Origin of the sequence: Citrifermentans bremense R1, assembly GCF_000426865.1 — a bacterium.
GTDB lineage: Bacteria > Desulfobacterota > Desulfuromonadia > Geobacterales > Geobacteraceae > Geomonas > Geomonas bremensis.
This window is the reverse complement of record NZ_AUGE01000013.1, coordinates 1-57,671: the sequence shown is the minus strand read 5'-3', so window position 1 is coordinate 57,671 and position 57,671 is coordinate 1. Positions and strand designations below refer to the sequence as shown.

The 57,671-nt window shown below is 59.9% G+C and carries 49 protein-coding genes and 1 rRNA gene (1 of these 50 running past the window's edge); 19 read left to right on the top strand and 31 right to left on the bottom strand.

The genetic code is table 11. From position 1 onward, the window contains the following. From K419_RS0109880 to K419_RS21875, 17 genes are all read right to left on the bottom strand, one after another. Positions 1-1,232 carry the 5' portion of an O-antigen ligase family protein gene (locus tag K419_RS0109880; protein ID WP_026841443.1) on the bottom strand. 97 nt of this gene lie to the left of the window's left edge, so 1,232 of the gene's 1,329 nt are visible here — the first part of the coding sequence; the start codon lies at positions 1,230-1,232; its stop codon lies off the left edge, out of view. Between the two features lie 34 nt (positions 1,233-1,266). Further along, positions 1,267-2,184, bottom strand: a complete 918-nt coding sequence (locus tag K419_RS0109875; RefSeq protein ID WP_026841442.1) for a glycosyltransferase — start codon at positions 2,182-2,184, stop codon at positions 1,267-1,269. A gap of 46 nt (positions 2,185-2,230) precedes the next feature. Further along, complete coding sequence (locus K419_RS21880; protein ID WP_035497115.1) at positions 2,231-3,187, bottom strand: glycosyltransferase; 957 nt, start codon at positions 3,185-3,187, stop codon at positions 2,231-2,233. Beyond that, a complete protein-coding gene (locus K419_RS0109865) occupies positions 3,187-4,398 on the bottom strand; it encodes a hypothetical protein (RefSeq protein WP_026841441.1) in 1,212 nt (403 codons plus the stop codon). Before K419_RS0109865 ends, K419_RS21880 begins: the two co-directional genes overlap by 1 nt. A 210-nt stretch (positions 4,399-4,608) precedes the next feature. Next, positions 4,609-5,658: a DUF354 domain-containing protein gene (locus tag K419_RS0109860; RefSeq protein ID WP_026841440.1), complete on the bottom strand. Its 1,050-nt coding sequence runs from the start codon at positions 5,656-5,658 to the stop codon at positions 4,609-4,611. 65 nt (positions 5,659-5,723) lie between these two features. Further along, entirely contained in the window at positions 5,724-6,446 is a 723-nt protein-coding gene (locus tag K419_RS0109855; RefSeq protein ID WP_026841439.1) for a P-loop NTPase family protein, read from the bottom strand. A 29-nt stretch (positions 6,447-6,475) separates the two neighbouring features. Then, positions 6,476-7,642 carry an AAA family ATPase gene (locus K419_RS0109850; protein WP_026841438.1) on the bottom strand — a complete coding sequence of 389 codons (1,167 nt, stop codon included), beginning with the start codon at positions 7,640-7,642 and terminating at the stop codon, positions 6,476-6,478. Between the two features lie 3 nt (positions 7,643-7,645). Next, positions 7,646-9,079, bottom strand: a complete 1,434-nt coding sequence (locus tag K419_RS0109845) for a GumC family protein (RefSeq protein ID WP_026841437.1) — start codon at positions 9,077-9,079, stop codon at positions 7,646-7,648. Positions 9,080-9,107: 28 nt separating this feature from the next. Next, positions 9,108-9,791, bottom strand: coding sequence for a polysaccharide biosynthesis/export family protein (locus tag K419_RS0109840; protein ID WP_026841436.1), 684 nt, complete (start codon positions 9,789-9,791; stop codon positions 9,108-9,110). Between the two features lie 44 nt (positions 9,792-9,835). Then, positions 9,836-10,876 (bottom strand): lipid II:glycine glycyltransferase FemX, encoded by a 1,041-nt coding sequence (locus K419_RS0109835; protein ID WP_026841435.1) that lies wholly within the window; start codon positions 10,874-10,876, stop codon positions 9,836-9,838. 5 nt (positions 10,877-10,881) lie between these two features. Continuing rightward, positions 10,882-11,982, bottom strand: coding sequence for a DegT/DnrJ/EryC1/StrS family aminotransferase (locus tag K419_RS0109830; RefSeq protein WP_026841434.1), 1,101 nt, complete (start codon positions 11,980-11,982; stop codon positions 10,882-10,884). After that, positions 11,945-12,472 carry an acyltransferase gene (locus tag K419_RS0109825; RefSeq protein ID WP_026841433.1) on the bottom strand — a complete coding sequence of 176 codons (528 nt, stop codon included), beginning with the start codon at positions 12,470-12,472 and terminating at the stop codon, positions 11,945-11,947. The genes K419_RS0109830 and K419_RS0109825 overlap by 38 nt, the downstream gene beginning before the upstream one ends. A 20-nt stretch (positions 12,473-12,492) precedes the next feature. Continuing rightward, positions 12,493-13,518 (bottom strand): Gfo/Idh/MocA family protein, encoded by a 1,026-nt coding sequence (locus tag K419_RS0109820; protein WP_026841432.1) that lies wholly within the window; start codon positions 13,516-13,518, stop codon positions 12,493-12,495. Between the two features lie 23 nt (positions 13,519-13,541). Then, positions 13,542-14,636 (bottom strand): sugar transferase, encoded by a 1,095-nt coding sequence (locus K419_RS0109815; protein ID WP_226377671.1) that lies wholly within the window; start codon positions 14,634-14,636, stop codon positions 13,542-13,544. Between the two features lie 255 nt (positions 14,637-14,891). Continuing rightward, on the bottom strand, positions 14,892-15,608 hold the full coding sequence (locus tag K419_RS0109810) for a Crp/Fnr family transcriptional regulator (protein ID WP_026841430.1): 717 nt from the start codon (positions 15,606-15,608) through the stop codon (positions 14,892-14,894). Between the two features lie 48 nt (positions 15,609-15,656). Continuing rightward, complete coding sequence (locus K419_RS0109805; protein WP_026841429.1) at positions 15,657-16,769, bottom strand: Tad domain-containing protein; 1,113 nt, start codon at positions 16,767-16,769, stop codon at positions 15,657-15,659. 12 nt (positions 16,770-16,781) lie between these two features. After that, positions 16,782-16,949 (bottom strand): hypothetical protein, encoded by a 168-nt coding sequence (locus K419_RS21875; protein WP_226377670.1) that lies wholly within the window; start codon positions 16,947-16,949, stop codon positions 16,782-16,784. A gap of 49 nt (positions 16,950-16,998) precedes the next feature. On the opposite strand from K419_RS21875, the gene K419_RS0109795 reads away from it, so the two are divergent. The 12 genes from K419_RS0109795 (at position 16,999) to K419_RS0109740 (ending at position 30,063) form a co-directional block, all read left to right on the top strand. After that, the gene (locus tag K419_RS0109795; RefSeq protein WP_026841428.1) at positions 16,999-17,205 is read left to right on the top strand and encodes a hypothetical protein; all 207 of its coding nucleotides are present in this window, start codon (positions 16,999-17,001) and stop codon (positions 17,203-17,205) included. A gap of 368 nt (positions 17,206-17,573) precedes the next feature. Continuing rightward, positions 17,574-17,891 carry an STAS domain-containing protein gene (locus K419_RS0109790; protein WP_026841427.1) on the top strand — a complete coding sequence of 106 codons (318 nt, stop codon included), beginning with the start codon at positions 17,574-17,576 and terminating at the stop codon, positions 17,889-17,891. 52 nt (positions 17,892-17,943) lie between these two features. After that, positions 17,944-20,001 carry a chemotaxis protein CheA gene (locus K419_RS0109785; protein ID WP_026841426.1) on the top strand — a complete coding sequence of 686 codons (2,058 nt, stop codon included), beginning with the start codon at positions 17,944-17,946 and terminating at the stop codon, positions 19,999-20,001. Positions 20,002-20,024: 23 nt separating this feature from the next. Further along, positions 20,025-20,549: a chemotaxis protein CheW gene (locus tag K419_RS0109780; protein ID WP_026841425.1), complete on the top strand. Its 525-nt coding sequence runs from the start codon at positions 20,025-20,027 to the stop codon at positions 20,547-20,549. Then, positions 20,546-22,294: a methyl-accepting chemotaxis protein gene (locus tag K419_RS0109775; protein WP_026841424.1), complete on the top strand. Its 1,749-nt coding sequence runs from the start codon at positions 20,546-20,548 to the stop codon at positions 22,292-22,294. Before K419_RS0109780 ends, K419_RS0109775 begins: the two co-directional genes overlap by 4 nt. After that, the gene (locus K419_RS0109770) at positions 22,279-23,166 is read left to right on the top strand and encodes a CheR family methyltransferase (RefSeq protein ID WP_226377669.1); all 888 of its coding nucleotides are present in this window, start codon (positions 22,279-22,281) and stop codon (positions 23,164-23,166) included. The genes K419_RS0109775 and K419_RS0109770 overlap by 16 nt, the downstream gene beginning before the upstream one ends. An 11-nt stretch (positions 23,167-23,177) precedes the next feature. Continuing rightward, positions 23,178-23,729, top strand: a complete 552-nt coding sequence (locus K419_RS21870; protein ID WP_035497110.1) for a histidine kinase — start codon at positions 23,178-23,180, stop codon at positions 23,727-23,729. Beyond that, positions 23,730-24,821 carry a protein-glutamate methylesterase/protein-glutamine glutaminase gene (locus K419_RS0109760; RefSeq protein WP_026841422.1) on the top strand — a complete coding sequence of 364 codons (1,092 nt, stop codon included), beginning with the start codon at positions 23,730-23,732 and terminating at the stop codon, positions 24,819-24,821. A gap of 109 nt (positions 24,822-24,930) precedes the next feature. Then, positions 24,931-26,703 carry a cache domain-containing protein gene (locus tag K419_RS0109755; protein ID WP_026841421.1) on the top strand — a complete coding sequence of 591 codons (1,773 nt, stop codon included), beginning with the start codon at positions 24,931-24,933 and terminating at the stop codon, positions 26,701-26,703. Continuing rightward, a complete protein-coding gene (locus tag K419_RS0109750) occupies positions 26,700-29,096 on the top strand; it encodes an ATP-binding protein (protein WP_026841420.1) in 2,397 nt (798 codons plus the stop codon). Before K419_RS0109755 ends, K419_RS0109750 begins: the two co-directional genes overlap by 4 nt. Before the next feature lie 12 nt (positions 29,097-29,108). Next, positions 29,109-29,504, top strand: a complete 396-nt coding sequence (locus tag K419_RS0109745; RefSeq protein WP_026841419.1) for a response regulator — start codon at positions 29,109-29,111, stop codon at positions 29,502-29,504. Further along, on the top strand, positions 29,494-30,063 hold the full coding sequence (locus tag K419_RS0109740) for a CheB methylesterase domain-containing protein (RefSeq protein ID WP_026841418.1): 570 nt from the start codon (positions 29,494-29,496) through the stop codon (positions 30,061-30,063). The genes K419_RS0109745 and K419_RS0109740 overlap by 11 nt, the downstream gene beginning before the upstream one ends. Positions 30,064-30,067: 4 nt before the next feature. Here K419_RS0109740 and K419_RS0109735 read toward each other — a convergent pair whose 3' ends face one another. After that, positions 30,068-30,970, bottom strand: a complete 903-nt coding sequence (locus K419_RS0109735) for a LysR family transcriptional regulator (RefSeq protein WP_026841417.1) — start codon at positions 30,968-30,970, stop codon at positions 30,068-30,070. A gap of 100 nt (positions 30,971-31,070) precedes the next feature. On the opposite strand from K419_RS0109735, the gene K419_RS0109730 reads away from it, so the two are divergent. The 3 genes from K419_RS0109730 (at position 31,071) to hcp (ending at position 34,699) form a co-directional block, all read left to right on the top strand. Beyond that, positions 31,071-32,303, top strand: a complete 1,233-nt coding sequence (locus K419_RS0109730) for an MFS transporter (protein ID WP_026841416.1) — start codon at positions 31,071-31,073, stop codon at positions 32,301-32,303. Between the two features lie 62 nt (positions 32,304-32,365). Beyond that, the gene (locus K419_RS0109725) at positions 32,366-32,638 is read left to right on the top strand and encodes a hypothetical protein (protein WP_012529469.1); all 273 of its coding nucleotides are present in this window, start codon (positions 32,366-32,368) and stop codon (positions 32,636-32,638) included. A 426-nt stretch (positions 32,639-33,064) separates the two neighbouring features. After that, the gene (gene hcp, locus K419_RS0109720) at positions 33,065-34,699 is read left to right on the top strand and encodes a hydroxylamine reductase (RefSeq protein WP_318842533.1); all 1,635 of its coding nucleotides are present in this window, start codon (positions 33,065-33,067) and stop codon (positions 34,697-34,699) included. Positions 34,700-34,875: 176 nt separating this feature from the next. Here the strand turns inward: hcp and K419_RS0109715 are convergent, their stop codons facing one another. From K419_RS0109715 to K419_RS23820, 3 genes are all read right to left on the bottom strand, one after another. Beyond that, complete coding sequence (locus tag K419_RS0109715; RefSeq protein WP_026841414.1) at positions 34,876-35,151, bottom strand: hypothetical protein; 276 nt, start codon at positions 35,149-35,151, stop codon at positions 34,876-34,878. 139 nt (positions 35,152-35,290) lie between these two features. Next, positions 35,291-37,714, bottom strand: a complete 2,424-nt coding sequence (gene ppk1 / locus K419_RS0109710; RefSeq protein ID WP_026841413.1) for a polyphosphate kinase 1 — start codon at positions 37,712-37,714, stop codon at positions 35,291-35,293. A 191-nt stretch (positions 37,715-37,905) separates the two neighbouring features. After that, on the bottom strand, positions 37,906-38,061 hold the full coding sequence (locus K419_RS23820) for a hypothetical protein (RefSeq protein ID WP_198013104.1): 156 nt from the start codon (positions 38,059-38,061) through the stop codon (positions 37,906-37,908). A 179-nt stretch (positions 38,062-38,240) separates the two neighbouring features. Between K419_RS23820 and K419_RS0109700 the strand changes: the two genes are divergently transcribed. Then, complete coding sequence (locus K419_RS0109700; RefSeq protein ID WP_026841412.1) at positions 38,241-39,659, top strand: B12-binding domain-containing radical SAM protein; 1,419 nt, start codon at positions 38,241-38,243, stop codon at positions 39,657-39,659. Positions 39,660-39,688: 29 nt separating this feature from the next. Here K419_RS0109700 and K419_RS0109695 read toward each other — a convergent pair whose 3' ends face one another. The 5 genes from K419_RS0109695 to K419_RS0109675 all read right to left on the bottom strand — a co-directional run bounded on the left by K419_RS0109695 (position 39,689) and on the right by K419_RS0109675 (position 45,058). Further along, the gene (locus tag K419_RS0109695; RefSeq protein ID WP_026841411.1) at positions 39,689-40,738 is read right to left on the bottom strand and encodes a type III polyketide synthase; all 1,050 of its coding nucleotides are present in this window, start codon (positions 40,736-40,738) and stop codon (positions 39,689-39,691) included. Positions 40,739-40,751: 13 nt separating this feature from the next. Beyond that, positions 40,752-41,969, bottom strand: a complete 1,218-nt coding sequence (locus K419_RS0109690) for a U32 family peptidase (RefSeq protein ID WP_026841410.1) — start codon at positions 41,967-41,969, stop codon at positions 40,752-40,754. Beyond that, positions 41,966-42,673 (bottom strand): methyltransferase domain-containing protein, encoded by a 708-nt coding sequence (locus tag K419_RS0109685; RefSeq protein WP_026841409.1) that lies wholly within the window; start codon positions 42,671-42,673, stop codon positions 41,966-41,968. The genes K419_RS0109690 and K419_RS0109685 overlap by 4 nt, the downstream gene beginning before the upstream one ends. A gap of 23 nt (positions 42,674-42,696) precedes the next feature. Further along, complete coding sequence (locus K419_RS0109680; RefSeq protein ID WP_026841408.1) at positions 42,697-43,548, bottom strand: hypothetical protein; 852 nt, start codon at positions 43,546-43,548, stop codon at positions 42,697-42,699. Positions 43,549-43,648: 100 nt separating this feature from the next. Further along, positions 43,649-45,058 (bottom strand): B12-binding domain-containing radical SAM protein, encoded by a 1,410-nt coding sequence (locus tag K419_RS0109675; RefSeq protein ID WP_226377668.1) that lies wholly within the window; start codon positions 45,056-45,058, stop codon positions 43,649-43,651. Between the two features lie 414 nt (positions 45,059-45,472). Between K419_RS0109675 and K419_RS0109670 the strand changes: the two genes are divergently transcribed. Then, positions 45,473-46,327, top strand: a complete 855-nt coding sequence (locus tag K419_RS0109670; protein WP_026841406.1) for an alpha/beta fold hydrolase — start codon at positions 45,473-45,475, stop codon at positions 46,325-46,327. A 119-nt stretch (positions 46,328-46,446) separates the two neighbouring features. Beyond that, positions 46,447-47,133 carry an OmpA family protein gene (locus K419_RS0109665; protein ID WP_026841405.1) on the top strand — a complete coding sequence of 229 codons (687 nt, stop codon included), beginning with the start codon at positions 46,447-46,449 and terminating at the stop codon, positions 47,131-47,133. A gap of 23 nt (positions 47,134-47,156) precedes the next feature. On the opposite strand, the gene K419_RS0109660 is transcribed toward K419_RS0109665, so the two are convergent. Then, the gene (locus K419_RS0109660) at positions 47,157-48,086 is read right to left on the bottom strand and encodes a pirin family protein (protein WP_026841404.1); all 930 of its coding nucleotides are present in this window, start codon (positions 48,084-48,086) and stop codon (positions 47,157-47,159) included. A 31-nt stretch (positions 48,087-48,117) separates the two neighbouring features. Next, positions 48,118-48,798: a type 1 glutamine amidotransferase domain-containing protein gene (locus tag K419_RS0109655; RefSeq protein WP_026841403.1), complete on the bottom strand. Its 681-nt coding sequence runs from the start codon at positions 48,796-48,798 to the stop codon at positions 48,118-48,120. Between the two features lie 316 nt (positions 48,799-49,114). Here K419_RS0109655 and lon point away from each other — a divergent pair, with 316 nt between their 5' ends. Further along, on the top strand, positions 49,115-51,517 hold the full coding sequence (gene lon, locus K419_RS0109650) for an endopeptidase La (RefSeq protein WP_026841402.1): 2,403 nt from the start codon (positions 49,115-49,117) through the stop codon (positions 51,515-51,517). A 98-nt stretch (positions 51,518-51,615) separates the two neighbouring features. Here lon and K419_RS0109645 read toward each other — a convergent pair whose 3' ends face one another. From K419_RS0109645 to rrf, 3 genes are all read right to left on the bottom strand, one after another. After that, positions 51,616-52,941: a hybrid sensor histidine kinase/response regulator gene (locus tag K419_RS0109645; RefSeq protein WP_026841401.1), complete on the bottom strand. Its 1,326-nt coding sequence runs from the start codon at positions 52,939-52,941 to the stop codon at positions 51,616-51,618. A 103-nt stretch (positions 52,942-53,044) separates the two neighbouring features. After that, positions 53,045-57,016, bottom strand: a complete 3,972-nt coding sequence (locus K419_RS0109640) for an ATP-binding protein (RefSeq protein ID WP_026841400.1) — start codon at positions 57,014-57,016, stop codon at positions 53,045-53,047. Between the two features lie 460 nt (positions 57,017-57,476). Next, positions 57,477-57,593 (bottom strand): 5S ribosomal RNA (gene rrf, locus K419_RS0109630). Positions 57,594-57,671 lie beyond the last annotated feature (78 nt).

Below are 57,671 nucleotides of genomic sequence, written 5' to 3'. Positions count from 1 at the left end.
TCGGTGAAATTGTAAAAGAGCCCCCCAACCCAAAAGGAAAAGAGCAGGGCGGCGAAACTGTTGCCTGAGAGAAGTCCCCCCTTGAGCCTTTTCGCGATGGATGCGATCACGGCCAGCAGCAGGAACAGGCCGAGCACTCCCCCGTTCAGATAGGTCTCCAAATACCCGTTGTGGGATTGCCGCGGATGAAAAAGGTAGCGCTCCCACAGGTCATCGGCGCGGGCACCAAGCCAGAAGCTCTGATAGCCAGTTCCTACTAGCGGATTTATCGGCTCCCTGAGGACGTCAGCCCACAGTTCGGTACGCCCGGTGAAGGTCAGGTCTCGCCCCACCGCCCCCGTGATCATCTCCACCGCACCTTCTAGGGTGAAGAGCGCCACGAGAAGGCTGGCCCCAAGCAGACTGTAGACCCCCAGGTGCCGGACCTGCCTCCTGGCGAAGGAGAGCTTCAACATAAGCAGCATGGCGGAGCCTAGTGCCAGGCAGATGAGAGCGGTGGAGCTGCTTGCCACCAACATGAGCCATACCGCCATCAACCAGAGCGCGGCGAGCAGGGTCAGATCCCATGCCTTGGTCTCCTTGGCGTCCGGCACGTAGAGAAGTTCCCAGGCGAGGTAGACCGCGGATATGAACATGATGCTGCCCAGCATGTTCTTGTGGATGGCGACCCCACAAAAGGCGATGCCGGCAAGGTCGCTGCTGTAGTAGGTGCCAAGAGAGGGGACGTAGCGTATGAGAACTGCGGAAAGAGGGATAACTAGGTAAGCGAACCTTGACAGCAGGGCCCGGCAGGCCTTGGCAGGGTCGTCTTGAGTGAGGATGAGCACGACCATCACCAAGTTACCGAACTCCCGCACCCATCTCTTGAAGCTCACGAACGGGTAATCGGACCAGATGACGCTGATGGCACAGTAGGCGATGAAGCCGGTGAACCAGAGGTTGGAACGAAGCACCTCCCGCCACTGCGGCCGCTTACGCAGCAGGGCCACGCAAGCGCACAAAATTAACGCCAGCAGGGAGTATCGGTCCAGTGGGCTACCTTCCAGGAAGGCGTCGGCGGAATCCTCTTCGGGGGTCGAGAACCAGGCGGAGAGCGGCCTGGTGCCGATGATGAAGAACCAGGCCAGGGGAAGCCACGACTCTGGGGACGGCATCGGGCGCACCCTGTTGTCCCGAAGGAAGAGCCAGGCGATTACAGTGAGACAGCCAAGCAAGGCAAGCATAGGGAACATAGAGCCCTCCCTTTTTCCTCCAGCCGCAATCGGGTTAGTGGTCGTCTCGCAAAGCGATGTGGACGTGTCCGAAGAACCCCGATAGCCACGCCAGATGGTAGGCGCTCTTCACTAGGCATTTCACGCCGTAATGCTTACCGGCCAAGGCGGCGAATGGCAACGCGGTGGTGTAGACGCATGCGGCGGTGAGCGCGAAGGTCAGGTGCCGGCCGGAAAAACCCTTTTTCCTGATCCAGGAGCCGCTCAAGCCCCCTTTCCTCACGGCCCGCCTTACGTAGAACGCGACGGTCCACCGGTCCGGGAGCACCGTCTCGTAGACGACGGCCTCGTTGCTCCAGACAAAGGTATGCCCCTTCTGCATCATGTACTCGAAGAAGCGGACATCGGAGCCGCCGCTTCTACCGAACGCGGGATCGAAACGGTGGGTGGGATCCGCGAAGACTTCCCGCTTGAACAGGACGTTTCCGGTGCGGGTATCGGCCGAGTGCATCACCGTACCGGTGGGATGGGTCTTGCGGTCGCACAGGCCGCTCTTGATGACCCACCAGGGGCATCCTTGCTCGAAGTGAGGCCGGACCGGGCCGAGCACCCCGGCGGCCTGAGAGATCCGCCACGTCCTCAGCATCTGCAGTAGCCACTCGTCATCCGGAAACTCGTCGTCGTCGATGAAGGCGATGAATTCTCCCGAGGAGTTCTCGACGGCCTTGTTCCTGGCTAGCGCGATGTTCTGCTCAGGCTCGGCAAAATACATCACCGGCAGGGTGTGGGTTTGCTGGAAGAGCGCGACGGTTGCCTGTGCCGACCGGTCGGCGTCGTTGTCAACCACGACCGCAGCATAGCTGAATTCTCCGCCGGTGCGCTGTCCCGCCAGCTTTGTCAGCAGGCGCTGCAGTAGCTCCGCTCTCTTGAAGGTACAGATGCAGACGGTTATGTGCAGGGGCGACTGGGTCATGCGCTTCTCCTTGCAACAGCTGGGTCGGCTATGCCGGCCATACCGATTACCGCCTCTTTTCGCCCTGCGGCACCCGGAGGAACAGCAGCTTGTTGCGGGCAATTTTCTTCAGTCGCTCCATCTGTTCCTTACGCCGGAATTCCACCAGTTGCTGTGAGATGGGACGCTCCAAGCGGCTTAACCATCCCCAAGTGTAACCGCACAACATGAGCAGTCCCCCCAGCAGGTAGGGCTCTTTTTTCATCTGGTACACTCCCCTGAAAATTTCCCAGACTGGGTGCCCTCCCAGATAGTAGTCCTGTTTTCCGAACCGGAAGCGGGCCCCCAACACGTTCCCTTTCCCGGTCCCCATGATCCGGTGGTGCACGAAGCTCTTTTCCGGGAAGGTCCTTGTCTGCCAACCCATCATGCGCGCGGTGGTCACCGCGGTCCAGTCAACCCCCCCCCCTTTAATGCTCTGGTAACCGCCAATCGCATCATAGCAGCGGCGCCGGAAGATCTGGCACTGTCCGGAGACATGTTCGACGTTGACGATGTCGTAGTCGTATGTGATCGAACCCTTCTCGGTGAAGGCGGTACCCGCTACACCGAGATCCGGGTTGGCCGCGAACTTGTCTAGCAGAAACTCAAAATGGTCGGCATCGAAGGAGATGTCGGCGTCTAGGTTGCCGACGATTTCAAAGGGAAGGGACCTGACGCTTTCATAGCCGGCATTAAAGGCCCGCACCTTCCCTCCAAAATTACGGTTCTCCCTTTCCGGTGTTCGTATCAGTTCCATCCATGGGTGCTCAGGCAGGTACTTTCCTACTATTTCATCCGTCCTGTCGGTGGATCCGTCGCTCACGATAACCCATTTCATCGGCCTAACAGTCTGGCAAACCATTGATTGGATGGTCAGCTCAATGTAATCCTCCTCATTGCGGGCAGGAGTGATAAGAACATAGCGGCAGCGACTGTTAGGCGTCGGAGTATCCGATAGCGGCAGTTGAGTGTCCAGATTCATTAGATACCTCTTTTTATCCACTCTTGAACGTGCTCGGCAAAAGTAGCAAGAGCCAAGAGCATCCAAGCCTGGGACCACCTCATGTAAGAGATCTTGTTTTTAAACAACGGGTAAATTCGGTAATAGAAGTACCCGTTGTCATCCCACATATTGTCCAGCGCCCAGGTGAGGACCGATCTGGCTTGGGGGAGGTTATGCTCACTCAGATCCTTCAATTCGAGCATGGTGATTATGCTCTGCGCCACGCTATGGATGTCGATGGGATAGGTCCTATTATGGTAGTACTTCGGGGCACCATCCTGCCTGAAGAAGTTTTTCCGGTAAAAATCAAAGCCTAGACGCAGTGCCCCCTGGAACTCCCCGGTTTCCGCGCAGTGGCCGAGGGTGCGAAGCGCGCAGAGATTGTACCCGGTGTGGAAATTGTCGACCCAGCGCTGGCCGGGTGATTCGCCGTACCCCCAGGCCCCGTCCGGTTGCTGCCTGGCGGCCGAGTACCGCGCCACCTTCAGGGCGGAATCGCGGTATCTCTTGCCACCACCATATTTCAACAACCGGCACAGCAACGCAGCTCCCATAAAGTTGGCGTTGTGGATGGGAACGTGCGTAGTGGGAAGGGGATAGCTGAAGCAGGCTAGTTCCCCCCCTTGGGTCCAATACAGTTCGTCCAGAAGGTAGTCGGCCGCGCTGCCGGCCATCTCGATACAGCGGGTATCGCTGGTCAAGTCGAAGGCATCTAGAAGTGCGTTGGCGACGAACACGGTGCAGACAAGATTGGCGCTCCCCTGCGGCACCAACTCTCCCCGCGTCTGCCAAGGAAAGCTGTATCCCCAGTTCCAGTACCGGTTTCCCGGCGAGCGCAGAACCGCTAGCAGTTCTGTCATCGCCTGAATGAGTCCTTCATCCTTCAGCAAGCCTAGCTTAGACAACTTCACGAACGCGCTCAGGAAAAGGGCAAGGGCCTTGGGATTCTGAAGGCGAGGCACCATCAGGAGTGGTCTAAGGTTCACCGGCAGGCGTTTCAGGGCCTGGATCAACGCAATCCTGCAGATTTTGCTGTTTTTAAGAGGCGTAGCCAGGTATACACGACTGTTAAGCCCATCGTAGGGGTCGAACCCCGCCCAGTCGTTCTCCTTGCAGTAGTGGAAAAGCTCGTCAAGGGGCCCCTTCAGTATCGCCATCAGATCGGCGCCTTTCTTGGTGTCATCCATCATGACTCCCTCCGGCTCCAGGTGGCAGTGAGGCAGAACCTCTCTTCCGGAGTCAGCAGCTGATATGTGGTTGTTGCAAAAGTTATCCACCGGAAATAACGAGGAAGTGAGGCAGGTCAGCGACAGCGAAGAAGATTGGTGCAGCTTGTGTCGTCTTTCCTCGGCGCACGGACTTACTGTACAAGCAGTGGTCTCCTGGACGCGCGCCGTCTTTTAAACCTGGTTCAGGATGACGTGCAGGATGTCTACAATCTGTTTCAACGCAGGGCGGTTCGGCGGTTGGTAAGCCTGCGTGCGCTCTCTTTTCTTGAGTTCCACCTTGGTCCGAAGCTCCTCCGGGCTGCCGATCATCGTTAAACGTCCAGTATCGGATAGGTGCCTGTCGATGGAACCTATTTCTCCTCGGAAGATACTGTAGACCGGCACCCCCAACGCCGCCGCCTCACGGTTCATGGTACCCCCGCCGCTTATCACCAGATCCGAGTACCAGATCAGGTTGAGCCCGGGGATCACCTGATCGGGGATTTTCACCTTCTCGCTTTGCAGCAGTTGCGGCCATTTACTTTTAACGAAATCCGCCTGCCCGCTGTTGCGTGGCAGTAGGATGACGCTCACCTGTTCCTCTGTCCCGAGCCAGGACATTGCCTCCTCGAACAGTCGCAGGCTTTCCTCCTTGAAATAATGTGCCTCCGTGGCAGGAGGACGAACAATAACGATGACTTTGGTCGGGTCAAGGCGCAGTTGGTCCAGGACTCCCTGCTCGGGCTGGAACCCCGGCACGTAGACATCCTCCTTCAACCCGGAGTAGCGCAGGATTTTGCCGGGGCGGTCGCACACGCTGCTGTCCGGGATCATCTCCGGAATGATCAGCCAGTCAGGGCGGAAAAAGGGAATACTCTTGGCATATTCGTAGTCTGTCATCATCACGGTGGGAATGTGCAGCACCGAGGAAAGGATCATCTGCGAGCGCGAACCGTGGGAAAGTGCAAGGTCCGGGCTCCTTTTTAAGACGTATGAAGCAAGCTGCGCCGACCTCAGCAGCAGCCCAATCCCCTTCATGATCTTGTTCTTGCCGTAGTGGACTCCGACTTTTCGGTAATCCATCTTGTATAAGTCGGCCAATTTACAGACCTGGAAGCAATCCCGGGCCGTCAACATCACCTCGTACCCCCTTGCCTCAAGTTCGCCGATAATCGGCCTGAAGAAAGGTACATGCGGCGAGTTATCCATGTCTATCCAGATGGTCTTTTTATCCTTTCGCATTGCGACCTCTTCCTATGAAATTCGCACGTGGGCATACAGGAAGCTCCTGCCGCCCAGCGGAGTAGTTAAAGCTTCTTGTAGATGAAGTCCGGAATGTAGTACTGCCTCTTGTTGAATACTGCACCCAGGATCACACCGCCGGCGGCCTGTATCTTTTTCTTCACACTTTCGGCGCTTTCACGGCGCGTTTTGCCAGCCTCAAGGACCAGGATGATCCCGTCCACATTGTGAAAGGAATCTACTGCCTCCTGTCTTTTGGGACCGGAGGAAGAATCGATCAGGATGAGATCGAACCTCTCCCTAAGCTTCGCCCAAAGGTCCAGGTTCTTGTCTAAGTTTTTGGAGGGGGCCACCAACGAGGCATGGACGGATATGGACGCGAAGTAGAGATTGGAGTCGCCGAACCGGAAAAAAGCCCTGTCGGGGAGTTCGTCCTTGTCCATATCGAACCAGCCGAATTCGCAGGTGACGTTGAAATTTATCCTCCGCTCCAGTTCCTGGCATGAGGGATCAAGGATGAGCACCGATTTACCATAGTGGTTAACGGCCGCCGAGGCAAACTCGCGCACTATAGTGGAGACACCCGCACGATGGCTGCAGCCAACAAACTGAAGCACTTTATAGGAGCCGTCAGCCAATAGGAGTCCAACCTGGTGGTGCAGCTTGGACATTTCATCCGCTAACGAGAAACCGCGGACCACTTGGGCCTCTAGGGCTACTTGCGAGGATACTGTGGAGCAGCTCTTCTCTCGGCGCGCCTGCTCCAAAGCTTCATGAATGTTGCTCATGGCACTCCCCTGTCACGCGAGTCTGTGGATCAGCGGTTGCGGTACGGGAACGAGATAACTCCCCCTTCCACGATTACGTTTTCATCCACGATGCTCGGGTTGGCTTCTTTAACTCGCCTGATTTTCTCAGCGTCGACCTCGCCGTAAACCTCTTTTATCATCTTCGCCAAAGTGTCTCCCCGTTGTACCACCCTCCTGAGCGCCCTATTGTCCCCGGCAGTTCGTTCAGAAATGGGCGACAACCGGGCCTGCGGAGCCGCCACCGTCGCTTGGGCACCGACCGGAGCTTTCGCAGCCATCAAGGACGTCATTTGCCGCACACCGAAGAAAGCTGCGGCCATGAGCAGCAGCATCAGCAAAAAGACACCACACCAGACATACAGAGGATTCTCTAGCCCGAAATCCCGGGTAATCTCCCGCACGATGCCGCAGCCCACCCTCTTCTTGCCGTAACCGAAGGCGGTAATCAGGCTGTTGTCGCAAAGTACGTTGATGACCCGGGGAATTCCGCGCGATGCCTGAACGATCTGGTTCAAAGCTCCGTTTGTGAAAATGATGCAATCCTTGTCGCCAGCCGTTTTCAACCGATGATGAATGTAGGTGATACCTTCTTCCCTGGTTAGAGGGGAGATGGTAGCCTTCACCGCGATGCGTTGCTTGAGTTGCTTCAGTTCGCCCAAACTCAGAGTCTTCTCGAATTCCGATTGCGCGCAAAACACGATCTGGATGAGCTTGTCCGTATCCGTCTCGAAGTTCGATAACATGCGGAGGTTTTCCAGTGTGTCGACGGGCATGTTCTGGGCCTCGTCTATGACCAGCAGGATGTTGCGCCCTTCACGGTAGTGGTAGAGTAGCCTCTGGTGCAGTTGATTTACTAAGTCGGAAACTTCGTTGGATTGCGGCGTCATGTTGAGCTCTGCGAAAATGTACTTCAGCAGGTTAAGGTAGGAGATGTTCGCGTTAAACAAGTAGATGGTCTTGAGATGTTGGGCCTCGGCGTTTTCCAGATAAGCTCTTAGGATAGTTGTCTTCCCCACTCCTACCGCACCCGTAATCAGTATGAACCCTTTTCTTTTTTCGACTCCGTAGATGATGGAAGCAAGCGCCTCCTTATGCACGCTGCTCAGGTACAGGAACGCGGGGTCCGGAGTTATCTGGAAAGGTTCTTTATCGAGGTTGTAGAAGTTGAGATACATGGCTTAATCCTTTTTTAGCGGTACTGTCACGAGAACCGGCAGTTCGAGGTACTTCTCCACACCTTTGGGATCCGTGAATGTCTGGCTGAGCCTTTCCGCAGCATAGGCATACAGGAGTCCCGCGGCCATCCCGAAGACCATACCCAAGGCAAGTGTCAAAGATTTGTTGGGCTTGATCGGCTTTGCCGGTGCCACTGCCTGCTGGATTACGCTGATATTCGACAACTTCAGACGGTTCATCGCATCCGAGATGCGTGCATCCTCGTTTCTCTCCATGTAAGCCATGTAATTTTTTTCATTCAACGCTATCTGCCGCTTCAGGTCCTGAATCAGGTTCTGGCTCCGATCCAGTCTAGCTATTTCCCCATCAAGCTGCCTCAACTGGGACTTAAGCGCGTCGGCCCTTGCCGTTTGCGACTTCAGGTCAGCCTGCACGCGGAACAGGTCCGTCTCCATGCTCTGATAAACCGGATTCGCCGTCTTCACCTTCCCTAAGATGATCTCTTCCTGGTCCTTCAGGAAATTGCCGACAACCTCCAGCTCCTTTCTGGTGTCGGCAAGCAGCTTGTTTTTGTCGGTGTACTTCATCTTGAGTTCTTGTTCCTTAAGCTGCAGTTCCAATAACTTTGATTTTGCCTCGATGATGATACGGTCCCTTTCGGTTTGGGTGTACCTGTCCTTGTTGTCGGTGATGTACTTCATCTGCAGCTTCAGGGAAGCGATCTTGTCTTTGTTTTCCCGAACGTTCGTGACGGCCTGCCGGTAGGCTGAGTCCAATTCGGTGCGCTGCCTCAACAGCAGGGTTTTTTGCTCGTCGATCGAATAGACCCCAGTACGTTGCTGGTAATCCTGCAATTGCTTCTCCGATTCCTTGAGCTTCCCCTCGAAGGAGGCCAATTGGCTCGCAATGAAAGATGATTGCGGGTCGCTGTGCACAGCAAGATGCTTCTCCTTAAAGGCCTCGATCAAAAGGTTCACAGCCTTGGCGGCCATTTCGGGGTCATTGTGCTGGAAGGAAACTGCGATTACGTTGGATTTCCTGACCCCCTGCACTTGCAGGCTCTGGGCAAAGGTCTGCACGGCCTGGTCCATACGGGCGGCCGGCAGCAGTTCCCCTGAGGCAAGGTGGGGATAGATTCGCTCCATCTTCAGCGTCGCTATCACCTTTTCCGCCAATTCACGACCGGTCAGGATCTGGATCTCCGCATTGACCACCTCGTCTTGGCTCACTATGCGAGGCAGGTTGTTCGAGTCAGCTTCCATGCCAGGTCTGGAAGGGTCCTCACGAAACATCTTCACCAGGATGCTGGCTTTGGCTTCATAGGTCGGATCCTGGGCCAGCGTATAAGCCGCGGCAGAGGCAAAAAGCAGCAGGAAAATCCCGATGATTGCCTTTTTCCGCTTGAACAGCAGTGTCAATATCTCTAGCAGACTCATGTTCAGTCACCCGAATGTTCTCTGTGCGTTACCTGCTTAGGTCGTACCCTATGCCAACCGGCAGCGGGACGTTCTTCCTGATGTACATGTCGATCCAGGTGTTGATGTTGGCGATGGTAGATTTGGGAACATACACGATATCGTTGGGGCGCAACAGAACGTCCTGAGACGCAACTCCCTCCCGGAGCTTTTTGATGTCAAGCCGCATCACCTGTGTCGAGTTATCTGCCGCCTTACGGACCAGAAGCACCTCATCGGACTTGGCCGAGTCCTTCATACCTCCGGCCTGGGAGATAGCCTGCAGCACCGTCGTCGGGCCTACCAAATTAACTAGGCCCGCCTTGAACACTTCTCCGTCAACGAAAACCCGTTCCAGCACAGAGGTCTTCACGATGACCGCGATCCTCGGGCTGGTGAGTTCCGGGGCGTAAGCTTTGGTCAGGTTCATCGTGAGTTCGGCAGGCGTGAGCCCCGCAGCCACGACATCGTTTACCAACTGAAGCGTAATGCGGCCATCCGGGCGGACGGTCAGGGATTCGTTGAGCTCTGGATTGTAGAAAAACTTCACATCCAACAGGTCCCCTGGCTGAATACGGTATTCCCTCATGGCGTACGCAGGCGGCTGCGGGGTCACTGCAGGAGCCGCTACTCGGGAAACGCAGCCGGTGGTTATGGTCAAGACAGCAAGAAAGACAATCATCAACGCTTTCATTAGTATCTCCCCTCTTTCTCCGAACATATGAGTCATGCCAGCTCTCAGCCAAGGTGGCGGTAAGCCAGCACCCCGAGCGCCCGGAGCAGTGGCACGGGCAACTTCCTGAGCAGTTGCCGGTACGGCTCCAGGTTTGTCACTTCACCAGCTACGAATGAGCCGGAAGTGAAATCGTACCGGTAGTAATTGAGATCGCTCATGTTCCCGCCCCAGCCGTTTTTGAAGTTCAACAACCCTTCGTTCTTGGGGTCGGTCCTGCCTAGGCTCAGGAAACGGAATCCGTCGCGACCGCACTTCTTGATCAACTCCCAAAACAGCAGGTTGTTGGCGCGCAGTTGCTGCTGCTCGATGTCGGAGGCGCCGTATTTATAGATGGCGTTCACACCGAAGTGGAGGCAGACAACACCCGCCACCGTGGCGTCTCCTTGCCGGGCAATAGCAGTGAATCCGAGCCCCCTCCCGATAAGGTGGTGGTGCAGGTTAACAAAGAACCGCCTAGGCTGCGGCGGGAGCCCCTGGCGCCTGCGGGTCAGGCAATGCAGCCGGTAGTATTCCAGAGTTTCCTGGAGCGAAGTTCCGATAGCGACAGTGACCCCCTCTTTGACCGCCTTGTGAATGCTCCTCGCTGTGCTTTTTCTCAGCCGCGACAACATCAGCTCCTCATCCTGCGAGAGTTCGATCAGGTGGTGCGCATACACCTCGCTCGCCCTCTCGTTTACCAGGCGCGCCTCTCCCCTGAACTCGGCGTAGCGCCATCTCCTGGAGCGGCCGTAATCCAGGACCGCTTGTAGCAGCAGCGCGAAATCGTCCACGCCCTCCACAATGGCGCCACAGTAGTCGGCAAAACTAAGGCAGACGCCGCGCTTGCCGGTGAACACACTGTCGACCTCCATCACGGGGAGACAGCCGCGGCAGGTACCCGAGTCATACAACATAAAGTAGAGGGGATGATAGCCATAGCTGTCGACCATAAGCCTGGCCCAGCTGGCACTGTGAAAGATCGTCGTCTCCCGGCAACGTTCCAGCCAGTGGCTCACCCCCGCATCCTTCAGGGGGTCTATCAGCTTCACTGTGAGATTGGGCATATCAACTAGTGGAACCGCTTGATTTGGTCGCAAATGTAACTGACCTGCTCCGTTGTTAGCTCCGGGAACATTGGGAGAGACAGTAGTTCCTTTGCGACGCGCTCAGCCACGGGAAAGCTTCCCTCGCCTTCGCCGCGGCCAGCATAAGCCTGCTGCAGGTGGATCGGAACGGGGTAATGCACCCCGCACTCAACGCCGCTGGCGTTAAGCGCCTGTTTCAGCCCCTCCCTGTCCGGCGAACGCACCGCGAATACATGGTAGACGTGCTTGGCGTAAGGCATCTCCTTAGGAATCCTTAGCGCCCGGACTTCGGCCAGCGCCTCCTGATAGAAAGAGGCATGCGTGCGCCGGAATGCATTCCAGGAATCGAGGTATTTCAACTTCGCGCTGAGGACCGCGCCCTGGATACCGTCCATACGACCGTTGATCCCCACCAGTTGGTGATAGTACTTTTGGGACTGCCCGTGGTCGCGCAGCATCCTTAGTTTCTTAGCCAGTTCGTCGTCCTTAGTGACCACACAGCCGGCTTCGCCGTAGGCGCCCAGGTTTTTGCCGGGGTAAAAGCTGAAGCACCCTGCAATCCCCATTGAGCCAGCCCTGCGCCCCTTGTACTCCGCTCCGTGAGCCTGGCAGGCGTCCTCCACAACAGGGATGCCGTGCCTGTTGGCGATCACAAGAATGTCATCCATGTCCGCCGCCTGCCCGTAGAGGTGCACCGGGATGATGGCCCGAGTGCGCGGTGAGATCGCCTGCTCCAGAAGGGCAGGGTTCATGGTGAAGCTATCCTCGGCGACATCTATGAAGACCGGTTGCGCGCCGCAAAGGGAGATCGCCTCCGCTGTCGCTATGAAGCTGTTGGGGACGGTTATGACTTCGTCACCAGGTTGCACCCCCAATCCCAGCAGGGCAAGCCAAAGCGCGTCGGTCCCGCTGCCTACCCCGACCGCCCACTTACATCCGCAAAAGGAAGCGAACTCCTCCTCGAACTTCTGCACGTAGGGTCCGCCGGAAAAGGCACAGGTGGAGAGCACCTCCCGGATCGACTGTTCCACCTCGTGTGCTATGGAGTCATATTGTGCTTTGAGGTTGAGAAATGGCACTTTCATTATCAGTCTCCTTGGGGATGGTACGCAGCAGTCTTGCGGGATTGCCAGCCACGACGCTGTAGGGTTGAACATCCTTGGTAACGACGCTTCCAGCACCCACAATGGCGTGTTCGCCGACGGTGACACCGCAAAGGATGGTGGAACTGGAGCCTATGGAAGCATTTCTCTTTATGGTGGTCCTGATGCAGGTCCAGTCCGCCTCAACCTGCAGTTCGCCTGAGGAGGTAGTGGCCCTCGGATACAGGTCGTTGATGAAGGTCACGTTGTGACCAACGAAGACATTGTCTTCGATCACCACACCGTCACAGATGAAGCTGTGACTGGAAATCTTGCAGTTCTTCCCGATTTCCGCATTCTTCTGGATCTCTACGAAGGGGCCGATCTTGGTGTGGTCACCAATACTGCACCCGTACAGGTTGATGAATTTTCCTAGTTTTACGTTCGCCCCGAGCTTCACGTCGTCGGCAACAGCAGCAAAATTCTCGTTCATTCCTTTCTCCTTTTTCCCTCTCAGTTCAGGCGGACCAGTGCTCCCCCCTTGGCCAGAGACTTCTTGATCGCCTCCAGCATCCTGACCACCCGTAGTCCCGCATTGCCGTCGTTTTTCGGGGTGATGTTGTTGTTGATGCAATCGATGAAGTAGGCCGTTTCCCCCTGAAGCGCCTCGACCTGGTTGACCCTCGGGGCCCACATGTCCCCGCTACGGTAACTCAACCTCAGTCCGTATGCCTTTTCCTTGGGGTCGGTACCCAGGCAGTCCAGCCCCTCGACCCCCTTGTCGTAGACACGTATCTTTTCATCGCTTACTAGGTCGTTCCAGACCAGCATCTTTTTCTGTCCTCCGATCAGGGTGGTCCTTATCTTGACCGGAGAGAGCCAGTTGACATTCAGGTGAGCGATGACGTTGCCGGGGAAATAAATAGTGATGTAGGCGACGTCCTCGAGCTGGTTTTGGAAGTGCGCCACTCCCGTTGCCATGACTGCAGAAGGCTCCAGGCGCAGCAGATGGTCCATGATGGAGAGATCGTGCGGCGCCAGGTCCCAAACCACGTTCACGTCTTTTTGGAACAAGCCTAGGTTGACCCTGATCGAGTCGAAATAGTAAAGGTCCCCCAGCGTCCCGTCGTCGATCAGTTCCTTTATCTTCTTGACTGCGCCGGTGAAGAGGAAGGTGTGATCGACCATGATCTTAAGCTTCTTGCGGTCAGCCAGCTCGATCAGTTGCTCCGCCTGGGAGGTGGACGCCGTAAATGGTTTCTCGATGAAGATGTGCTTTCCGTTGGAGAGCGCCATATGGGCGATCTCGAAATGCGAAGATACCGGCGTAACGATGGCGACCACGTCGACATCCGGCGCGGTCAGCAGTTCCCGGAAGTCCTTCAGCATCCTCACCCCAGGGTAGCTCTGGGCAGCGCGCGCGAGCGACCGGTCGTCCGCATCACTGACGGCTACCACCCTGGCACCGGGGGTGGTGTGGAAGTTTCTGGCGACGTTGGGTCCCCAGTAGCCGAACCCGACAATACCGACGTTGATCATAATTTCACCTTAGCGCCCGGTACTCAGTAGGCGCCCTTACACTTGAGAACGGCCAGCGGTGTCTGCAGCAGGATCTTGAAGTCCAGCGCAATGCTCCACCCCTTCAAATACCTGAGGTCGAGCCGGACCATTTCGTCAAAGGTCGTGCTGCTGCGACCGCTCACCTGCCACGCACCGGTTATGCCGGGCCTTTTGCCGATCAGCCGGTTGCGCTGCCACCCGCTGTAATGCTCCAGTTCATAGCTGATCGGGGGTCGCGGCCCCACCAGGGCCATCTCCCCTTTCAGCACGTTGAGAAGCTGCGGCAGCTCATCCAGGCTGTACTTCCTCAACACCTTCCCGATCGGGGTAACCCTGGGGTCCACGATGATCTTGAAGACCCCTCCCTGCTCCTCGGCGACCTTACCCTGGATCAGCAACTTGACGTAGTCACGGTGGATCTGATCGTCATTGCCGACATACATTGTGCGGAACTTCAAAAGCTTGAACTTCCTGCCGTTGCGACCGATCCGTTGCTGTTCGAAAAAGACCGGCCCGTCTGAGGTGAATTTGATAGCCGATGCGATCAGTGCAAAAGCGGGAGCGAGCAGCACCAGCCCCGTTACGCCTCCAAGGAGGTCCAGCCCACGCTTGGCTATTTCACCTGCCGTCCCTTCGAGGCTCTTTTCAGCCTGTTCGGGATAAAAGATCATGTCGAAGGCTCCGCTTTTGCCACCGCTTTCCGGATAGATGCGGAAACTGATGGTTACGCGCCGCGCTACCTCGTCTTCGAATAGCTGGCTCAGCTTCTCGCGCGCCTTTGTGGCCACCGCTTTCTTCACCTTGTCCAGGTCGTCAGCCCAGATCTCCGTCAGGATCACCCCCACCAAGGCTCCGTTGTTAAGCACCCCACAGATATCCGTTTCGCGCAGGCAGCTTTGGAGCCCCCTCCCCACGCAGCCGACAACTGAATCCGCTTCCCCACGAGCTGCGACACAGCCAAGGTTGACGAGCATGACCAAAAGCGGCTTGTTTGCCCTCTCCGCCCGCTTCCGCTCCTGGATGAGCTTCTGCCGGAAGCGGGTTTCCGGTTGCAACCCTTTGGGCAACGTTTCCCTTGCCTTTCTGCGCCATGGCAAGAAACGCCACCACACCTGTTGTATCCATCTTTTACGAGCCATGCTTTGCCTCGCTCAGTCATCTGAATGCCGGTCCGCTTCGTCTGTTTTACTTTTTTGAACGGCTTTGTCAGGGTTGCGACCGGTGGCGTATGGATGAACTAAGATAGCAACAGTCTTAGTTTTTTTTAACAATCAAAAGTATAGTTACCCCCCTGCTCATGTCAAGGCACAGCAGTTGTGACTTCCGTCACCGAACTGGCAGTATTCCGCCTACTAAAGCAGCTGCGCTTTCTGCCTGAATCCCGGTTTGAGTAGGATAGTTCGATTCTGCAGCATCTCCAGATCGCCTTCCTGGACCATCCGGTGCAAAAGCCTAGTCACTGTCTCCCGCGAAACCGAGGTGTACCCTGCGAGTTCCTTGTGAGTAAGCCTCAAGGCGATCACAGTCCCTCGGGCATCCCGCACCCCGTGCAACTGGCTCAAATGGTTCAGAATCGAACGCAGCCTTTGTTCCGCATCGGGCAGGGTGATCGCTTTGAGCACTAGTTGGGCCTCTCTGAGCCGGCGGCAAAGGATCGCGACCAGTTGCAACAGCACCTTATGATTGCCGAGGAAGAAGGTGTCGAAGGTTTCCTTGGAAAGGAGCCCGATTTCGGCGTCCTCCATGGCTATGACCGTTGCCGGGGCCGTCTTGGCATCGAGCAGCGCCATCTCGCCGAAGACATCGCCGCGTTTGTGGACCGCCAGGATCCTCTCGCTCCCTTCGCTTCCCAGGTGAACCACGCGGACCTTCCCTCCATAAACTATGTACATGTAGTTTGCGGTGTCCTCCTCGAGAAGCACCACCTGGTTTTTGTGAAAGCGTTTCTCCACTATCCTGCGCTGAACCTCGGAGAACTCCTCTGGGTCCAGGCAAGAAAAGAGCGGGATCGCCCGCAAAAGCCTGGTTCGGCCGGATTCCTCTATGCCTTTTTCGCCCTCTGGTTGCACACGCCCTCCCGCCGGTGCGGCCTAGCCGCACCCTGCTTCCTCACCAGCTTACTGCGCGATGCTCACGGTCATGCCGTTTGCGATCTTTTCCAGGCAGAGCTCCAACTGCCGCAGGCCGTCCGCTACACAGTACAAGCCGGTCGGTTCTCCCTTCTCGTGGGCTCCCAAATCCTTGGTGTTGGCGAACCGCTTCAGTTTTTCGCTCCCGCTCCGGCCGTTACCGGTCCCCGCCGGGGTGCTTGCCTTCAGGGATCCCGCGATCTCCACCGCATGGATGAATACTTTCTCCTTGCGAGCCGCAGCGACGGTCTCGTCTTTGATGTTGCTTGCGGCTACATCGCTTGCCAGAAGTACGATCGCCCTCTTCTCCGCCCGCAGGTCGCTCCTCAGGGCGTCCAACTGGGCCTGCGCCTGCTTCATCGCCTCCTCGGGGGCCGCCGGGGCGCTGGTTAGGTGCAGGTTCAGTTCAAGAAAGGCCTTGGCGAAATCGCTTTTCTGATACCCGGTACCGCAGTTGAAGGTCCCAGCTCCAGGACGGTTGTTTGCGGGTTTATAGACGCCGCAGATGGAAATTACCGGATCGGCTCCCACGGCAAAGGTCAACAGCGACATCCGGTCATCGCGCTGGCTGAAGCGTTCGCTGAAATTACCCACCCGCTGCTTCACCTCCGGACAAGAATCTCTAAGCGCGTCCGAGGATTCCAGCACCAGCACCAGCACCACGTCCGCATCCGTCCTGACCGCACGAGACCTGGCGGGAAGATCGATGCTTTCCCAGCCGAAGATCCCGGCAAAGGCGTTGGGGAGCGTCGCTGTGGCGGAAACGGTGAGGGCGCGCCTCTTTTGTTCAGACTTCCGCTCGCTCAGCTTCAATTCCGGTCCGCTGCACTGCGCACCGAAATAGTCAGCGGGGAAGTTCGCCCTGAAGTAGTTGACCGCAGCCTCACTCGCCTTTTCCTCCATGTCGTCCTCATCTTCCCCCTGTGCCAGGGCCTTGGCCGCCTCATAACTCGCGGCGTCCACCGCGGCATGGAGCTTCGCCTTTACCCCGTATGCCCTGCTGGCATCGACCGCCAGGGCCGCGAGGAAGATGCCTAAGAGCATCATCGCCACGGCGACGAGCAGTATCTGCCCCTTGGGTTGCCCCTGAAGGATCTTCATTTCCCGCCCCTGTCAGAAGATTGTCTTTGAATGAAGCACCGGCGCAAACCCATCGTCGCCCGACTTGATGAGGCTGTCGTACCGGTACAGCACCTCGAAGACCAGAATCTTTTGCCCAGGTTTCAGTGCAATGGTGCGAAAATCATCGGCCACCGAGTTGCCATCAACCCGGCTCCGCAAGCCGCTCCCCCCGTCCGCAATTATTAAAATTTACTAATTGATAAAGTATATGGGGGCACCTGCAAATGTCAATTGGAACTACAGCGTCGCCGAGGTCCCGATCCAGTGGAGAAACTGCACCGCCTCAAAAGTGAAACCCGCGCTGGACTCGCTGCAGATGCTGGGCGATCTGGTCAAGATCAGGCTCAGCGTCGGCCGCCAGCAGGACACCCTGGTTCAACTTGAAAAGCTGCGCTCCCGGTCCCTCAATTCCTGACCGCCACAACCCGGCGCCGGGCTTCGCTCCTGAGCCGGCTGCCCCTTCCCTTTCCCAAGTAGTCTCACTGACTCTTGCCCGTCAATGTTCCTCCCTTCTCCCCCCCGTTTTTAGATCCGGCGGTAAAAGTCCCCCCACCCACTGCCCCCTCGGCGCGCAGGCCCGCCAAGGGAGGGGGAGGCTTCATTTAAGTCGTGCAGATCTCCAATAGTTACGTTGGTGTTACGAATTTGGGAGAAAACGAAATTGGATTAAAGTTCCCGGCTCCTTTGCCGATGAACAAGCCATAAAACAACGGTTGCTTTTAATGACTTACAAAACGGCCAAGAAAAGCCATGCAGCCGTAACTCCAGCGGAGACCGGGCAAATTGAGTGAAATAGTATTTGTTAATGACAACCGCATCACATTCCAGGGGAGTTGCTCCCGTGAAGAGGCAGCGGAGCTCCACCGCGCGCTGGTTTGCCGGCTGAACGAACTTGTGGAGCGGAAAGCGGAACAGGCAGAGTTGGACCTCCGGCAGGTGAACCAGATCGACGCCTGCGGCTGCCAATTGCTGGCCCTTTTCCTGGAAGACCTCAGGCGACACGGCATCACAGCCGCAGCCTGCCATCTGGGGCCGGAACTAGCGGGCCAGATATCCCTTCTTGGTTTTTCCGAAACATTCTCCGTATTGCCCCCCCTTTGACGAAACGCCGGGGACTCCCGGTCGAGAAAACGAGGCAGTTAAGGAATCAAGCATGACCACTCCCAATGGAGAACAAGACGGCATCGATCTCAAACGCTTCAACCAGGTCTTCTTCGAGGAATGCGCCGAGAACCTGGCCGAAATGGAGCAGATCCTCATAGCGCTTGGAGAGTGCGAGCCGGACCACGAGCAGTTGAACGCCATCTTCCGCGCCGCCCACTCCATCAAGGGGGGGGCAGGCATCTTCGGCTTTGACGACATGACTGTGGTGACCCATGTCATGGAGTCGCTGCTCGACCTTTTGAGAAACCACGAGATCCCCTTCCGGCCGGAGATGATCGACCTGTTCCTGGAGGCGGGCGACGCCATATCCATGCAGCTTGCCGGCCACCGGGAAGGAAAGCCGGTGTGCCAGGAGGCTATCGGCCAGGTGCGCGCCAAGCTGCAGCAACTGGCGAAACCAGGCGCAAACGGCAGCGGCGCGTTGCAACCCGCAACGGAGCAGGCTTTGCCGCGGCAGGATGCCTCCCCGCTCCCCGTCCGCTGCCGGCTCACCTTCTCCCCGGATCCGGAGATCTTCCACCGCGGCATCCGCATCGAGAGCATCATCTCGGAGCTCTCCGAACTTGCGCTTGAAGGGGAATTCCACTGTCGGGCGTACCTCGCCGAAACGCCGGAGCTGGAAGATCTCGATCCCTTGCGCTGCGTCACGCGCTGGGAATTTACCCTCGCCTCGCTGGCCGGCAGAGAAAAGCTCGTCGAGGCGTTCATGTTCGTCGCCGAGGAGGAACAGCTGCAGATCGAGGAGCTGCCGTGGCAGGAGCGGCGCGCAGAGGCCGCGCAGGATGACGGCGCTCCCGAAGCCGTCGCTGCCGCCCCCCCCGGCAGGCGTGCTTACGACAGCAACGAATTGGCGACGGGCGCATTCGGGCGGCGCGGCGCGGAGGCCGAGTCCTCCATCCGGGTCAACGTGGGGAAGGTGGACCAGCTGGTCAACCAGGTAGGGGAGCTCCTGATTACCCAGGCCATGCTGGCGCAGACAGCCGCGGGCCTAGATCCCATCCTGCACCAGGCGCTGCAGCGGGGGCTGGCCCAGCTGGAGCGCAACACCCGCGACCTGCAGGGAAGCGTGATGTCGATCCGGCTGGTCCCCATCAGCATGGTCTTCAGCCGCTTCCCCCGCCTGGTGCGCGAACTGGCCGGAAAGCTCGGCAAGCAGGTGGAGTTCAGGACCACCGGAGAGGGGACCGAGCTGGACCGGGGGCTCATCGAGAAGATCGCCGACCCACTCACCCACCTGGTAAGAAACGCCCTGGACCACGGGCTGGAGACCCCGCAAGCGCGCTTTGCCCACGGCAAGGAGCCTGCCGGGACACTGCAGCTTCGGGCTTCGCAGGTGGGGGGGAGGATCGTCATCGACGTGATCGACGACGGCGCGGGGCTCAACCGCGGGCGCATCCTCGCCAAGGCGCAGGAGCGCGGCATCCCCTGCTCCGACTCCATGACCGACGACGAGGTGTGGCAGCTCATCTTCGTCCCGGGGTTCTCCACCGCCGAGGAGGTGACCGACGTCTCCGGGCGCGGCGTGGGGATGGACGTGGTGCTGAAGAACGTGCAGTCCATCGGCGGCAGGGTCCAGATCGCCTCCGAAGCGGGGATGGGCTCGCGCTTCACCATCAGCCTCCCGCTCACCCTCGCCATCTTGGAGGGGCTCACCGTCGCCGTCGGCGGGGAGAAATTCATCATCCCCATCAACGTGGTGATCGAGTCGCTGCAGCCCAAGCCGGACCAGCTGAAAACGGTGAACGGCAGGCAGGTGGTCCAGGTGCGGGGAGAGTACCTCCCCATCATCAGGCTGCACCGGATGTTCAACCTGGAGTCCCAAGTGACCGAGCCCGAGCTAGGGATACTGGTGATGGTGGAGGGGGACGGGGAGCGCGGGGCCATCCTCGTGGACGCGCTTTTGGACGAGCAGCAGGTGGTGGTGAAGAGCATAGAGACGAACTACCGGCGGGTCGAGGGGAGCGCGGGAGCGACCATCCTCGGGGACGGGCGCGTCGCGCTGATCCTCGACCTGACCGAGCTGTTCCTGATGCACAAGAAGCTTTAAGGGAGAAAGGAGGCAGAAAAACTATGCAGACAGCTCACGGCAGCGTCGAGCAAGAGACACGGTTGGAAGGGTCGGAGGAGTACCTCACCTTCACGCTGGGAAGCGAAAGCTACGGGATCGACATCCTGAAGGTCCAGGAGATCAGGGGGTACGACTGCGTCACCCGGATCGCCAACACCCCCGCCTTCATCAAGGGGGTGATCAACCTGCGCGGGGTGATCGTGCCGATCGTGGACCTGCGCATCAAGTTCAGCGTCGGGGAGGCCACCTACCACGAGTTCACCGTGGTGATCATCATCAACGTACTGGGGAAGGTGGTGGGGATCGTGGTGGACGGAGTCTCGGATGTGGTAGCGCTCCCGGCGCAGAGCATCAAGCCGCCGCCGGAGCTCGGCGCCGCCCTCGACACCCGCTACATCACGGGGCTCGGGACCTTGAACGACGAGATGCTCATCCTGGTGGATATCGAGAAGCTGATCGGCAGCGAGGAGCTGCAGGTCGTCGACCATAGCACGGAAAACATTCAAAAAGAGGTGGTGAACATATGAAAGCGACCGCGTTTAGTGACTGGAAGATCTTGACCAAAATTCTCAGCATCTCCGTAGCGACCATCGTGATGATGGCGCTGGGGGTGATGTTCTACGTGCTCCCGTTCATGCAGAACAAGCTGATGGCAGAGAAGGTCGACGCCACCAAGGCCGTGGTGGACGTCGCCTACGACGTCATCACCAACAACTACAACGCCTACAAGGCGGGGGCCAAGACCCTGGAGCAGGCGCAGGCCGACGCGCTGAAGCAGATCGGAGAGATGCGCTACCAGGGTAACGAGTACTTCTGGGTCAACAACATGGACACCAAGGTGCTGATGCACCCCATCAGGCCGGAGCTGATCGGCAAGACCCAGTACGACAACAAGGACCCCAACGGCAAGAAGCTCTACGTCGAGTTCGTCAACATCTGCAAGGAGAAGGGCGAAGGGGTGGTGGACTACATGTGGGCCAAGCCCGGCTCCACGGCCCCGGTCCCGAAGATCTCCTACGTGATGCTGATGAAGGAATGGGGCTGGATCGTGGGGAGCGGCATCTACGTAGACAACGTCACCGTCGAGATGAACAAGATGAAGTGGCAGATCATCGGCGCGACCTTCGGGCTGGCGCTCGTCATCTTCGCCTTCGCCTGGTTCGTGGCGAGGAAGATCAAGGAGGCGCTGGACCAGGCCATCGCGGCTTCGAAACGGATCGCCTCGGGCGACCTCACCGCCCACATCGAGGTGAAGAGCAAGGACGAGACCGGCGAGTTGCTCGGCTCGCTCGCCGAGATGAACGAGGGGCTCGCCCGCATCGTGGGTGAGGTGAGAAACGGCGCCGAATCGATCGCCACCGCCACCGAGGAGATCGCGGCAGGCAACGCCGACCTCTCGCAGCGCACCGAGGAGCAGGCAAGCGCCCTGGAGGAGACCGCCTCCAGCATGGAAGAACTCACCTCCACGGTGAAGCAGAACGCGGACAACGCCCAGGCCGCGAACCAGCTCGCCATCAACGCCAGCGGCGTGGCGGTCAAGGGGGGCGAGGTGATCAACCGGGTGGTCACCACCATGGAGTCGATCACGGACAGCTCCAAGAAGATTTCCGACATCATCGGGGTCATCGACGGCATCGCCTTCCAGACCAACATCCTGGCCTTGAACGCCGCCGTCGAGGCGGCGCGCGCAGGCGAACAGGGGAGAGGCTTCGCCGTGGTCGCGGCCGAGGTGAGGAGCCTGGCGCAGCGAAGCGCCGCTGCCGCCAAGGAGATCAAGGCCCTGATCGAGGACTCGGTGGGGAAGGTCCAGGACGGAAGCCGCCTGGTCGAGGAGGCCGGGCGCACCACCCAGGACATCGTCACCAGCATCAAGAGGGTGACCGACATCATGGCTGAGATCTCCGCCGCCTCGCTGGAGCAGTCCAGCGGCATCGAGCAGGTGAACACGGCCATCACCCAGATGGACGACGTGACCCAGCAGAACGCGGCGCTGGTCGAGGAGGCCGCGGCCGCCGCGGAGTCGCTCGAAGAGCAGGCCCAGCAGCTGGTGCAGGTGGTGGCCCGCTTCACCCTGGAAAGTTCGCCCAAGACCCAGGCGCCCGCGGAGAAGCGCAAGGCCGCTGCCGGCCTTGCGGCCAGGCAGAAGGCCCCCGAGAAAAAAGGAAGGGCGCTCACCGCGGCGGGGGTAAAGCCGCGGGAACAGCGGCCGGTCAAGGCGGCTGCGGCTGCGGCCGAGGTAGCCGAGCTTGACGACGATTGGAAGGAATTCTGAGAACGCAGCAGGAAAAAAGCGTGGAGCGGCGCTTTTCGGGAGGGGGGTTCGCCTCCCTCCCGGACGCGTTCCACTACCCCCTTACCGACGACGACTTCGCGCGCGTGCGCGGGCTCATCTACCGCATGGCCGGAATATCCCTGGCGCCGGGGAAGTTCGACATGGTCTACAGCCGCCTGGCGCGCAGGCTGCGCGTGCGGGGGCTGGAATCCTTCGCCCAGTACCTGAGGCTGGTAGAGCTGGGGGACGAGGAGGAGTCGGAGGCGTTCATCAACGCCCTCACCACCAACATGACCTCGTTTTTCCGGGAGCCGCACCACTTCCGGATGCTGGCGGAGCGCCTGGCAAAACGCGGCGGCCGCCCGGTCTCCATCTGGAGTTGCGCCTCATCCAGCGGCGAGGAACCCTACTCCATCGCCATGACGGCGCTGGAGGCGCTCGACGACCCGTCGGGGCTCGACATCCTGGCCAGCGACATCGACACCGCAGTGCTCGCCAAGGCGAGACAGGGGATCTATCCCATCGACCAGCTGGCCAAGGTCCCGCTGCACCTGCGCAAGCGCTTCTTTATGAGGGGTGAGGGAAAAAACGACGGGTTCGCCCGGGTGAAGGAAGAGCTGCGGCAGCCGGTCACTTTCCGGCGCCTGAACCTTCTGGACGAGAAGTGGCCCATCCACGGCAAGTTCGACTTCGTCTTCTGCCGCAACGTGATGATCTACTTCGACCGGGAGACCCAGCACGCCATCCTGAAGAGGATCGCGCGGGTGCTGAACCCCGACGGGCTGCTCTTCGTCGGGCACTCGGAAAGCTTTCATCACACCCAGGAGCTGTTCAAGCTCTGCGGCACCACGGCTTACACGCTTAGAGGCTGAAGGGAGAAGCGATGCTGCTAGCTGAGCGGCAATCCGGCAGGGGTAGCTATTTCGAACCGGAATTCGGCACGGTGGCCGTCAAGATCGTCGCCGGGGAGTGCTTCACCACGGCCGACCCCATCGCCATCACCACGGTGCTCGGCTCCTGCGTCTCGGTCTGCCTCTACGACATAGAGCGCGGGGTGGGAGGGATGAACCACTTCATGCTCCCGGAACTTCTGCAGGGAAGAGGCGCCTCCCCCTGCTCCCGCGCCTGCAGCAGCAACTGCTGCGCCCGCTACGGCAGCTGCGCCATGAGGCAGCTTTTGCAGCAACTGGAGCAGTTGGGGAGCAACCGGAGCCGGCTGGCCGCCAAGGTCTTCGGGGCGGGGCGCGTGATGGCTATGGCCACCGACATAGGCGCCAGCAACGCCTCCTTCGCCCTGGAGTACCTGAGGCAGGAGGGAATACCGGTAGTCGCGTCGGACCTGGGGGATTGCTGCCCCCGCAAACTGGTGTTTTTCCCCCGGACCGGGAAGGCCTGGGTGAAAAGGATGCGGGATCTTCCCGCTGCAAGAGGATAGATGGCAATAAAGGTTCTGATAATAGACGATTCCGCGCTGATACGCTCGCTGCTCACCGAGATCATCAACGCCGAGCCGGACCTGCAGGTGGTCGGCACCGCGCCCGACCCGCTGGCGGCGCGGCAGCGGATCAAGGAGCTGAACCCGGACGTACTGACCCTGGACGTGGAGATGCCGAAGATGGACGGGCTCGCCTTCCTGGAAAAGCTGATGCGGCTGCGCCCCATGCCGGTGGTCATGGTCTCCTCGCTCACCGAGAAGAGCTCTGCGGTGACGCTCAAGGCGCTGGAGATGGGGGCCTTCGATTTCGTCACCAAGCCGAAGATAGATATCCGCAGCGGCATCATGGAGTACGCCGGCGAGCTGACCGAGAAGATCCGCTGCGCCTACCTCTCCGGGCGCAGGATGAAGCGGGCGCGGGGAGGAGAGGTTCGCCCAGCCCCGGAAAAGCTTTCCGCCGACGCTGTCCTCCCCAACCGGCGGGACCACTTCTCCTCCACGGAGAAGGTGATCGCGGTCGGGGCCTCCACCGGCGGGACCGAGGCGCTGAAGACCTTCCTCGCCGCGCTCCCCCCCGACTGCCCGGGGATACTGGTGACCCAGCACATGCCGGAGACCTTCACCAAGACCTTTGCGGCGCGCCTGAACGGGCTTTGCCAACTGGCGGTGAAGGAGGCCGAACACGGGGAGCGGGTGCTGCCGGGGCATGCCTACGTGGCACCCGGCAACCGCCACCTGATGCTGGCCAGAAGCGGCGCCAACTACACCGTGGCGCTGGGGGACGGCCCACCGGTCTCCCGGCACCGCCCCTCGGTGGACGTGCTCTTTCGCTCCGCGGCCAACTGCGCCGGTGCGAACAGCCTCGGGATCATCATGACCGGCATGGGGGACGACGGCGCCGCCGGGATGCTGGAGATGCACGCGGCGGGGGCGAGAACCATCGCCCAGGACGAGGAGAGCTGCGTCGTCTTCGGCATGCCGAAGGAGGCGATCGCCCGCGGCGGCGTCGACGAAGTGGTGCCGCTTGAGGAGATCGCGGGGCGGCTCGTCGCCTGGCTTGCCTCGCACGGCAGGAGAAGTTTCAGGGTGTAGCTGCCGGCAAGAAAAAGGCGCCCTCACCCCGGCCCTCTCCCAGAGGGAGAGGGGGAATGGACAGAGGCATCGGTATGAAGCGGCATGGCCCGTTGAGCAAAGGAAAGACGTGAGGATACACACAAGCAAAATTTCCGTCGTCGTCCTTTTCAGCGCGGTGAGCATCGCGCTGGTGATGATGGCGGCAAGCCACCTCATGCTCGGGCAGATCCGGGAGGAGGCCGTGCGCCAGGCCAGCAGGCAGCAGGAAAGCAGCATGTCGGCCCTATGGGAGCAGATGGCGCGCCGCGGCAGGAACTTCCGCATCGAGGAGGGCAAGCTCTACGTCGGGGACTACTACGTCCTGAACGACAACAGCGAGATTCCGGACCGCATCTTCGCCATCACCGGGAGCAGGGCCACCATCTTCATGGGAGACATCCGGGTCGCCACCAACATCATGCGGTCCGACGGCACCCGCGCGATAGGGACAAAGATGATCGGCCCCGCCTATCAGGCCATCTTCGGCGAGGGAACCAGCTACCGCGGCGAGGCCGATATCCTCGGCATTCCTTACTTCACCGCCTATGACCCGGTGCGGGACATGCACGGCAAGATCATCGGCGCCCTCTTCGTGGGGGTGAAGCAGAGCGAGTACCTGGCAAGCTACGACCGGATCAACCTGAAGATCCGCGCCATCAGCGTATTGTTGGCAGCGATCTTCGTCCTTATGGCTGCGCTTTTGATCCAGGTCCGCAAGAAAAGCGAGATCGCGGCACAGCAGCAGCTCGCCTTCCAGCAGCTGCTTTTGGACACCATACCCAGCCCGATCTTTTCCAAGGACGCCCGAGGGCGCTACAACCTCTGCAACAAGGCCTTCCAGGAGTACGTGGGGGTGCCGAGCGAGGAGCTTTTGGGGAAGACGGTTTTCGACCTTTGGCCCAGGGAGCTGGCGGAGCAGTACCAGCGCATGGACCAGGTCATCATGGAAAGCTCCGGAACGCAGATCTACGAGTCGCAGGTCAAGTATGCGGACGGCACCCTGCACGACGTGCTCTTCCACAAGGCGGCTTTCCGGGACGAAAAGGGGACCCCCGCCGGGCTGGTCGGCGTCATCCTGGACATCACGGAGCGCAAGGAGGCCGAGATGGAGAACAGCAGACTCGCGGCGCAGATGCACCAATCCCGGATGGTAGAGTCGCTGATGATCCAGCTGAACCACGACCTGAACACCCCGCTTACCCCCCTGTTCGCCCTGCTCCCCATGATCGAGAAACAGGTGGACGACCCGGGGCTCAGGAGAATGCTGGAGATCTGCCAGCAGTGCGCGAACCAGATCAAGGGGCTGGCCGAGAAGTCCCTGGACCTGGTCCGGATCTCGTCCGGCCGCCCCCAGTTGATCCCGGTCAAGCTCGCCTGCACGGCGGAGTTCGCCTGCGGCGAAGTCGCGGCCTCCCTGGCGCTGCGCGGCGTGACCTGCCACAACGACATCCCCGCCGACCTGTGGGTCTTGGGAAGCGCGGAACAGCTCTCACTGCTCTTCAGGAACCTGCTCACCAATGCCGCGCGCTACGCCCGTGCCAACGGGCACATCGTGCTGGGGGCCGCGCCCAAGGACGGGATGGTGCAGGTCTGCGTCCAGGACGACGGCGAGGGGCTGGACCAGGAGCACCTGGCCCTGGTCTTCAACGAGTTCTTCAAGGCCGATCCGGCCCGCCAGGACGTGAACACGCAGGGGCTGGGGCTGGCCATCTGCAAGCGGATCATCGCCAACCACGACGGCAGGATCTGGGCGGAGAGCCCCGGCAAGGGGCAAGGGACCACCATCTTCTTTACGCTTAACCCCGCCGGCGATGCGCCGGAGGAAGCCAAGCCCGATCATCCAGGGAGTTACGGCATATGAGCCGCCTTTCCATCGAGCAACTGAAGGCGCGCATCGGCATCACCGTCGGGATCATCGTCGTCGCGGTATTGTGCGTCTCCGGCCTGGGGGGCGCCCCGAAGCTGCCGGCAGCTGCGGATGGCGGCGCGCAACTGCTGCTCGGCCACCCGTTGCAGCATGCGCTGCTGACGCTGGTTTTGTGCCTGCTGATCCTGGCCCTCACCACCCTTTTGTTCCGGCACCTGGACCGCTTGAAGCAGGCGCAGCTCATGGTGGAGGGGCAGAAGGCGGAACTGGCGATAAAGGCCGCCCAGATCGACGCCGCCAACGACAGCATCCTGCAGGTCGACGAGGAGGGGCGGCTGCTCCACTTCAACCAGGCGCTCTGCCGGCTCACGGAGTACGATTGCGACGAGCTGTCGGGGATGCGGCTGCAGGAGATCGAACCGCCGGAATACGGCGGCCGGTTCGAGGCGATCGTTAACGGGCTGCGGGAATCGAAAGAGGCGACCTTCGAAAGCGTCTATCTCACCAAAGGCGGGGCTGCCGTTCCGGTCGAGGTCCATTCCCGCCTGCTGGAGGGCGAGAGCAAGACCCAGATCCTCGCCATCGCCCGGGACATCACCGAGAGAAAGCGCAGCGAGCAAAGGGAGCGCTGCCGGCTGAACACCCTGGAGCGGATAGCGACGGACGCCTCGCTCGACGAGCTTTTGGGGTGCGTGGTGAGGTACGTAGAGCAGGAGATCCCGGGTTCGCTCTGCTCGGTCCTTCTGGTGGACGAATCCGGCACCAGGCTGCGCCACGGCGCCGCCCCCTCGCTCCCCGAGGCCTACAACCAGGCGGTGCACGGCCTTCGGATCGGCAAGGGAAAAGGGTCCTGCGGGACCGCCGCCTTCCTCAGGCAACGGGTAGTGGTGGAGGATCTGGGGTCGCACCCGTACTGGAACGGGTTCCAGCCCGCCCGGGATGCGGGGCTTTCCGCCTGCTGGTCCGAGCCGGTCTTCGCCTCCAACGGCATCCTGCTCGGGACCCTGGCGGTCTATCACCGCGAGCCCCGCGCCCCCGACAACGACGACCTGCGCCTCATGGAGTCGGCGGCCCATCTGGCCGGGATCGCCATCGGAAGGGTGCGGGCCGACGACGGCAGGCGGGTTTTGGAGGATCAACTGCGCCACAGCCAGAAGATCGAGGCCGTGGGGCAGCTGGCGGCGGGGGTGGCGCACGACTTCAACAACCTGCTGACGCCGATCATAGTCTACGCCGACATGCTGCGGCAGTACTGCCCGGCGGGAAGCACCCAGGCGCGCATGGTGGACGCCATGGGTCAGGCGGCCCAAAAGGCGGGGGATCTGACCCAGAAGCTCCTCTCCTTCGGGCGCAAACAGGCGCTCCACGTGGAGCAATTGGACCTGAACGAGGTGATCGTCTCCTTCAGGGACATACTGCGTGCCACCGCGCGGGACAACGTCACCATCGACCTGCGGCTTTCCCCGGGTGCCGCCAAGGTGCAGGCGGACCGGGGGCAACTGGAGCAGGTGCTTTTGAACCTCCTTTTGAACGCCCAAGACGCCATCGACGGAACCGGCTCGATCTGCGTCGAGACCGGGCACCTGATACTGGACGAGGAGTTCCACAGGCAGCATCCGGTCGCCAAGCCCGGGCACTACATACTGCTCGCCTTCTCGGACGACGGCTGCGGCATGGCGGAGGAGACGCTCAGGCACATGTACGAGCCCTTCTTCACCACCAAGGAGACAGGGCGCGGCACCGGCCTCGGGCTCGCCACCGTGTACGGCATCGTCAAGCGCCATGGCGGCTGCATCGACGTCAAGAGCCGCCCCGGAGAGGGGACCAGGTTCGGCATCTATCTCCCCGCCAGTTCCAGCAGCGCAGAACCTGTCACGGCCTCACCCTCGCGCGCCGCGATCCCCCCCGCCGCGGGAAAGGGAAAGACCATCCTCCTCGTCGAGGACAACGCCATGATCCGCGAGGTGGCAGAGGATCTGCTCGCCTCCTTCGGCTACGCGGTCTTGGCGGCCCAAAGCCCGGCCCGGGCGCTGGAGCTTGCCAAGGAGCAGCAAACGATAGACCTCTTGGCGACCGACGTGGTCATGCCCGAGATGACCGGACCCGAGCTCTACGAGAAACTGCTTGAAAATTACCCGGGGCTACCGGTACTGTACATCTCCGGCTACAGCGCGGGGCTCCTGCCGCTCGACGAGAGCCAGCGCCAGGACGCCATCTTCCTGGCCAAGCCCTTCACCCTGGAACAGTTCATGGGCAAGATCGGGGAGATGCTCGGCTCGGACCTCCTCCCGGCGGTGCAGACGCCGCTGGACGAGGCGATGGCCAGGCTGGTAACGAGAAGCTCCCGGCTAGTCAAGGACCCAGCGGATATATCCGCCACAGCATAAAGGAAGGTGCACATGAATAACCGGATAATGATCGTGGACGACAACGAATACGTACGGGCATCGGTCGAGATAATCTGCAGTTCGGCGCAGCTCGACCTGGCCACGGCCGCCAGCGGGCCGGAGTGCCTGAAGCACCTGGAATCGGGATTCAAGGGGATCATCCTGATGGACATCATGATGCCCGGCATGGACGGCTGGGACACCATCAGGGCGATGGTGGACCGGGGGCTCTACGACGGGAACATCGTCGTGATGCTCACCGGGATGGGGGAGCCGGACGGCAAGATGGAGGGTCTGCAGGAATACGTCTCGGACTACATGACCAAGCCCTTCGGCCCGGACCAGCTGATCGAATCGCTTGAGTACTACCTTACCCTTTTGAACACCCCGGTGGACTATGAGCGCTAGGAATCTGGTGGTCATCGGAGTTTCCACCGGTGGGCCGCTGACCCTCAAGGCCCTGTTCCGGGAGTTGCCGGCGCTCGATGCGGCCTTCGTCGTGGTGCTCCACATCACGCCGCAGATGGACTACCGCATCGCCCAGGGGCTGGACGCGGTCGCCTCCATGCCGGTAGCGCTCGCCGAAGACCAGGAGTTCCTGAGAAGCGGCAGGATCTACCTGGCCCCCGGAGGGTTCCACCTGAGGCTGGACGGCAACCAGCGGGTCGTGCTCTGCGAGGGGCCGCGCGTCAACTACGTCCAGCCGGCCGCCGACGTCGCCATGCTCTCGCTCACCCGGCAGCTCAAAGGTAAGCTGGTCGGCATCGTACTGACCGGCATGGGGAAGGACGGCGCCGAGGGGATCAGGCACATCAAACAGATAGGGGGGATCACCATGGCGCAGGACCAGCAATCCTCCACCATCTACGGCATGCCGAAAGCGGCCGCCGAAACAGGCGCCGTCGACTTCGTGCTCCCCCCGCAAAAGATCGCAGCCAAACTAAGGGAGATCCTCGACCCGCTTTAGCCGCTCAGTCGGATGCCGCCTGGCTGCGCCACTCCTCCGCCGCATGCTGCAGCAGGAAGTCGACGAAGGCGCGGTTGGCAAGGGAGAGATAGGTATCCTTCTTCCAGGCGATCAGGAGGTCCAAGTGCAGCGGCGGGTCGAAGGGGACGGCGACCAGGTCGGTATCGGCCGCAACCACCATCCTGAGGAAGATGGAGATCCCGGTGCCGTTTCGCACCAGCGACTTCACCAGCGAGAATAGGTTGGTCTCGAAGACGATATTGGGCGCGCTCCCGGCCCCTTTCAGCACCTCCAGGAAGAACTCCCGGATGTAGTACCCCTCCTTGTAAAAGACCAGCGGCTCGCGGATGAACTCCACGAGGCTCACCGACTTACGTTGGGCGAAGGGGTGATCCGGCGGCACGCAGATCACGATCTCCTCCCGCAGGAAGCGGCGCACCTCCAGCGTCTCCGGGAAATTCCCCCCCGCCACCACCCCCATGTCCAGCTCCCCTTGACCGATCATCTTCTGGATGCGCCAGGCCCCCTCACCCAGGACCGAAAGGTGCAACTGCGGGTAGCTTTTCTTGAAGTCCCGGATGATGTCGGGGAAGAAATAGGCGCTGATCATGGGAGGGATGCCGAGCCTCACCTCCCCCTTGCTGAGCCCTTTCAGCTCCGCCATCTCCAATTCGGCCGCCCTCAGATCGTCGAGTATGCGTTTCGCATGCGGAAGGAAAATCTCCCCCTCGGCGGTGAGGGATACCTTCTTGTCCTGACGGTTGAAGAGGGAGAGCTCCAGCTCCTGTTCCAGCTTCTTCACCGCCATGCTGACGGCCGGCTGCGCTATGTGCAGCGCCTCCGCGGCCTTGGTGAAATTTTTCACCCTGGCCACCTCGATGAAGTACCTCAATTGCCTGACGTCCATCCGATCCTCCATAAGCATTAACTATCAAAGCGATAAATATTATATATTTTTCTTATTGTGAAGCAACCGATATAGTCGTTCCAATGAGAGGTACAGGACCATGGGATCGATAAAAAGCGGAACCAGGAGATACCGGCAGATCAACCTTGCTTTCTTCATGGCCGGCTTCGTCACCTTCATCACGCTCTACGACGTGCAGCCGCTGCTGCCCGAGTTCTCACGGGAATTCGGCGTCGCCGCCGCCTGGGGGAGCCTGCCGCTCTCGATAACCACCTGCGCCCTCGCCGTCGCCATGCTCTTCGCCGGTACCATCTCGGAAACGATGGGACGGAAAAAAGTGATGGTGGCCTCTCTGGTCGCGACCTCCCTCCTGGCGTTTCTCACCTCGCAGACCTCCACCCTCCCCGAACTGGTCGCGGTTAGGCTGGTCCAGGGGGTGGTGCTCGCGGGGCTTCCGGCAGTGGCGATGGCGTACCTGAGCGAAGAGATCGCCCCCGCGTCGCTCACCTCCGCCATCGGCCTCTACATAAGCGGCAACGCCATCGGCGGCATGACCGGAAGGATCTTCACCGCCACCATGACCGAGTTGGTCTCCTGGCGCTCCGCCCTGGCCGTGATCGGGATAGCGTGCTTCTTGCTGAGCCTTTACTTCGCCAAGTCGCTCCCCCCTTCGGAGAATTTCAAGCAAAGGCCCTTCGCCGCGCGCTACTTCTTCACCTCGCTCTTCAAGCAGTTGCAGGACCCGGGGCTTCTCTGCCTCTACGGCATTTCCTTCCTCATCATGGGGAGCTTCGTCACGCTCTACAACTACATCACCTTCAGGCTCCTGGGCTCACCCTATTACCTGAGCCAGTCGCTGGTGAGCCTCATCTTCCTGGTCTACATGCTCGGCTCCTTCAGTTCGTCCATGGTGGGGGGGCAGGTGGAGCGCTTCGGAAGGAGCCGCATGCTCTTTCTCACCATCGCCACCATGGTTGCCGGGGCGCTGATCACGCTGGCCCATGACGTCCCCACCGTCGTTGCGGGAATCGGCGTTTTCACCTGCGGCTTCTTCGGCGCCCACACCATCGCTTCGGCATGGGTCGGGAGCAGGGCGAAAAGCGCCCGGGCGCAGGCGGCGTCACTCTACCTCTTCTTCTATTACCTGGGATCGAGCGTCTCCGGGACCGTCGGGGGGCTCTTCTGGGCCCGGCACGGCTGGGTCGGGGTGGTGCTATTGATCATGGGGCTTCTCTGCCTGGGGCTGTTCCTTTTGAAGGCGCTAACGCTTTGTGCCGAGGGAAGCTGCAACGCCAAAAACGCCGTAGCAAGGCTGGACGCGCTGAGCAGTTGAACCCTCAAGTTCCGCAAATGGCCGCCGATATGTCCCCTATCAGCAGGGACAAGGAGCAAGCCATGTCGGACTTAATACGTGTAGCAAACGGGGTAGCGATACCCCTGGAAATGCTGGGAACCTGGGACCGGGTTGCCGAGCTGGCCGCCAAATACGGGCCGGTGTTCGAGGCGGACCTGGTTCGCCTGGGTTTCAATCTGCGCCCGATCTACAACCTCAACAACTCCATCGGAGGCGAGCAGGCCATCGCCTTCGGCACCGCCACCTCTTCGAGCCTGCAGTTCGTCGTGCGCCCCGACATCTACCACGCGATGGTGGGGAGCATCGTCCACTGAAAGCCCCCCCCTTCCGGACCGGTGGTGGCATGATCCACCGGCAAGCGCCCCCCACCCGACAAGAACCAACAGCTTCCCCCATAGCTTTTGATGCCGCGGGTCCTCTTCGTGGCACCTCCCTCACCCGGCCTGCGGCCACCCTCTCCCAGAGGGCGAGGGTAAGCCACCGCCTATCCTCCCTCTCCCTCTCCGCCCCGCCAAAAGACAAAAAAGATCCCGATGGCCAGAATCTTCGTTTTATGACTTAGGTCAAGGTCCGGCTCCACATTTGCCGTTAATGTGGGTCCATCGAAAGACGGCACCCGTGACCCGGGCAACCAGGTACGGCCGAGATAATACGCCCAGGAGAGACGGATGAAAAACTTGATCAAAAGCTTATTCGGAATTTCGACCTCAACCAACAACAATGAGAAAAAGGGGGAAACGATGGAAAACATGTTCTGCTTTCAGTGCGAACAGGCTGCAAACGGTGGTTGCTCCAAGGTAGGCGTCTGCGGCAAGCAGCCGGACGTAGCGGCACTCCAGGACCTGCTGGTCTACACCATGAAAGGGATCGCCTTCTGGGCGGACAAGGCCCGCGGCAAAGGGGTGAAGAACGCCGAGATCGACCACTTCATGATTGACGGACTCTTCACCACGGTCACCAACGTAGACTTCAGCGCCGAAGAAGTGGCCAAGCTGGTGCGCAAGGGCGCCACGCTGCGCGACAAAGCACAGTCCCTCTTCGAGCAGGCCAACGGCGGCGCTTACGCCGGCGCGGTCCCAGAAACAGCCAAGGGGTTCACCGCAACCACCACCGCCGAACTGGTCGCCCTGGGCGCCGCACACGGCGTCAAGTCTGACGAGATCGATGCGGACGTGAAATCGGTCCAGGAAATCATCGTTTACGGGATGAAAGGTTACGCAGCGTACGCCCACCACGCGCTGGTGATCGGCCGCGAGAACGACGAGATCTACGCCTTCACCCACAAGGCGCTGGCAGCCACCCTCGACCTGACCCTGGGCCTCATGGACTTCGTCGGCCTCGCCATGGAGTGCGGCCGCATCAACCTGGTGACCATGGAGCTCCTCGACAAGGCCAACACCGACAGCTTCGGCCACCCGGTACCGACCCCGGTACAACTCGGCACCAAGGCGGGCAAGGCGATCCTCGTTTCCGGCCACGACCTCCGCATGCTGGAAGAGCTCCTGAAGCAGACCGAAGGCAAAGGGATCAACATCTACACCCACGGCGAGATGCTCCCGGCGCACGGCTACCCCGGCCTCAAGAAGTACGCCCACCTGGCAGGCAACTTCGGCGGCGCATGGCAGGACCAGGCCAAGGAATTCGTCAACTTCCCCGGCGCCATCATCTTCAACACCAACTGCATCCAGCGCCCGGCCGAAAGCTACAAGGACCGCCTCTTCACCTGGGGCCTGGTACAGTGGCCGGACGTCAAGAACATCAACGGCATGGACTTCACCCCGGTCATCGACAAGGCGCTCGCGCTTCCCGGCTTCGAAGAGAACCCCGGCCAGGAGATCCTCACCGGCTTCGGGCACAACGCGGTGCTCGGCGTGGCCGACAAGGTCATCGAGGCGGTCAAGGCAGGCGATATCCGTCACTTCTTCCTGATCGGCGGCTGCGACGGCGCGAAGAGCGGCCGTAACTACTACACCGAGTTCGCCGAGAATGTTCCGAAGGACTGCGTCATCCTGACTCTGGCCTGCGGCAAGTACCGCTTCAACAAGCTCGACTTCGGCGACATCGGCGGCATCCCGCGCCTTCTGGACATCGGCCAGTGCAACGACGCCTACTCCGCGATCCAGATCGCCGTGGCTCTTGCCGGCGCCTTCAACTGCGGCGTAAACGAGCTGCCCCTCTCCTTCATCCTCTCCTGGTACGAGCAGAAGGCGGTGGCGATCCTCCTCACCCTGCTCCACCTGGGCGTGAAGAACATCAAGCTCGGACCGAGCCTGCCGGCCTTCATCACCCCGAACGTACTCAACTTCCTGGTTGAGAACTTCAACATCGGGCCGATCGGGACCGCCGAAGGCGACCTGAAGCAGATCCTCGGCTAGAACCAAAGGCCCTCACCACAGAGGGGACACAGAGGTTCACAGAGGAAAAGCAAAAACCATGACGTAAAGAAGGCGGCCCCGGAATCGGGGCCGCCTTTTCTATTGACGGGTGCAAACAAAGGCCGCAACTGACTGCGGCCTTTGCGTGCGAGCTATGATCATAAAAGGTGGAGGTTCTATTCCTCCTTCTTTTTCCCGGCCTCTGTTTCAGGGATGACGCTTTCGCAGATGATCTTCTTGCTGTACTGCATGTGTGAGTACAGGAACCCTCCTCCCAGCGTAGTGGGCGAGCAGACGTTGTCAGGCGAGTTGGCGTTCACCAGGCAAATTGAGCAGGTCACCGTCGGGTTGTCAGTCAGTTTCTCCACCTCTTCAACTTTTCCCTTGCTGTGCAGGTAGCAGATGTGATGCTCGTGATCGCCTGCGCAGACATTTGTTTCTTTCGGCCCCATCTGAGTCTCCCCCTGTTTTGTGTTGAGCACCACAACATGCTAACTCTTTTCGCTTCCGCTGTCATCCACCGGCCGCTTTGAAGCTTTAGTCCTGTTGTAGGTTTCTCAGATTCTCTCCGTGTTCTTCGCGGCTAGCGGTTTACCGTTGCTGCAAAGACTTTTTCTTCTGCTTCAACGATTCCTTCAACCTTTTCTGTGCCTGAGCTATCAGCATCTGATGCGTCCCCTCGCCGCTTTCCCCTTCTGCGGGGTTGCGCTGCAGATAGCTGCCGTCGGGCTGCATGTCCCAGGCGGAACGGTGGTCGGCGTCGTAGCAGTCGAACACCGCACGCAGTTCGGCGACAAATTCGGGAGCCGTCACCGGGCAGAGGATCTCGACCCTCGCCTCCAGGTTTCTTTTCATGGCGTCAGCCGAGGCGATGAAGTATTCCCCAGCTCCCCCGTTGCGGAAATAGTAAAGCCTCGCGTGTTCCAGGAAGCGCCCGACGATGCTGGTCACGCGGATATGATCCGAGAGCCTGGGGATGCCGGGTCTCAGCCTGCAGGTATCCCGCACGTAGAGATCGACCTTCACCCCCGCCATGGAGGCCCGGTAGAGGGCCTTCACTATGTCGCCGTCCTCCAGCGCGTTCATCTTGAACTGGATCACCCCGCCGCCATTCTCCAAGTGCAGCGCCATCTCCCGTTCAATCCGCGCCAGGAGCGCCTTTTTGAGCAGCTTGGGCGCGGGCATGACGGCGCGGTAGTTGCGCTTGGCCGAAAACCCGGTGGTTAAGTAGTTGAAGAGCTCGGTGACGTCCTGCGCGATCACCTCGTCGCAGGTGATGAGCCCTATGTCGCTGTAGATGCGCGCGGTCTCGGTGTGGTAGTTGCCGGTGCCGACGTGGACGTAGCGGCGCAGCCCCTGATAGTCCTGCCGCACCACGAGGATCACCTTGCAGTGGGTCTTAAGCCCCACTACGCCGTAGGTCACGTGGATCCCCGCCTCCTCCATCAGCTCGGCGAAGCGGATGTTGGCCGCCTCGTCGAAGCGCGCCTTCAGCTCCACTACCACGGCGACCTGCTTGCCGTTTTGTGCCGCCAGAATCAGGGCGTCGATGATCCGGCTCTGGCTAGAGGTGCGATACAGGGTCATCTTGATGGCCCGGACCTTGGGGTCGGTCCCCGCCTCGCGCAGGAACCTCTCCACCGAGGTGGAAAAGGAGACATAGGGGTGCTGCAAAAGGATCGCCCCCGTGTCCCGGATGGTGTGGAAGATGTTGCGCGAGGCCAGAAGCTGCGGGTGGTCGATGGGATGATGGGGGGGATCGTGCAGGCGCGGGTAGTCGAGCTTCGAGATCTCGAACAGGTCCCTGAGCGCGAGCATCCCCTGCACCTCGAAGACGTCGTTCGCCTCGTCCAGCTCCAGCTCCGCCGCCAGCCGCCCGCGGTGCAGCGGCTCCATCCCGGCGCCGACCTCCAGCCTGACTATGGGCGCGAACTTCCGCTCCTTCAGCTCCGACTCGATCATCGCCATCAGGTCGTCCGCCTCTTCCTCGTCCTTCTCGGTGTTGGCGTTGCGGGTGACCCGGAAGATCTCGCAGGAGACGATGAGCATGCCGGGAAAGAGCATGTCCAGGTTGTTCATCATCACCTGTTCGAGCGGGATGAAGTGATCCCCCTTCCCCACCCTGATGAAGCGCGGCGTTCCGAGACCTACCGGGACCTTGACCCGCGCCAGGGAGATCTCGCGCGCCTTGGGGTAGCGCAGGGCGACCAGCAGGTTGAGCGAGAGGTTGGAGATGAAGGGAAACGGATGCGCCGGGTCGATGGATTGAGGGGTCAAAAGCGGATAGATGTTGGCGTAGTAATGCTCGCGCAGTTGCTTCTTTTCTTTGGCGGAGAGGGTGTCGTAGCTCTCGATGACGATCCCTTTCGCCTCCAGGAGCTGCAGCACCGTCTTGAAGGCGTCCCTTTTCTGCGCCTCGATCTCGCGGATCATGCTGCGGCACTCGGTCACCTGCTGCAAAGGGGTGCGGCCGTCCAGGGTGAGCTCGTGCAGCCCCGCCCCGATCTGCTGCTTAAGGCCGCCGATCCTTTTCATGTAGAACTCGTCTAGGTTGCCGCTCACGATGGCGATGAACTTCAGCCGTTCCAAAAGCGGCGTCCGCTCGTCGATCGCCTCGTGCAGCACGCGCCGGTTGAACTCAAGCCAAGTCAGCTCGCGGTTCAGATACCATTGGCTGTCGCCCAAGTCGAACTCGGCTTCTGGATCGCCCAGCTTCGAAGTGACGGCTCCTTTGGCCGCGCCCTTCGCCTTGGCCGCTTTCTGCTTGTTCGCCTTGGGCTTGACGCTCTTCGCCTTGGGAGTTTTCTTCTTGGTGCCGCTATTTTTGGCAGGGGTTTCGACCGATGCAACAGTCAAGGCGTCCACTATCGCTTCTGCGGGTGCATCCTGTTCACTGGCGGGGGGCGTAATGGCAGGAAATTCGAGAGTACTGACAGGAGTCTTTTCACCTTCCTCTGCTAACTGCAGGAGTTCCACTTCGGGTTCATCTTTGGGAACGACGCTCTTGGTCTCCATTGCCTGTGATCTCCGGGATTCTAGGAATGAAATATTCTTACATACTATCAGGCAATGACAACCTCTCCCACTGATTCAATGGCTGCGCGCACCCCCCGGCAAAAACAAAGCCCCCGCACCATCTGTTCTTTTACAGTGGTACGGGGGTCCTTTGATAGCTGCTCTTTGATTCTCTTAGGGCGGTTTTTCCTTCAGCTCTCTTCAGGGTTCCTCCTGCCTCCCTTGAGTGACCTTTTCCTGAGGATCTTCATGATTTCTGCGGAGCTCATTTCCACCTGTCTTTGCCGGCGCCGCTCTACAATCATGACGACCGGAGCTTCCTCTTTTCTAGCATCGCCTTCTCCCATGATCCACCTCCCGACCGCGACGACGTCCTCTGCTCCACGGTTTAATTCTGGCGGAGATTTTACTGTAGATCAAATACCTGCACAATTCTGAGCTGTCCTGCAAGGGCAATTGCGTTGCCAACGGCTATCAACCCATTACAATGTTTAGGTTTTAAAATCCCCCCCTGTCAAGGACGCACATGAAGATTCTTCTGCTGGCCATGCCCGACGCGGCAAACAACTTCCACCGCATCATCAAGGTTCCGAACCTGGGGCTATGCTCGCTCGCGGCGGAGCTTTCCGAACACGAGGTGAAGATCGTCGACCTGGTGCTGGTGCACCGGAACATCCGCCCCTGGCTGGAGGCGTTCCTTGCCGAATTCCAGCCGCAGGTAATCGGCATCAGCAGCATGAGCTTCCAGTACCGAAGCGCTTTGACCGTGATGGAGATCTGCCGCAACACTGTGCCGCGCGCGAAGCTGGTGCTGGGGGGGTACCACGCCACCTTGTCCTATCTCGAACTCACCTCGCAGCCGGCTGTCCCACCTTTCGATTATCTGATCCGGGGCGAAGGAGAGCAGGCGTTCGCGGCGCTCGTCGACGCGCTGGAAGGGGAGTTGAGCCTGGCAGCGGTGCCGGCTCTTTCCTGGTCCGACGAGGGGGCCTTCCGCCACAACCCGACCGACCAACTGCTCGATCTGCAACGGGTGCCGCTGCCGGCACGGGATGCGCGCGTTCTCGACAGCTTCACCTATTTCGACCGCAAGCTCGACTGCGTGGAAACCTCGCGCGGCTGCACCATGACCTGCACCTTCTGCTCCATAACCGGCATGTATGGCGCGAACTTTCGCTGCCATGCCTTGGAAAGAGTGATCGCCGACCTGAAGGAACTCAAGCGGCGGGGAACGCAAAGCGTGCTGATCGTCGACGACAACATCACGCTCGATCCGCCCCGGTTCACCCGTCTCGCCCGCGCCATCGTGGAGCATGGGCTGAACAGCATGGAGTACCTGGTGCAGACGTCCGTGGCCGGCATCGTCGCCGACCCAGAGTTGATACCGGCGCTGGCCGAGGCCAACTTCGCCATGGTGTTCTTGGGGATCGAGTCGGTGTTGCCGGAAACGCTCGCCATGTTTCAGAAGGGGGATATCAGGGAGAAGACGGATCAGGCCGTGCGCCGTCTGCGCGAGCACGGCATCGGCGTCATGGGGGGCTTCATCGTCGGCAACCCGGACGACGGGCGGGAGGAGATCCGGGAGGTCTTTCGCGCCTCGCGGCGGTTGCACGTCGATCTCCCCTACGTGCAGTGCGTCACGCCGTACCCCGGCACGCGGATCCGGCAGGAATTGCTGGAACAGGGACTGGTCACCAACCCCGACCGGCTGGAGCGCTACACGGGTTTCATGTGCAACGTGAGGACCAGGCGCCTCACCACCGGGCAGTTGAACCGCATCATGAACTGGGAGAACATGAAGGCATTTTTCAGCCCACAGATGTTCGTCGGCAACTATTTCGTCAGGAGAAGGGAAAAGGGAGCGCTGAAGGTGCTGCTCAACAACCTGGACCTGGTACGCGGCTGGTTTCTGGGTGACCAGTTCCGCTCCCGCCACCGTTTTTGAAGGTTCTGTCTATCCCCCAGCCCCTGCCTTTAGCCTCTCAGCAAATAGGCATGCGCGGAAAGACCGGCGCCGTAGGCGAGCATCACGCACCACTCCCCCTTGCGCAATCCGTTCTTCAGCAGTTCATCCACCACGAACCAGACGGTGGGCGAGGACATGTTGCCGTACTGTTCCAGCACCTTCCGGGTCGCCCATAGTTGCGATTCGTCGATCCCGATCTCGTCCCGCACCGCGTTGACGATCTTTTCACCGCCGGTATGGAGCGCCCAGCCGCCGATGTCGCCGATGGAGAGGGAATGCCGTCCCAGGAGATCGCCTACCACCTCCGCAGCGGCCTTTCTTACCAGCTCCGGGAGGTCGGTGGAAAGCTGGTTGTGGAGCTGTCCCTGCCGGTGCACGAAGCGGATTGCTTCGCGCTCTTCCGGCACGTAGCGTCCGGCGGAGGCGACCAACTCGAAACCGGCCGGCTTCTCCCAGAGGACGGCTGCCGCGGCGCCGTCGCCGAAGAGCGCGTTGGAGAGAATGAGGCTTAAGTCGTTCCCCATCTGGAAGGCGGCGCTGCAGATCTCCACCGAGACGCTCACCACGATGCCCCCGGTCGTCCTCAAGATGGACTCGGCCACCTGCAGGTTGGGAACTGCTCCGCCGCAGCCGCTTCCCACCAGATCGTACAGCCTCGCGTCGCAGCGAAGCCCCAGGCGCTCGGCGACATAGCTGGAAAGGCCGGGGCAGATGTAGCCGGTGCAGGTGTTCAGCACCAGCCCGTTCACCTCCCTTACCCCCACCCCCACCTTATCAAGGGCCCGCAGCACCGCCTGCTCTGCCAAACGGACCGCCTGCTCCGTGAAGCGCTCTATCCGCTCATCGGGGGTCTCGGTGAAGATCTGCGCCGGGGTGTCGACGGCGAAATACCTTTTCTTGATACTGGGATGGTTGAAGGTGGCGCGAATCAGCCCGAGGCCGCGCGCGGTGAGGGTTTCTTTGAAATGCGACTTGATCAAAGCCGCCGCCTCCTGCTGGTCCACCGATAGCGGCGGAACGACTGTGGCGATGGAGCCCACGAAGACATTGCTGTTCATGACAGATCCCCCCTCAGTCCCACAATTCACCGGAATACATTTCGTCAAAAGCGTCGCGGTACAGTCGCAGCATCTCGTCGCGGTAGAGAGGGTCCACCCGCACCGCCTTCTCGGTCCAGGCGGCGCAGTAGCCGCAGCGCGCGCAATCCGTCTTCCGGCAGTCGATCCCCCGGAAGCCCGCCAGGAACCCATCCAGCTTCCCGTTATCCAGATAGACCGGCGTCCCTTCCAGCTCCTCGATGAGACCCCGTTTCTCCGCCAGCCGCTTCAGCCGGACCAACCCGGCGAAATTGATCACGCCGGGGCGCAGGAAGTACCGGGCGAACCTGCGCAGGCCGCTCAGCCGCCCCTTTCCCTTGCCCGGTTCTCTCTTGTATCCGTAAGGCTGGATCAGGTCCAGCAGGTTTCCCGAGAACCTTCCTTCGCTGTAGGCGCGGGCCCGCTCGACAAGGACCGGGGTCGGTGCGCCGCGCTCCAGGATCTTGAAAGAGTCAAAGCCAAGTTCGGTGTAGCTCCCCAGATCCTCCGGCCGGATGAACTCGGAACGAAGGTACAGGGAAGGGTCGGCCAGTCTCTGCGCCGAGCATCTGAGCGCGCAGTAATCGATCATGAAGCCGCGGCTGGCGTGCCCCTTCTGCGAGGCGTGGGAAAGGTTCACCATGTGCTGCCCCGACAGCGGGCAGAAGATCATGCAGTTGGAGTTGGCGATGAGCTGCAGTTCCAGTTGCACCGCCTGCCGTATCGCCTGCAGCATGCCGAAGTCGCGGTTGATGGCGATGGATTCCAGCGTGATGCAGTCTGCGCCTAAATCCTCCCAGAAGCGGGCCTTGGCGACGCAGTCGACGCGGGCGTAGACACCGACCCGCACCTTGAGCCGCGGATGCCGTTTCTTGATGATCGGCAGCAGGAAAGGAAGCGAGACGGTGACCGCGGTGACGCCGCAGCCGTCCACGAAATCGAGGAGCTGGTCGAGAGCCGCCTGCCCTTGCCGGGTGAACTCGCGGTTGTCCATGCAGGCGGGGTTGATCAGGTAGTTGAAGCCGATCCCGTTCTTCCCCGCTTCCCTCACGTGGGCCCGGAACTGCTCCTGTCCCAGGGGGGCCAGCATGAACGAGGCGCGGCCGCCCCCCACGCTGTCGGAGGGGAGTTTGCCGAAGAGCTCGGCGACCGGATACCCCTTGATGGCGGGGACCAGGTCGGGTTGGAAGTTTGTGGCGACGGAAAATTTCATCCGATTTCCCCCGAAAGGACCAGCAGCCAGAACGGCTCCCGCCTGATGGTGAAAGAGCCGGCTCCCGCTTTGGAGGCCAGGTCGGCAAGCTCCGCCGCGGTGAACGATTTCAGCACGGAGAGCGGGCCGTCGTAGCGGGTGATGCGGTTTCTGGTGAAGATCCGGGTCAAAAGGTAAATCAACCCGTAGGCTATCCAGCTTCTTCTCAGGTCGATGACGAGGTAGCCACGCCTTGCCACCCTGAGCATCTCCCTGATCAGGGCGACCGCCTCCTGGTCCTTCATGTGGTGCAGCGTTTTGCTGCAGACGACGTAATCGAAGCTTCGCTCCGGGAAGGGAAGCGCTAGCGCGTCGGCTACCTTGAGCGTGATCTCCGGGTAGCCCGCCGTCACCTTGCGGGCTATGTCTATGCTGCGGAGGTTGATGTCCACCCCGGTCAGGGAGATCCCGATTCCCCTCTTCCTCGCCCAGTCGGCAACGGCAACCGGGAGATCGGCCGACCCGGTGGCGACATCCAGCAGGCTCACCGCTTCGTTACCGTCTATCTGCGCGGAGAGGTGCTTCAAGAGCGCTCTCGTGTCCCCGAGGTAGCGGTTCACCACCCTCAGGTCCGCCAGGGTCCCTTCCAATTCCTCCTCGCTGCAGACGTCGGCGGGGAGATCCAGAAACTCCAGCCCGGTTCGTTTTCGCGGCGTAAAAGGCATGCCCGGGTTCCTCGTACGGTTTGCTATTTGGGCCAGCGCGGGCTGGCGAGTTCGATGCGCCAGATCGGGCCACCGAACGCCAGCGGTCCCATGAACCTGACGAAGGCGGGGACGTCTTTGGTGATGGTCCAGATGTGGTTGTCCGGCGGGGTGCGCCCCAGAAGCGCCGCGGGGAGCTTCAACAGGCCGAGTTTCGGCTTGAGCACGTAATGGTCGGCGCTCTTCTCCAGGTCGCCGACCAGCACCCGGTCCTCCCCGTCCGGTACCATGTCGAGCTCGATCACCCTCGGGGCAGGGGTGAAGGCGACCATGTGGATCTTCTCCCTGGCCCCTTCGGGGAGGTTCTTCAGCACCGTCGGGACCATCCCGTTGTACACGTCGAGCGGCAGGTCAAGCTTTCCTTCCAGCACCTTCTCTTGCCCCTGTTTCCCAACGCTCACCCGGTACTTGCCGCCGGCACGGTCGAGGGAGACCTCCATCTCCTCTTGGAAGGACTTTCCCTTCTGGATCAGGTGATAGTTCTTCATCAGGAAGGTCCGCTCCTGGGTGAAGACCGCCGACTCGTCGTGCAGCGAGCCATCCTTGAAATAGAGCACGGTGCGGCACTTGAGCTCCCCCCCGCGGGGGACCTGAAGGAAATCTCCGGAGGCGATGCGCTTGCCGTCGGCATCCGACAGCTCCAGGAACCCGCGCACCATCCCCTCGGCGAAACGGACCGGTACGGGAGAGCCCTGTGCAGGGAGGGGGGCTATGAAGAACATGGTGATGGCCAGCAGCAAAAGCGGCAAAAGCCGGCCGGCAGGAAGGGAAGCGCCATGGCGAGACGTAGGTTCAGATGTGGCTTCAGCGAGGTTCCGACGGTGAATTGAATGCAAGTAAGGGCCCCCTGGAGGTCATTTTGTCGCCCGGCATCCCGGGCAAACGTTGAAGGAGTCTAACATACAATTTTTCCTGCCGCAGGCCCGGCGGCTGAGTTTATCGCCTACTGCCGGGGGAAATCCTTTTGGCGTACCCTGCGTAGCGCCAGAAGGGGGTGGGGAGACGGAGCAGTGTCCCCAGCCGGCGCAGCATGCCGAGCGATTTCTCGTTGGCCTCCGAAGGGAAGATGCACCGGGAGAGATCGGACACCCCCCGTTGCAGCATCTCCATGGTCTTTTGCGGGGTCAATTCCCTGGTGAAATAAAAGGCTGGGTGCAGCAGATTTTGTTCCGGCCCGACCATCCCCTCCTCCAGCGCCAGGCGGTGCACGCCGGTGCCGGGGTAGATCCTGATCCCGGTGGTGATGTAGGCGCTCTCCTTGCGGGGGAGCCTGTTCACGAAGCGTACCGTCTTAGCCACGCTATCCCCGTTCTCAGAGGGGCCGCCCACGAGGAAACACCAAAGGGCGCGGATACTGGAGCCGGAGAGAATCTCTGCCGCACGATGCACATCCGCCTCGCCAAACCCTTTTCCCAAGCCAGCGAGCGTGGCGTCGGCAGCGCTTTCCGGGGTGATGACCAGCGAGGTCATCCCCGCCCTTTCCATGAGCCTCACCTGGTCGCGGGTCAAGCCCTTGGGAGATAGCGATGAGACGCTGAGGCGCGCCCGCACCCCCTTCCTGAGGATCTCTTCCAGCAGTAGTTCGAGGTACCCCGGCGGCTCGTTGAAGACGCTGTCGACGAACTCGAATTCCCTGGCGCCGGTGTGCCGCATCGCGCTTAACATCTCCTCGACCACGGCGGCGGGTTCCCTGATGCGCCAGGCCTCTCCCTCCACGTTGTGATAGGTGCAGTAGAGGCAGCGGTTGGCGCACCCTCTTTTCCCCTGGACCGGGAGCACCGGCTCCATACCCAGGTAACGCCGCGTGTCCACCCAGCTGTGGGGCCGCGGCGGCACGAACTCGTTCGACAGCTGCGGCGGCTTCGGCATGCTCCCATGCCTGGATACCACCCCCGGGACCTGGCAGGCGTCGGCGACGCTCGCGGCACGAAAAAAGGAAGGGGCTGCGTGCTCCCCCTCCCCCACCACGGCATGATCCAGTCCCAGGTACTCCAGCACCTGCAGCGGCATCAGGCTTACCCCAGCCCCCCCCACCAGCGTCCTCGCGCGGCTGACGGTCTTGATGAAATCGACCGTCTCCTTGACTGCGGGGAGGTACGACTGGGGAGAGAGGAAGTCGCAGTTGTCGAGGTTGCGGATGGAGAGCCCGATCCCGTCGGGGCGGAAGGCGCGGAGGGAGGCCTCGACAGCGGCAAGAGGCTTCTTCTGGAAACAGAGGTCGAGGAATTGCACCTCGAACCCCGACAGGCGCAACGCCTCGGCCACCCAGGCCGCCCCGATTGGGACCGTCGGCTGGGGAACTGTTTCGCTGTTGGTGCTGATCATCAGTACGCGTTGCACATCCATCTCCCTTTACAACTCATTAAGTGCGGCAAGCGTTAGGTCTAACAAAGGTGTTGCTCCTCGAAAACGCAAGGAGTAGAATGTTTCTTATGGAGGGAAGCAACAACAACCTCAACAACGAAACACGAAACAACTCCTGATACATGAAGCGGTATCAGGGGTTGGTAACTGGCGCTCAAGAGGCCAAGCCGAGCAGGCTCTTAAATCTCATCCGTTAGGGCATAAAAAGACCTGAAAAAGGTGTTAGCAGTAGCAGCAAAGAAAAACACCTCCACGGATTGAGGAAGGTTCTCTGAACGCCAGTTATTTTTTTCTCGAAAAGCCCGGTGAACTCTCATCGGGCTTTTTTATGCCTTAATTTCCCCTTTTTCACTTTAGACTGCCGCCTTCGGAAAGATTCTGCTACACTTGCCTGCCATGAACTCGCCGCTCGGGGCATGCCCCGTCTCCCCCAGTGAAACCCTCCGCTACCGCAGCTACGGCACCGGTCCCAGCAAGATCGTCCTGGTTCACGGGCTTGCCGCCCGTTCCGAAACCTGGAAGGACCTGGTCCCGCTTTTCCCTGCCGACAGGTACACGGTCTACCTCCTGGATCTTCTGGGATCCGGGGAATCCGCCAAGCCACGGGAAGCGGACTACTCCATCAGGGGGCACAGCCGGAGGCTCCTTTGCTTCATCGAGCGCGAGGGACTCCGGGGGGCGACGCTCGTGGGGCATTCTCTCGGTGCTGCGGTGGTACTGGTCGCAGCCGTCGAGGCCATGATCAAGGGGGATGCCGGCGCCGTATCGGCCCTCGTCATAATGGGCGGTCCGGGGTACCTCCAACGGCTGCCGCTCATGGCCGAGATCTTCGAGAACCGTCTCGCCGCCGCACTTTTCATCGCCCTGTACGCGCCGGATATCTGGATCAAGGTGGGGTTGAAGATGGCCTACTACGACCACCGCCTCATCGACCGTGAGCACATCGCGCGCTACGCCCCCTGCTATCGGAATCGGGACGCCAAGCGCGCCCTGGTTGAAACCTGCCGCTCGCTGGTTCCCGTGGACCAGGAAGAGATAACGTCCCGCTACGGGGACCTCACGCTCCCGGTGTTGCTCCTTTGGGGGCGTCACGACCAGATCGTACCCCTGTCCCAGGGAACCAGGCTGGAAGCCGCCATACCCGGGTCCAAGCTGCAGGTGATCGAAGAGTGCGGTCATAACCCTCAGGAAGAAAAGCCGCAAGTCACATTCAGCATCATCGAGAAGTTTCTGTTGCAAACCGCCGGCTAGCCCACTGTCTGAGCGGAAGTAGAGTTAGCTGCGGCATTCTATGTCAGGGTTGATCTTGGGCTTGGCAGTGATATGTTTTTCCAGTCCGAGTCCACATTACACTACACAAGGAGAGAACAATGAGAGCACGTTGGATCGTAAAACTGGTTGTTGGAATGTCAGCGGTTGCCCTGTTAGCAACCGGTTGCGCTACGAACCCGGATGGAAGCTACGAGTTCAAGAGGACCGGTATCGGCGCATTGGGCGGAGCGGCACTGGGCGCCGGTGCAGGCGCTCTCCTCGGGGGCAAGTCGCACCGCGGCAGGAATGCAGCCATCGGTGGCCTTACCGGTGCAGTGGTCGGCGGCGCGGTCGGCCAGTACATGGACCGCCAGGCGGTGGCACTCAAAAAGAGCATGCCCGAAGCCGAGGTGGTTCGCGACGGCGACAAGGTGTACGTCGCGCTGCCGTCCGGCATCCTGTTCGACTTGGGGAAGGACGCCCTGAAACCGGAAGCGAAGGACGCTTTGAGCCGGGCCGCCGGCACTCTTAAGGACTCCCAGACCACTATCACCATTGAAGGGCACACCGACTCGACCGGCAGCAACGCCGTCAACCAGCCGTTGAGCGAAAGGCGCGCCAACCGTGTCCGCGACTACCTGGTTTCCCAAGGCGTCCCGGGTGCCAAGATGGCAGCCATAGGGTACGGCTCCAGCCATCCGGCCGTTCCCAACGATTCCGACGCCAACCGGGCCCTGAACCGCCGGGTGCAGATCGAGCTGACCCCGAACGAGAAGCTCAAGGCGCAGGAAAGCGGCAACAACTAGTCCCCGAAAAAAAGCGGGACACCCTACAGGGTGTCCCGCTTTTCGCTCCCCTTTTTCACGAAGGCCCCCTTCTCCAACTCCTCGAAAGCAAGCTGCAGTTCCTCCTGGCTGTTCATCACTATCGGGCCGTACCACGCCACCGGCTCCCCGATCGGCTTGCCGCTGATCAGAAGAAAGCGGACCGGCTTCGACTGCGTGGTCACCGACACCAGATCGCCGTCGCTGAAGAGGATGAGGTTTTCCGGTCCGCACTCGCAGCGTCTCTCCAGATCGAAATAATTGACCCCCACCACGTCGTGCCCGAAGGCGTTTCTTTCCCCGTCGAAGTACGCCTCTCCGTCGATGACGTAGGCGAGCGCCGTGTAGCCGCGCTTGATGGTGTGGGTGAAAATGGCCTGTTCCGGGACGGTGACGTCCAGGTACTCGGGGGCGGCTATCACGTCCCGCACCGGCCCCTCGACCCCGCCGGCGTGGCCGCAGACCACCTTCACCTTGATGCCGTTCATGGTGACTTCGGGGATTTCTGAGGCCAGGATCCCCTGGTAACGCGGCGTCATCATCTTGTGCGAGGCAGGGAGGTTGGCCCAGAGCTGGAATCCCCACAGGCGGTTGTCGCTGTCGCCTTTAGGCATCTCCTGGTGGATGATGCCGCTCCCCGCAGTCATCCACTGCAGGTCGCCCGGTTCGATCACCCCTTTGTTCCCCATGCTGTCGCCATGCTCCACCCTCCCCTGCAGCACATAGGTAATGGTCTCGATGCCGCGGTGCGGGTGCCAGGGGAACCCCTTCAGGTAATGCGCCGGGTCATCCGAGTGGAAATCGTCCAGCAGCAGGAAGGGGTCGAACATCGGGACCTGGTAATTGCCGAAAGCGCGTTTCAGATGCACCCCGGCCCCCTCGATGGTGGGCTCGCTCTTCCAGACCTTCCTGATCTTGCGTATGGATTCAGTCATTAGTTCCTCCCTTTACCGCAACGCTCACGGTTCAGCTCTGCAGCAGTTGGAGCAGGGCCTGGGCTGCGGGCGCGGACGATGCCGGATTCTGTCCGGTGACCAACTTGCCGTCCACCTGCACGTACGGTTGCCAATCCGCGCCGCTGCCAAAGAGCGCCCCCCGATCCTTCAGCCGGTCCTCCAGTAGAAAGGGGACCACCTCGGTCAGTCCGACCGCCCGTTCCTCGGAATTGGTGAACCCGGTCACCCGTTTGTTCTTCACCAGGTAATCGCCATCCTCTCCCCTTACATCCGCCAGCACAGCCGGGGCATGGCAGACCGCGGCCACCGGTTTCCCGGATCTGGCAAATTTCTCGATCAAGGAGATCGAGGTGGGGTTGACGGCGAGATCCCACAGGGGACCGTGCCCGCCGGGGTAAAATACCGCGTCGTACTCTTCGGCGGAAACGGCGCTAAGACTGATACTGTTGGCAAGTTCAGCCTGAGCGGCCTGATCCCTGGCAAAGCGCCGCGTCCCCTCTGTCTGGTTTTCAGGGAGATCACTCTTAGGATCGATGGGAGGCTTGCCTCCTTTTGTCGAAGCAATGGTCAATCTGGCTCCAGCATCCCTAAAGACATAGTAAGGAGCGACGAACTCTTCGAGCCAGAAACCTGTCTGCTCACCGGTATTGCCGAGCTTGTCATGCGAGGTCAGTACCATCAGTATTTTCATTCTCTCTCCTTCCCTGCTGTGAGCAGATGTCGTTTTGTTGTCAGTGCCGGCGAGACACCTGTATTGGTGTACAGCATCAAATGAAAATATCAACCGACACCGCGCCGTTATATTCAACGGCTCTTATTCTTTACCGTCGGCTATGTCACCTTTACGTTGCATGATTCCTTTAATCCGCCTATTGCACCTACCATTCAAAACCGCGGGCGGCATTCTCCGCAGTTAGGACGGCAGCCTCAATTTGTAGCGGCTGCACGGTTGACAGCTCCGGCCGCGATGCTTAGCTTTTAATAAAACATCCAGTAGGAGTGTCATCATGAGCCAGAAAGATATCGAGGTACTGGAAGCGGAAACCGACGACAACACCGAAAGCAGCGGGCTGGTACTTGCCTCAGAAGTGCTCCCGGCCGGGCTTCCGATCATACCGCTGCGGCCGCGCCCGGCATTCCCGAATATGCTGATCCCGATGGCCGTCCAAGACCCGCAACAGGTGCAGGCAGTGAAGCGGACCATGGAAACCCCTGCGCGCGCCATAGGACTTGCGCTGGTGAAAGACCCGGAGAAGCCGGATGGCCCGGACAACCTGCACAGCGTGGGGGTCGCGGGAAAGATCGTGAAGATCATGCAAGCCGACGAAGACGGCGTGCAGTTCCTCGTCAACACACTGGACCGCTTCTCCATCCGGGAGTTGGATGACAACTCCGGCGTTCTCTTTGCCAACGTAGCCTACCAGTACGGCACCGAGCTCTCGGTGAACCCGGAGCTCAAGGCGTACTCGATGGCGGTCATCAGCACCCTGAAGGAACTGGTCCAGATCAACCCGCTCTACTCGGAGGAGATCAAGCTGTTCCTGGGTCGCTCCAGCCTGGACGACCCCGGCAGGCTGTCCGATTTCGCCGCCAGCCTCACCTCGGCCGACGGCCAGGAACTGCAGCAGGTACTGGAGACCTTCGACGTCCGCAAACGGATCGACATGGTGCTGAACCTGCTCAAGAAGGAGTTGGAGGTCTCCAGGCTGCAGACCAAGATCACCAAGCAGATCGAGGAGAAGATCAGCCAGCAGCAGCGGGAGTTCTTCCTTAGGGAACAGTTGAAGGCGATCAAGAAGGAGTTGGGGCTGGAAAAGGAAGGGAAGACCACGGAGGTCGAGAAATTCGAGGAGCGGCTCAAGCAGTTGAAGCTGAACCCCGAGGCGCAGCGGGCGGTGACCGACGAGTTGGAAAAATTCAAGCTGCTGGAGCCCGCCTCCGCCGAATACCACGTGACGCGGAACTACCTCGACTGGCTGACCATCCTTCCCTGGGGGAAGTACAGCAAGGATTCCTACAACATCGACAAGGCCCGCAGGATTCTGGACCGCGACCATCACGGGTTGAACGACGTGAAGGACCGCATCACCGAGTTCATCGCGGTGGGGAAGATGAAGGGGGACATCTCCGGCTCCATCCTCTGCCTGGTCGGCCCCCCGGGGGTCGGCAAGACCTCCATCGGCAAGAGCATCGCCGATGCCCTGGGGCGGACCTTCTACCGCTTCTCCCTGGGAGGGATGCGTGACGAGGCGGAAATCAAGGGGCACCGCCGCACCTACATCGGCGCCATGCCCGGCAAGTTCGTGCAGGCGATGAAGAGCGCCGGGTCGTCCAACCCCGTGCTGATGCTGGACGAGATCGACAAGATCGGGGCCTCCTTCCAGGGGGATCCCGCCTCGGCTCTCCTCGAGGTGCTGGACCCCGAACAAAACGGATCCTTCCGGGACCATTACCTGGACGTCCCCTTCGATCTCTCCAACGTCCTTTTCATCGCCACCGCCAACCAGCTGGACACCATCCCGGCGCCGCTTTTGGACCGGATGGAGGTGATCCGGCTCTCAGGTTACGTGCTGGAGGAAAAGATGGAGATAGCCAAGCGCTACCTGATCCCCAAGGCCCTCAAGAACCACGGCCTCAAGAACGGGCAGGTGACCATCAGGAAGGAGGCGCTGGCGGCTCTCATCGACGGGTGGGCGCGCGAGGCGGGCGTGCGCACACTGGAAAACCGCATCAAGAAGCTGATGCGTCAGGCAGCCAGGGAGTTCGCGACCGGGCGCAGCGAGCCCATCGTCGTCACAGGGAAAGACCTTCCGGTATACCTGGGGCAGCCGGTGTTCAGCACCGAAGAGATCTTCGAGGGGGTCCCCGGCGTCGTCACCGGGCTCGCCTGGACCAGCATGGGGGGAGCCACCCTCCCCATCGAGGCGACGGCGATGGCGAGCAAGAGCAAGGGGTTCAGGCAGACGGGGCAGTTGGGCAACGTCATGATCGAGAGTTCGGAAATCGCCTATTCCTTCGTCATGGCGCATCTCAAGGAGTACGGCGCGGCGGAGGACTACTTCGATACCCACTTCGTGCATCTGCACGTCCCCGCCGGCGCCACCCCCAAGGACGGCCCATCGGCAGGGGTCACCATGGCGACGGCGCTGATATCGATGATGCAGGGAAGGCCGGTAAGGAAGAAGCTCGGCATGACGGGGGAGCTGACCCTGACCGGGCGGGTGCTCCCTATCGGCGGGGTGAAGGAAAAGACCATAGCGGCGCGGCGCGCCGGGCTGAAGGTGCTGATCTTCCCCGACGCCAACAAGAAGGACTTCGCCGAACTCCCCGACTACCTCAAGGAGGGGTTGGAGGTCCACTTCGCCAGGGAGTACAAGGACGTGTACAAGGTCGCCTTCGCTTCGAAATAACCGAACGTCTCTACCCCGCACTAAAAACCCCGCCTCCTTACCGGATGCGGGGTTTTTCTTCATCACAAGCCTTTCCGTGATTAAACGCGCTGGTTCTTTCAACTGTCCGGTAATGGTAGTTCGATGGTGAACTCGGCTCCTGCCTTTGTGTTGCGTGCGGAAAGTCTCCCCCCCATGTTCTTTTCGATGATCATTTTGGCCATGTAAAGCCCTAGGCCGGTCCCTTGTGCTTTGAACTTGGTGGTGAAATAAGGGTCGAAAATTTTCCCGATTATCTTTTCGTCGATCCCGCCGCCGTTGTCGCTGATCGTGACGATATTTTTGCCGTCTCGGTACAGGCAGTCCACCTCGATCAACGGTTGCGGCGTGCCGCGTTCCAGCAACACCTGCTGGGCGTTGTTGAGCATGCTCAAAACAGCCTGGGAAAATGCGTTGCGAAACCCCATCATCGGCACTGACCCATCGTTCATGATCCTGACGGAGATGCCATTTTCCTCGTAGCTGTTCCTGACTAATGCCAGCGACTTCTCCACTGTTTCACAAGGGTTGAATTCGCCGGGCTCACCCTCAGGCATGAAGAAGCTCTGGAACGAGTTGATGGTGTTCGACAGATAGGTGATGAGCTCCATGCATCTATTCACACAGCTTTTAAAGGATTCGTGTTCCAGTTTCCCCTCATCGGACTCATACAGGCAGCCCTGGATCAATAACGCAATCTTGTTAAGCGGCTGGCGCCACTGATGTGCAATGTTGTTCAAGAGCTCACCCATCGCGGCCAACCGCGTATTCTGGAACAACAGACGGTCCTTCTGAAGGTTCTTTTCCACTTCCTCAACCACTCGTTGCTCCAGACTAAGGTTCAAGGCCTCCAACTGTTCCTGCTTCACGGCAAGTGCCTCTTCTGCCAGCTTTCTTTCCGCGATTTCCTTCTGCAACTCATCGTTTGTGCTGGCAAGGCTCGCCGTGCGGTCCTCAACCCGCTTCTCAAGCGACGCGTTGCTCTCCTGCAGCTCCATTGCCAGGTGACGAAGGTGGATATGCACCCCCACGCGGGCCAGGACTTCCTCGCGCTGAAGAGGCTTGATTATGTAGTCCACAGCCCCGGCGTCGAACCCCCTTACCTTCTGGTCCATCTCCGCCAGCGCAGTCATGAAGATAACCGGGATGTCGCGAGTCGCTTCCACGGCCTTGAGCCTCTGGCAGGTTTCGAAACCGTCGATGCCGGGCATGAGCACATCCAGCAGGATCAGATCGGGCCGGGTTAAAAGCGCCCGCCTGATGCCGCTCTCGCCATCCTCCGCCACATAGATGGTATAGCTGTACTCCTGCAGCAGAGAGGAAACGATGGCGAGGTTGTTGGCGTCGTCGTCTATAACCAGGATGGCGGCCGCGTGATCTTTTGGCTGTGCGATGATGGCGTTCATATCTTTTCTCCGGCAAAGGTTTTCGCCGATATCCCCCTAGGGGACTGGCTCCGCAGGGGCCTGTCCCCCTTTCTCCGCAGGTGCCTGTCCCCTTTTTGCGGGCTCACGACGACTCTCTCATCTGCTGCTCCACCAGCGCAAGTATGGCCTTTACCCTGAACTCGCCGGCAAGGCCACGCAACATGTCGGCAAAACGGCGGTATCTTGGTTCCCGCTCCTCAAGACGGTCGGCCCAGGATCGGACTCCCTGCATGTCCCCCATCAACGCCAGTTTGTGAAGCTGCTTCAGCTCTGCAAAGGGGGGAGCCTCGACAGCTTCCACCCTTTCCTGTTTCTCGCCGAGCTCTGTCGCCGCTATTTTGGCCGCAGCCACCTCCCATCTCACATTCAAATGGAAAGCGATCCTGTCCAGGAGCAGTTCCAGTGGAACGGGTTTGCCGATAAAGTCGTCGCACTGCCGCAAAAACATGCCCCTGCGGGCGCTATCTGTCACCGTCGCCGAGGTCCCGATGATCCTGGTCAAGTCCAGTTCTCGGTGCCGCCTCATTTCCTGGACAGCATCCAGCCCATCCATCTCCGGCATGACCAAGTCCAGCAGCACGAGATCGGGCTTTTGCTCCAATGCCTTACTCAGCGCGTCCCGCCCGTTTTCTGCGGTGTGGATCTGAAAGCCCAAGGGTTCCAGCAGGGCAACCAGCATCGAAACGTTGGTGACATTGTCATCGACGATGAGGATACTCCTGCGCTCCCCCTGGTAGCCGGAGATTGCCTGCCCGGCCACCGCTCGGGAGATCTCGCCTTCTGTCACCGTCGGCAGCGGCAGTTCCACCCTGAAGGTGCTCCCTGCACCGGGTTCGCTCTCCACCGTGACCTGTCCATGCATCAGGCTCACCAGGCGCCGGGTGATCGAGAGCCCCAAGCCGGTTCCCTCCCGGATCTGTCCCCCATCCGCCAACTGGACGAACGGCTCAAAAATGATACCGAGCTTGTCCCGGGGGATCCCGGTGCCGGTATCCGTTATCTCGCACGCGAATACGCCGGTGCTCGAGTGGTAACGCACACGAACAGTCACACAGCCGCGGTGCGTGTATTTCACCGCGTTGGAAAGCAGGTTCAGCAGGATCTGCTTGAGTTTACGCTGGTCCCCCCGCACGGCCCGCGGCAAACGATTCAGTTCCTCGTACTTGAATCCCAGATCCTTCTCATCCGCCTTCACCTTGGCGATGCTGAACACCTGTCCCAGTAGGGCGGAGAGATCAAAGGAGAGTTCTTCAAGCTCCATTTTCTGGGCCTCGATCTTACCCATATCCAGGACGTCGTTTATGAGCGAAAGCAGATGCTCGCCGCAGCCGCGGACAATTTCCAGCTGCTGCCGTTGCGCATCCGTCAGGTTGTCCTGCCGCTTCAGGATCTGGGCGTACCCCAGTATGGCGTTTAGGGGGGTGCGCAGTTCGTGGCTCATGCAGGAGAGGAAGGCGCTTTTCGCCTGGTTTGCCACCTCGGCCCGTTCCTTGGCAACCAACAGCTCCATTGTCCGCTCGCGAACCAGCTCCTCAAGATGGGCGCGGTGCCTCTTCAGCTCATCCTCTCCCTCCTTCAGTTCGGTGATATCCCGTACCGATTCGATCACCGCGATGAGCCTACCCTCAGAGTCATACAAAGGTGCTGCCATTGCCATGGTATAAGCGTGCGGGCGTGAGGCGCTTTTTACCGGACTCTCGCCGATAATTTTGTCCCCTTCGACGACGAGCCGCTCATACAGCGGTTTGATCTCGTCCGCCAGCCATGGGGTCAGCACCATGTCGAGCAGCAGCGGTCGCCTCATTCCATAGAAGGGGATGCCGCACTCGTTACTGGCTTTACCCAGCATGTCTTCGGCCTTGGCACCGGTGAATTCCTCTGCGGCGCGGTTCCAGATGACGACCGCTCCTTGTGCATTGATGACAAAGGTCGGATCGGGAAGGAAATCGATTATGTCAGCCAAACGCCGCTCCGAGTCTCTGAGTGCCTGTTCAGCATTCCGCCGCTGCATTATTTCCTGGTCGCGCTCCCTTACCCTCTCTTCCAGCTCTTGTGCTTGCAGGCTCAGCAGTTGCTCCCGTTCCCGGTGGTAGTCGATCCTTCTCTTAAGATCGGAGGGGGCCATTTTTAGCTCGGCAATCATATCGGCATAGACCTGCTTCAAGGTGCTTTGCTCTTGCTCGGAAATTACATAGCTCTTTATGAAAGCCCTGTGTGCTGCCGCAGCGCCTATTGCACTCGCCAGAATGATCTGCGCCTCGTTGTACAATTCGGCCAGGTCGGCCACAGAGATTCTGCTCTTTCGTTCCATCCTCAAGGTCGAAAGACACGCTGCGGCCATCGCGGATGATTTCTCCGGAGGAAAGTATTGACTGTAAAGCTCTTCTATCTCCTTCATCTTGGCTGCCAGATCGATTCCGGCCTCCATGCCTGAAGGTCCGGGGGTGGGGCCTATGTCTAGCGCACCTACAAACTGCTCGGCTATGCTGCCCTCCTGAATGTCCTGCGCAAAGAACAACGATCCGAGGAAGTACAGGGCAACATTGACGAAGATGCTCCAAAATACGGAATGGCTTGCCGCGTCCAACCCGGTTACATAAAAAAGCTGCTCCGGGCGGAGCCATGCTATTCCCCATAAGCCGTCATCCAATATAGCAGGGTCTAACAACCCGCCTTGCACTAAGGCCGGCAATATCAATGTGTACATCCAGAGTAGGAAACCTGCTGCCATCCCGAGAAATGCTCCGGCCAGGTTCCCCTTTTTCCAGTACAGCCCGCCGATTATTGCAGGAGCCAATTGCAGTACAGCGGCAAAGGAAGGGACGCCGATGTCAACCAAGATAAAGGATTTCCCCACCACTCCCTGGAACCAATATCCGGCGAACACCAGCAGGGCGACGGTGAGCCAACGGCACTGAAGCAGATACTGCTTGAGACCGCGCAAGAATGTCACCGACTCGATGACCGGTAACAGCAGATGATTGGTGGCCATGGTAGCAATAGTCATAGATGCGATGATGATCAACCCGGTCGCTGCCGAGAAACCACCGAGGAAGACAAGCAGTGACAGCACCCCTTGCCCGTTGGCAAGCGGCAGCATGAGAATGAAATTGTCTGCCTGCTGCGCCGGGTACCCAGCCATAAGGCCGGCCAGCGTTACCGGGACAACGAAGAGGTTGATTAGCAGCATATACAGTGGGAAGAGCCACATGGCCGTCAGGATGTGCTTCTCGTCGACGTTCTCAACTACCGCCATGTGAAATTGCCGCGGCAGGAACATCACGCCCGACATGGAAAGCAGCATGTAAGTCGTCCAGGAGGCATAAAAGGAGGGAGTGCACTGTGTTGAGGTAAGGGTGGTGCGGGCCGGTACTTGAGCAAAACGACTGAATACGTCGTCGAAGCCTCCGTACATGCTGTAGGTTACATACGCTCCGACTGCGAGAAACGGAACCAGCTTCACTATACTTGCAGCAGTCATCGCAACCACCATTCCCTGGTGGCGTTCGGTAGGCACAAGCTTTCTCACGCCGACCAGTATGGTGAACAAGATGACGAAAGCGCAGATAAAGAGCCCGATGTCAAGGTGCTTCCAGAATCCGCCGGTGGAACCGGTTATAAGATTGAAGGTCGCCAGTATGGCTTTGAGCTGAAGGGAGAAATACGGAACTGCTCCGAAGATGCAGATGATAGTCACCAAGGCAGCTAGAGCAGTTGACTTGCTGTAACGCAAAGAGATGAAATCTGCGATGCTGGTGATGCGGTAGATATTCTTTATCCTCACCATCTTCCGCAGGATCAGCCACCACAAGACGACAGAAAGCGTGGCCCCGACATATACAGTGAGAAAGATCATGCCCATCGAAGCAGCCTTTCCGACGCTGCCATAGAAAGTCCATGCGGTGTGGAACACGGTCAGTGACAGTGCGTAGACGATGGGATTGTTGCAGAGGTCTTTGCCCGCGGCGGCCCTACGTTCGCCCCATATGGCGACAACGACCAAGGCGGCCATATAAAGGCTGCACACGACGATGAGGCTAAAGGGAGTGAGCATCTAGCCACCTCCCTTGCGAGTAGCAGCGCTGTCGGGTTTTTTGGCGCGGATACTCTTCTGCAGTAAAAACAACGAGAGTATTAAAAGAGACCAGAGCCCATAGAGATAGATAAACAGGCTCTTTAAGCCACTGTTGCTGACCACTGCCAGGAATGGCCAGTTGAACAAAGAGAACATGAGACAGAAGAGAAATATCTGAAACTCTGGCTGTCGGAAGACTCCTGGGGCTCTCCTCATAGCGCTTACCTGCCTTTTGCTTAGAATGGGCATGGTCAATTATAAGTGGAAACCAATCTTCAGGCCAGAGCCTTTATGTGTAAGTTGCAATGCTTAAACAGAGAGGCTTGTGCTGTTCCGAGACTTGCTGGGGAGGTACCGGCGGTGAGTAGTGTCATGGCATTGCGGGAGTTGACAGCAAAAAGCCCCGTCAGGAAATCCTGACGGGGCTTTTCTATTAAATTCCCTGCGGCGACCTACTCTCCCACACCGTTACCAGTGCAGTACCATCGGCCCTGAGAGGCTTAACTTCCGTGTTCGGGATGGGAACGGGTGTGACCCTCTCGGCATAGCCACAGAGAAACTCTTAGCTCGAACCTCTACGGCTCTCGCAATATATTTCTCTACAATTGCATCTTCGTGATTTGTAGGTTTTGAC

What these genes read in the sequence shown, in the direction of transcription:
- lon (WP_026841402.1), top strand. Translation starts at nt 49,115, where the DNA reads ATGAGCCAGAAAGATATCGAGGTACTGGAAGCGGAAACCGACGACAAC.
- K419_RS0109875 (WP_026841442.1), bottom strand. Translation starts at nt 2,184, where the DNA reads ATGACCCAGTCGCCCCTGCACATAACCGTCTGCATCTGTACCTTCAAG.
- K419_RS0109840 (WP_026841436.1), bottom strand. Translation starts at nt 9,791, where the DNA reads ATGAAAGCGTTGATGATTGTCTTTCTTGCTGTCTTGACCATAACCACC.
- K419_RS0109795 (WP_026841428.1), top strand. Translation starts at nt 16,999, where the DNA reads ATGGGGGCACCTGCAAATGTCAATTGGAACTACAGCGTCGCCGAGGTC.
- K419_RS0109715 (WP_026841414.1), bottom strand. Translation starts at nt 35,151, where the DNA reads ATGGGGCCGAAAGAAACAAATGTCTGCGCAGGCGATCACGAGCATCAC.
- K419_RS21880 (WP_035497115.1), bottom strand. Translation starts at nt 3,187, where the DNA reads ATGAATCTGGACACTCAACTGCCGCTATCGGATACTCCGACGCCTAAC.
- K419_RS0109835 (WP_026841435.1), bottom strand. Translation starts at nt 10,876, where the DNA reads ATGCCCAATCTCACAGTGAAGCTGATAGACCCCCTGAAGGATGCGGGG.
- K419_RS0109750 (WP_026841420.1), top strand. Translation starts at nt 26,700, where the DNA reads ATGAGCCGCCTTTCCATCGAGCAACTGAAGGCGCGCATCGGCATCACC.
- K419_RS0109780 (WP_026841425.1), top strand. Translation starts at nt 20,025, where the DNA reads ATGCAGACAGCTCACGGCAGCGTCGAGCAAGAGACACGGTTGGAAGGG.
- K419_RS0109695 (WP_026841411.1), bottom strand. Translation starts at nt 40,738, where the DNA reads ATGAACAGCAATGTCTTCGTGGGCTCCATCGCCACAGTCGTTCCGCCG.
- K419_RS0109860 (WP_026841440.1), bottom strand. Translation starts at nt 5,658, where the DNA reads ATGCGAAAGGATAAAAAGACCATCTGGATAGACATGGATAACTCGCCG.
- K419_RS0109825 (WP_026841433.1), bottom strand. Translation starts at nt 12,472, where the DNA reads ATGAACGAGAATTTTGCTGCTGTTGCCGACGACGTGAAGCTCGGGGCG.
- K419_RS0109775 (WP_026841424.1), top strand. Translation starts at nt 20,546, where the DNA reads ATGAAAGCGACCGCGTTTAGTGACTGGAAGATCTTGACCAAAATTCTC.
- K419_RS21870 (WP_035497110.1), top strand. Translation starts at nt 23,178, where the DNA reads ATGCTGCTAGCTGAGCGGCAATCCGGCAGGGGTAGCTATTTCGAACCG.
- K419_RS0109820 (WP_026841432.1), bottom strand. Translation starts at nt 13,518, where the DNA reads ATGATCAACGTCGGTATTGTCGGGTTCGGCTACTGGGGACCCAACGTC.
- K419_RS0109685 (WP_026841409.1), bottom strand. Translation starts at nt 42,673, where the DNA reads ATGCCTTTTACGCCGCGAAAACGAACCGGGCTGGAGTTTCTGGATCTC.
- K419_RS0109845 (WP_026841437.1), bottom strand. Translation starts at nt 9,079, where the DNA reads ATGAGTCTGCTAGAGATATTGACACTGCTGTTCAAGCGGAAAAAGGCA.
- K419_RS0109740 (WP_026841418.1), top strand. Translation starts at nt 29,494, where the DNA reads ATGAGCGCTAGGAATCTGGTGGTCATCGGAGTTTCCACCGGTGGGCCG.
- K419_RS0109735 (WP_026841417.1), bottom strand. Translation starts at nt 30,970, where the DNA reads ATGGACGTCAGGCAATTGAGGTACTTCATCGAGGTGGCCAGGGTGAAA.
- K419_RS0109655 (WP_026841403.1), bottom strand. Translation starts at nt 48,798, where the DNA reads ATGAAAATACTGATGGTACTGACCTCGCATGACAAGCTCGGCAATACC.
- K419_RS0109640 (WP_026841400.1), bottom strand. Translation starts at nt 57,016, where the DNA reads ATGCTCACTCCCTTTAGCCTCATCGTCGTGTGCAGCCTTTATATGGCC.
- K419_RS0109830 (WP_026841434.1), bottom strand. Translation starts at nt 11,982, where the DNA reads ATGAAAGTGCCATTTCTCAACCTCAAAGCACAATATGACTCCATAGCA.
- K419_RS0109660 (WP_026841404.1), bottom strand. Translation starts at nt 48,086, where the DNA reads ATGACTGAATCCATACGCAAGATCAGGAAGGTCTGGAAGAGCGAGCCC.
- K419_RS0109645 (WP_026841401.1), bottom strand. Translation starts at nt 52,941, where the DNA reads ATGAACGCCATCATCGCACAGCCAAAAGATCACGCGGCCGCCATCCTG.
- K419_RS23820 (WP_198013104.1), bottom strand. Translation starts at nt 38,061, where the DNA reads ATGGGAGAAGGCGATGCTAGAAAAGAGGAAGCTCCGGTCGTCATGATT.
- K419_RS0109745 (WP_026841419.1), top strand. Translation starts at nt 29,109, where the DNA reads ATGAATAACCGGATAATGATCGTGGACGACAACGAATACGTACGGGCA.
- K419_RS0109665 (WP_026841405.1), top strand. Translation starts at nt 46,447, where the DNA reads ATGAGAGCACGTTGGATCGTAAAACTGGTTGTTGGAATGTCAGCGGTT.
- K419_RS0109725 (WP_012529469.1), top strand. Translation starts at nt 32,366, where the DNA reads ATGTCGGACTTAATACGTGTAGCAAACGGGGTAGCGATACCCCTGGAA.
- K419_RS0109850 (WP_026841438.1), bottom strand. Translation starts at nt 7,642, where the DNA reads ATGTATCTCAACTTCTACAACCTCGATAAAGAACCTTTCCAGATAACT.
- K419_RS0109855 (WP_026841439.1), bottom strand. Translation starts at nt 6,446, where the DNA reads ATGAGCAACATTCATGAAGCTTTGGAGCAGGCGCGCCGAGAGAAGAGC.
- K419_RS0109675 (WP_226377668.1), bottom strand. Translation starts at nt 45,058, where the DNA reads ATGGATGTGCAACGCGTACTGATGATCAGCACCAACAGCGAAACAGTT.
- K419_RS0109785 (WP_026841426.1), top strand. Translation starts at nt 17,944, where the DNA reads ATGACCACTCCCAATGGAGAACAAGACGGCATCGATCTCAAACGCTTC.
- K419_RS0109760 (WP_026841422.1), top strand. Translation starts at nt 23,730, where the DNA reads ATGGCAATAAAGGTTCTGATAATAGACGATTCCGCGCTGATACGCTCG.
- K419_RS0109865 (WP_026841441.1), bottom strand. Translation starts at nt 4,398, where the DNA reads ATGATGGATGACACCAAGAAAGGCGCCGATCTGATGGCGATACTGAAG.
- K419_RS0109700 (WP_026841412.1), top strand. Translation starts at nt 38,241, where the DNA reads ATGAAGATTCTTCTGCTGGCCATGCCCGACGCGGCAAACAACTTCCAC.
- K419_RS0109690 (WP_026841410.1), bottom strand. Translation starts at nt 41,969, where the DNA reads ATGAAATTTTCCGTCGCCACAAACTTCCAACCCGACCTGGTCCCCGCC.
- hcp (WP_318842533.1), top strand. Translation starts at nt 33,065, where the DNA reads ATGGAAAACATGTTCTGCTTTCAGTGCGAACAGGCTGCAAACGGTGGT.
- ppk1 (WP_026841413.1), bottom strand. Translation starts at nt 37,714, where the DNA reads ATGGAGACCAAGAGCGTCGTTCCCAAAGATGAACCCGAAGTGGAACTC.
- K419_RS0109670 (WP_026841406.1), top strand. Translation starts at nt 45,473, where the DNA reads ATGAACTCGCCGCTCGGGGCATGCCCCGTCTCCCCCAGTGAAACCCTC.
- K419_RS0109730 (WP_026841416.1), top strand. Translation starts at nt 31,071, where the DNA reads ATGGGATCGATAAAAAGCGGAACCAGGAGATACCGGCAGATCAACCTT.
- K419_RS0109805 (WP_026841429.1), bottom strand. Translation starts at nt 16,769, where the DNA reads ATGAAGATCCTTCAGGGGCAACCCAAGGGGCAGATACTGCTCGTCGCC.